The organism is Streptomyces sp. NPDC051310 (assembly GCF_044455245.1).
Lineage (GTDB): Bacteria > Actinomycetota > Actinomycetes > Streptomycetales > Streptomycetaceae > Streptomyces.
The window spans coordinates 1-56,652 of the sequence record NZ_JBITEO010000014.1 but is presented as its reverse complement, the minus strand read 5'-3'; the positions used below and the strand labels follow the sequence as shown (position 1 = coordinate 56,652).

Below are 56,652 nucleotides of genomic sequence, written 5' to 3'. Positions count from 1 at the left end.
CGCGGCCCACCGCCGTGTTCACCCACAGCACCCTGCGCGGCCTCGCCGCCGCCATCGACGCGGTGGCTCAGGACGGGCCTCCGCCGGCACCGGCCGAGGCGCCGGGAGCCGCCACCGCCGCCGCGCGCGGCGCACGGGACGACACCGCGCCCTACCCGCTGACGCCGACGCAGCGCGGCTTCCTGCTCGCCGAGACGATCGCCCCCGGGTCGACGTCCGCCTGGCTGGCCCGGTTCCGGCTGAGCGGGCCGCTGCGTCCGGAGGTGTTCCAGCAGGCGGTGGACGTGCTGGTGGTCCGTCACCCCATGCTCCGCACCGTCTTCCCGGCCGGCGCCCGGCCACCCGTGCAGCAGGAACTGCCCGCGTCCCTGCGGCTGCCCGTCGATCGGGAGACCCTGCCCCCGGGGCACACGCGGGAGGTGCTGGAGGAGCGGGTCGCGCAGGAGGCACGGCGCGTCTTCGAGCCGTGGGCGTGGCCGCTGGTACGCCTGAGGCTGTTCCGGGTGGGCCCGGACGAGCACGTGCTCGTCGTGCACGCGCACCACCTCATCGGTGACGGCTACAGCGCGGCGTTGCTCGCGAGGGAACTCCTCACCGCTTACGACCGGCTCGTACGCGGCCTGCCCGACGGGCTGCCCCCGGTGGGCGGCACCTTCCGCGACCACGCCCTGCGCCTCGCCGCGGGCCCGCGCGCAGCGGACCCCGAGGCGGAGGCGTATCGCGCGGCTCATGACGCTCCGTACGCGCCGCCCGTCCTCCGCCCGGCCGCCGCCTCCGGCGATGGCGACGGCGACAGCGACAGCGACAGCGACAGCGACAGCACGGACGTTGGCGCGGGCAGGGGCGACAGCGGCGGCGCCCGCGCCTTCCGGACGGCCGGCTTCACTCTCGACGCCGCGTCGACGCAGGGGTTGCGACAGCTCGCCCATACCGCCGGGACCACGCTGTACGCGCCGCTGCTCACCGCGTACTACCGGGCGCTCACCGGTCTCGCCGGCCGCCGCGACCTCGTGCTGGGGCTGGCCGTGACGGGACGCGACGACACGTCGGCGGCAGCCCACGACGTCTTCGGACCGTTCGCCGAGGCGGTGGCGCTCCGCCCGTCGCCTCCGGAGGCCGAGGGAGACCTCCCGGGCCGGACGCCGCCGTTCCGGGAGGACCTGCGCCGGATCGCCGCCGAGACGGTCGTGGCCAGGCGGTACGGGCCCACGGACGCCCGTACGCCTGCCGGGCTGCCGCGGACCGCCCAGTTCTTCTTCACGTTCCTGGACTTCTCCGCTCTCGGCCGGCCCGGCGGCGGCACGCTGCACCTGCGGGAGGACGACGCCGACACCGCGCTCGCCCCGCCCCCGGTCGGCACCGACGTCTTCGTCGCAGTCCGCCCTGCGGACGAGGGGCTGCGCGTCACCGTACGGGCCCCGGCGACGGTGCTCACCGCCGCGGCGCTGGACGGTTTCGCGGACGCGGTACGGGGCGAGCTGGAGCAAGCGCTGTTCCCCGACGCGAACGGGGCAGGGCCCGGCAAGGAAACGCCCACCACGGCTCCCGTCACCACGCGGGCCTCCCTCACCACCGCGGCGCCCCTCACCACGACGTCCGGTCCCGGCACCGGTCTCGACGCGGCGCTCGTGGGATACCTCCCCGCGCCGAGGGACGTGGCGGCCTTCGCCGGGCTGCCGGAAGGCGCCCTCCCCCGCGAAGAGCTGCGCACGCTGCTCTTCCCGGAGGGCCGCGCCCGGCTGCTGGAGGAGACCACCACGCCGCTCGGTACCTCGGGGTTCGTCTGCCTGCCCCTGTTCGCGGACGAACTCGTCCCCGGAGGGGTCCGTCCCCCGGGTCCGGGCCTCGCCGCGCTCTCCGCACGCGCCGTGGCACACGCGGCGTCGCTGGGAGCGCGCTCGGTCTCGCTGGCCGGTGTGATCCCGTCCCTCACCGGCTACGGCTACGACGTCCTGCGGGAGAAGCGCGGTGGCCCGGCCGTCTCCGTGACCACGGGCCACGCGATGACGACCGTCTCCGTCGTGAAGACCGTCCACGCCGCGCTCGCGGAGACCGGCCGCGGGCTTTCCGACAGCACGGTCGCCTTCGTCGGCTGCGGATCCATCGGCACCTCCTCGCTGCGCCTCCTGCTCGCCCGCAGCCCCCGGCCCCCGGCCCGGCTGGTCCTGTGCGACGTCCCGGGCAGCGGCCCGCGGCTCCGCCGGCTCGCCGCGGAACTCGCGTCCCACGTCCCGGGGCACCGGATCGCCGTCCTCTCCGATGCGGCTCCGACGCTGCCGGACGCGGTGTACGAGGCGGACGTGCTCGTCGCCGCGGTCAGTGGCGCGGCGGCGGTGATCGACGTCGACCGGCTGCGGCCGGGCACGATCGTCGTCGACGACTCCTTTCCGCACTGCTTCGACACCGCACGGGCCCTGCGGCGGATGAGCGAACAGCGGGACGTGCTGGTCGTCGGCGGCGGTCTCCTCTCTGTGGGCTCTGCGGGCGCGACGGCCACCCGCCTCGCGGAGGGCCTTTCCGGACTCGCCGGGGTCGCGGACGCGGCACGCGCCACCCGGATCGGTCTGCCCGGCACGATGGCGTCCTGCCGGCTGGAGTCCCTGCTCCACGCGCACCTCACGGCACGTCGCCCTGCGCCGCCGTCCGGGGCCGCCGCTCCCCCGCTCATCCACGGTCTGGTCGATCTGCCGCACGCCCTGGCGTACTGGGACGCGGCGGAGGCCACCGGACTCGGCGCCGCGCCGCTGCACCTCCTCGACCACGTCCTGGGTCCCGGTGTGTTCGGCGGTGTGCGCGGGGACGGGTGAGGGCCGGCGCGGCGCCGCCGTGTTCCTCCTCACAGGAGGGGACGACGGTGTGACGGGAGGCGGGTGCGCACCGTCTGGGAGGGCATGAACGACATGACCGATGAGGAGATCGTCCGGGCGGTGCGCGGCATCGTCGCGTTGGAGGCTTCGCGCGAGGCGCTGGCCGCCCGGGTGACAGGGCTGCGGACCGCCACGGCCGCCGAGGACCTGGCCGAGCGCGACCGCTGCGGCAACGCCATGGCCGACGCCGACACCCGGATCCTGCTGGAGTCGATCGAGGTACTCGACCGGCTCGGTATGACGGCCGCGGCCATGGCCTGCGCCCATGTAGCCCGGGAAGAGGGCATCCTGCCGCCTTCCTGACCCCGCGCGGGCGACGGTGAGGGCGGGCGGCGGGAGTGGCAGGCCGGCACCGGCCGCCCGCCTGCGCGCCCGGCCGGTGCGGAGGGGCTGCGACAGTGGGCGCATGCGTGTCGGACTGCTCGGAACCGTGGAACTCGACGCCGGGGCGGGCCCGTCGGCGGTGGGCGGCACGCGGTTGCGGGCGCTGCTGGCACGGCTTGCGCTGGATGCCGGGCGGGCCGTACGGCCGGGGGCGCTGGTCGAGGACCTGTGGGGCGACACGCCTCCGGCGGATCCGGCGAACGCCTTGCAGTCGCTGGTGTCCCGGCTGCGGGGGATGCTGGCGGATCCCGCGCTGCTCGCCCTCGGGCCGGCCGGCTACCGCCTCCACCAGCGGCTCGCGGACACCTTCGGCAGCGATCCGGGGCCCGGGGTGGCGGCCGCCCACCTCCGGGGTTGCCCCGAACTCGAAGAGGAACTCCGTGGGGACGAGGACGACGGCGGAGCGGCGGCCCGCACCGTCGGAGTAACTGGTGATGGAGTAGCCGGTCATGCCCCCGTCGTGCGCCCAGACGGTGCCGCACGGGGTGTCACCGGTCTCGATCCCCAGACCGGCTCCCGGTCCGTCCTGCGGCTGTTCGGGATCCATGGGTACGGTGCTGCGCAGCTCCGCCGTCTGCGCTGCGGGCAGCAGTGCGCCGGACAGGAGGGCCGAGGAGAACCGGGCGGAACTGCTCGGGCACCGCGTCCGGCATGCGCGCGGCGTCCGGCTCGTACCCGTGCGCGTACCGGCCGCGCCACCGGGGCCGGTGGCGTAGTAGGTGTGCTCCAGCCCCAGCGGGCGGGCGATCCGGTCGCGGACGAGCGCGGCGAGGGACGTGCCGGTGACGCTTTCCAGAACGGCGCCGACGGCCGCGTAATCGGTGTTGCTGTACGACCACGTGGTGCCCGGCGGGAGAGCGGTTCGTGGCGCACCCCGACGGCGAGGAGCTCGCGCGAGGTCCAGCGCCTGTCGTCCTGCCGAGGATCGAGGGGAGCACGCCGGTCCTGGGTGTAGTCGAACAGGCCGCTCGTGTGGTTGAGCAGCATCCGCAGGGTGATCGCCTTGCCCCCGGGCACGACGCCGGGCACCCACTTCTCCACCGGGTCGGCCAGCGACAGTTCGCCTTCGGCGACGAGTTGCAGGGCGAGCACTGCCATCATGGTCCTGGTGTTCGAGCCCATCCGGAACTCGTCGTCCGCCGCGAGTCGTTGCTCGCGGGCGGCCCACGGCGCCTGCCGCACGATCTCGACGGGCCGGTCGCGGCCGTCGCCGCCCGCACGATCACTCCTGGTGCCCCGACATCCACCAACTCCCGGGCGAGCCGCTCCAGATCGTCGTGCCGCTGCCGCTCGGTGGCTACGGCCGCGGGCGAGTGCCGAGCCACCGGAGCAGCGGCGTGGGCGCCGCGCCCGCCGTGCCGGCCAGGAGTGCCACCGACAGCAGGGCCACGGGCACGGCCCGCAAGCGGTGTGACCGGGCGCCGGGACGCGGTGAGGAGTGCTGGGGGAAAGCCGGCATGGACCCATGCCTCCGGGTGAGCGCCGAACATGACGCCCTCAGCCTCCGGCGGACCGCTGGCAGCCCGCGCACAGCACGCCGGCAGACCGCCCGCACCACGGGACCGGCAACGGACCGGCAGCGGCGGTCACGTCGGACGCGCCCGCGAGCGGCCGTGCCTCAACCGATCCGCTCGGCGGCGTCCAGGATGTCGGGGTGCAAGCGGCTTGCGGCGTCGGGCACTTCGACACCCAGCAGCCGCCCCTGTGCGTCGAGATCGAGCACCGCTGTGGCGTCGTCCCCCGCCACCACCTGCTGGACGGCTTCGCCCGGGTCGATCCTGTCGACGAGGTATATGTACGCCATGTTCGCCTCGGCGTCGTACGTGACTCGCATCGTCCTCCGTAGGGTTCACCACGAGGCGGGAACCGGTTCCCGCGCCCGCGGGGCAGGCTACCCGCCACGTTGGTTGTCCTGACCTGGTCATGGCGGGAGCACGGCACCGTCACCCGCACGCACGCGCGCCCGCGGGCCTAAGAGGTGCCGGGCGCCTCGGCCGCGGGCTTGGAGGAGACCAGGACGCCGATCTTGTCGATGCGGTGCTCGGGGTTGCCGCGGTCGTCGCGCCAGAAGTTGCCGACGGCGTTGTCCTCGGGCGTCGCGCACGTGGAGACCGTGATCATCGCCTTCGTGGGCTTCTTCCCCGGCTCGCCGGGGACCGCGGCCCGCTGCTCGGCCAGGGAGCGCTCCGACCGGAAGGAGGTCTTCCTGGTCTCGGTGATGCGGTACTCGTGCACCGTACCGCCGGCCGTGACGAAGACGGAGTCGCCGATGCCCAGGGACGGGAGGTCGCGCAGCGGCCCGCCCGCGGAGAGCCGGTGCGCCGTCACCAGGTAGTTGCCGATCTCGCCCGGGCCGACGCCGCCCTTGGCTCCGTACGGGCTGGCAGCATGCCCCTTGTTCTGGATCCGCGTGCCGGGCCAGTCGTCGGTGGTGCCCTCGTACGGGACGACGCGGAGGTCCTCCAGGCCTATCCCGGGTATGGCGAGGACGGCGGTGAGGGTGCGTGCGTCGTCCTTCGGGGGCGGAGGCGGGGGCTCGGGCGACGGCGCGGCTGAGGTGGCGGCAGCGGTGAAGGACGCGGCCGCCGGAATCGTGGCGCCGCCCGGTGCCGGGGCGGCCGGGATGCCCGCGGCGTGCGCGGAGGAGGCGGTGACGGGGGCGGCCGTGGACATGCCGTCGCCACTCGCCGCGTCGGCCCCGGTCGAGCAGCCGGCCAGCGCGACGATGACGGCGGCGGCGAGCGCGGCGGGGACGGTTCGGTGACTCAGCATGGCGTTCCGGGTTCGATGGCCGGGCGGTCGCACCCCCTATGAAGGGCGGCACCTATCAGGAAAAATGACGATAGACGATCGCATGTTCCTCCAACAGTGTTCCCGTGCGTGAGGTCGGCCATCCCCACCACGGGACGATTCACCGACAGCCACACCGTCGGCACAGCGAGTCGCCATCCGGCCGGCCGGAATGGCCGCCCAGCGTGACGACACCCGATCCAGGGCATGATCGAACCGGCATGCCGACGAGCACCGGCCCGCACCGGAGCCCCCGCGCCGCACCACCGGAATGACACTTCCCACAGTCGCCGCGACGCAACTCTTGGTCATTCCCGCAGCCATCCCGGGGAACAAGAAGCGGCAACCGAAGGAGGCTGCCGTGGGCAGGGATGCGTTGGATCTGGGCGAAGTGCTGGCCGAGGCGGAGAACGCCTCACCCGTGGAATCGGTCGACGTCGTCGCGGTGAGCCTGCAGAAGCGCTTCGGAGCGGCGTGCGTGTCCTTCCTCTTCGCCGACCTGGTCGGCCACGAACTCATCCGCCTGACCACGGCGGACGGGCCCGCCAGCGGCCGCAGCGGGGAGCGCATCGGATTGCGGGGCAGTGTGTACGACCGGGTCCTGGAGACGCAGGTGCTGCACCAGGAGCCGGACGGGGAGGGCGGCCGGCGCGTCATCGCACCGGTGACCAACCGGGGGGACTGCGTCGGCCTGCTCGAGATGACCCTCCCCCGCACCGATGAGGCGGTGCTGCGGCAAGTAGGCGAAGCCGCACACGCCTTGGCGTACATCATCGTCACCGACCGCCGCTTCACCGACCTCTACCACGTCGGCCGCCGCACCACGCCGACGAGCCTCGCGGCGGAGATCCAGCACCAGCTCCTGCCCTCGGCCCCGTGTTGTGAAGCCGCCCAGTTCACCGTGGCGGGCGGCCTGGTGCCGGCCGACGACATCGGCGGCGACACGTACGACTACGCCCTCGACCGCGACACCCTGCACCTGTCCATCACCGACGCCATGGGCCACGACACCGATTCCGCCCTGCTGGCCACCCTGCTGATGGGGGCGCTCCGCGGCGCCCGGCGGGCCGGATGCGACATCGCGGAACAAGCACGCCGCGCGCACCGGGCCCTGCTCGAACACGGCCGGGGCACGGCGACCGGCCAACTGCTGCGCATCGGCCTGCAGGACGGACGCGCCCGGCTCGTGAACGCCGGGCACCCATGGCCCCTGCTCCTGCGCGACGGGAAGGTGGAGGAGACGAGACTCTCCGTCAACCTGCCCTTCGGCGTCCCCTCGCCCACCGCCTACCGGGTACAGCAGATGCAACTCCGCCCGGGTGACCGGCTGATCATGCTCACCGACGGCATGCAGGACCGCGCCGCCGCGACCGTCGATCTGCACGCCCTCGTGCGGGACACCCGGACCCTGCATCCCCGCGAAGCCGTCCGCGCCTTCGTCAGCGAGGTGTACGAAGCGTGCCGTGGCAACCTCCAGGACGACGCGACGGTCATGTGCCTCGACTGGCACGGCACCCACGCCACGAGCAGGCGCGCCCCGTCCGGGGCCAACAGCAGTGACGACCTGTGGTCGTAGTACCGCCGCTTGCCGCCGGGTGCCCAGGCAGGAGGGCGATCGGATGCCCGAGCGGGCCGGTGCACCCGGCACGGCTCGCGGCCACGCCACTGATGCGCTTGCAATAATATGACGAGCGGTCTATTTTTCTGGCCATGGGACAGAAGGGCGAGGAAACCCGCGGAAAACTCCTGGACGCCACGCAGCGCCTCATCGAGACCGGCGGGTACTTCAACGCCGGGCTGAACCAGATCGTGGCCGCGAGCGGGGCACCCAAGGGGTCGCTCTACTTCCATTTCCCCGGCGGCAAGGACCAGTTGATCGAGGAGGCCGTCCGCCGGGGCGGCGAGGAGATCTCCGCCCTTCTCGCCGGCGCGGAGGAGGCTTCCCGCGACGGCGGCACCACGGAGATGCTCGCCGCACTCCTGGACGTCCTCGGCACCCGGCTGGAGCAGTCCGACTGGCGCCAGGGGTGCCCCGTGGCGACCGTCGCCCTGGAGATGGCAGCCGGCAACACCGCGCTGCAGAAAGCCTGTTCCGAGGTGTACGCATCCTGGGAGGAGGCCCTCGCCGACCTCCTCGCATCCGACGGCCACTCCTCACCGCAGTCCGCCGCCACGGCCGTTCTGGCCCTGATCGAGGGCGCGTTGGTACTGGCGAGGGCCCACCGGAGCCGCGAGCCGCTCCACCGGGCCGCCCGGGCGCTCGCCCTGCTCGTCTGACCCCACCCGCTCCCTGCCGGGAGCTTCGGGAGCTTCCACCTCGCAAGAAAATATGTAGATCGGTCTACTGAAAGCGGGAAGATGTGTCCACCTCATCCGCAGACACGCTCGTCCTCGGTGCCTCCGGCTTCATCGGTCGCGCACTGGTCGCCGAACTCCTCCGCCGGGGACGGCAGGTGGCCGCCGCAGTCCGCGGCCCGGCCGAGCCCCTGACCTCGTGGCTGGCGCGCGCGGGCGTCGGCACCGGCACCCTGAGCGTCGTCACCGCCGACATCACGCGCCCCGGGCTCGGCCTCGCACCGGACGCCCTTCCCGCCGTACGGGACGTCTACAACTGCGCGGCCCGCTACGCCTTCGGGCTCGACCGCGCCGAGGCGCGGGCCGTGAACGTCACCGGAGCGGTTCATGCCGTCGAATGGACCGCGACGCGGCAGGCTCCGCGCCGCCTGGTGCACCTCAGTGGGTACCGCGTGGGCCGTTCGACCGGTGACGCCGACCACGACCGGCTGGGCGCCTACGAGGCATCCAAGGAGGAGGGCCACACCGCGGTGTGCCGGCGCGCCGCCGAACTGGCGGTCCCCCTCACCGTCGCCAACCCGGCGTCCGTCATAGGCCCCGGCCAGTACATCGGGCTGGCCTCGATCGCGGACGACCTGTGGCACGGACGCCTCCCGGCCGTGCCCGGCGGCTCCGGCACCTTCCTGCCGGTCGTCACGCTCGAACACTTCACGCGGTTCCTCGCCGCACTGCCCGAGGACCCCGAAGCCTCCGGCCGCCACTACTGGATCCTCGACGACACCACGCCCCACCTGCCGGAGCTGCTGGGACACATCGCCCGCCACACCGGCGTCCGCGCGCCCCGCCTCCGCATCCCCGTGGCGCTGCTGCGGCGACTGCCCCGCGCACTGACGGGCGCCGACCCGGAGACGTTCTCCTTCCTGTCCACCGACCGCTACCCCACGGGTCCGGCGCACGCCTTCGCCCGCTCCCACGGGATCGCGGTGCCGCCGGTCGGGGAGGCGCTGAGCGCCTGGGCCGACCACCTCGTCGCCACACGGTTCGGGAGGACCGCCGCACCGGAACTGCCGCACGGCTTCCACGCAGTCGCGGGCAGCCGCACCTGGGTCGTCGGCGACCGGGAAGCGCCCGCACACGTGCTGCTGCACGGGCTGCCGCTGGACGCCGACTCCTGGGCTCCGGTGAGCGGGCTGCTCGGGAGCCGTACGCTCGCCGCCGACCTCCCCGGCCTCGGCCGCTCCGGCCCGACCGGCACCGCCTGGCAGGACTGGCTCGCGGAACTGCTGGAGCCGGTGACGAGCCGACCGCTGCTCACCGCGCACTCCCTCGCCTGCGGACCCGCCGTGCGCTACGCCCTGCGCCACCCGGACCGGATCAGCGGACTCGTCCTGATCGCACCGCCGTTCCTCCGGGACGCACCACGCCGCGCCGGGCAGGGCCGCGTCACCGCGGCTGCCCTGCGCCGGGTGTCGGCGGACCGGCTGGCCTTCCTCCTCGGCCTGCCCGCCGGCCCGGCCGTGGACAGCGCGGTGGCGAATCTGCACCGCCCGGGCACCGCCCGGCGCACCGCGGCGGCCCTGCGCACGACCCGCCGCCGCGACGACGCACTGCGGCGGCGGCTGGCCGAGCTCGCCGTACCCGTCACCCTGGTGGCCGGCGCATCCGACCCCCTGCGCCCCACCGGGATGCGACACGTCGTCGTCCCCGGCGCCGGGCATTATCCGCAGCTCACTCACCCCGAGGAGATGGCACGCATCCTCCTCGACGCCTCCGTCCAGGAGGTCGGCGCGGTCGTCTGACGCGGCGGCCGGCCCCGGCGGCCGTACGGAGAACCCCTGTTCTCCAGGCGTCGGTGCTGCGACGTTCAGGACAGGAGCCGGGTCACGGCCCCCGAGCCGGCGGCGCGGCCGTGGTGGCGGAAGGCGAAGGTCCAGCCGGTCTCCAGGGCGACGGGACGTTCGAGCCTGACCGTCACCGCGGCCAGGTGCGACGGCCGCAGCACCTCCACGCCATCGGGAAGAACCACGATCCCCCGTACCGCACCGGCGCCCACGTGGAAGTGGAGACCGTCCCCGGTGAGCACCTCCGCACCGCCCTGATGCTCCGGCAGCACGGCGATGTCCGCGGCGAAGACGGCGTGTGCTCCGATCGAACCCGGAGTGGCGAGGACCTGCCCCCGCTCGATCGCTCCCGTGGCGCTACCCGGCAGCAGCAACCCTGCGTGCGTGCCGGCGATCACCTCCCCGGCGTGCGGTCGGCACCGGTCGATTCCGGCGATCCGGGTGACCGGTCCGCCCGCGAGGCCGACGATCTCCACCTCGTCGCCTGTGCGTACCCGCCCGCGTTCGATCCGTCCGCAGGCCAGGACCACCCTGCCCCGGTTCCGTACGAAGACGTCCTCGACGACCATCAGAAACGGCTCGTCCGCGGCCTTCATCGAACCCCCACCACCCCGCATCCGTCGTGTGCACGCGGCCGAGGCCAGCAACGCCTCCCCTCCCGCTCCGGCTGCCGTCTTCGGGGACGCGGCCCGCGCCTGCCGCGCGGCGGTGTCCTCCGCGGCGCGCGGAGTCGCCGACGCCCCGTCGTTCTGGTGATGAAGGCGGACCTGTTCGTCGCGGCCACCTCCACGGGCGGGCAGCCGGCGGAGGGTTCGCCCGTGTGCCGCGGCGCCGGCGGGCCGGTCCGTCCCACTCCGCCGATACTCTCGTGCGACGAGTCAGGAGCGCCAGGAGGGATGGACTGGCGTGCGCACAGGAACACCAGCCGCAGTCCGCTCGGCACCCCCGCTGCCGCGGTGCCCGCGCCCGGGCGTCCCGAAGGCCCGCGCCGTCGGCAACCGCCCGCGGGTGGTCGCGGCGGCCGTACTGGCCGGGGCGCTGCTGGCCGGTACGGTCGGCGGGTGCGGCCCGGCCCGCCGTGACGGTGCCGTACGGCCCCCGGCCGCCCCCACCGGACCGAGCCGCGTCCCGCTGCTGCGGGCAGAGGTGCGGGGATCCCTGCCGCATGATCCGGACGCGTTCACGCAGGGCCTGGAGTTCCGCGGCAGCACCCTGTACGAGAGCACCGGCCTGGTCGGCCGCTCCTCCCTGCGTGCCGGGCCCGCGGGTGAGCCGCCCACCGTCCGGGCCGAGCTCCCGGCACCCCTCTTCGGGGAGGGCATCACCCTGGCCGGCGGCAGACTCTGGCAGCTCACCTGGCGCAACGGCATCGCCATCGAGCGCGACCCCGACACGCTGGCGGAACGTCGCCGGGTCACCTACCGGGGCGAGGGCTGGGGCCTGTGCTGCCGGTGCACGGCCGGGCGGGGACAGCTGGTGATGAGTGACGGCTCCGCCCGGCTCACCTTCCGTGACCCCGACACCTTCGACGTGACGGGCGGTGTCGACGTACGTCAGGACGGCAGGCCCGTGACGGAACTCAACGAGCTGGAATGCGCCCCCGACGGCTTCGTCTACGCCAACGTGCTCGGGACGGACACCCTCGTGCGCATCCAGCCGCGCACGGGCGCGGTGACCGCGCGCATCGACGCCACCGGGCTGCTGACGCCGTCCCAGCGCCGCACGGCCCGTGCGCTCAACGGCATCGCCGCCGTGCCGGGGACGGACAGCTTCCTGCTCACCGGCAAGTTCTGGCCCCGCATGTTCCGGGTCACCTTCGTGCCGGCGTGACCTGCCGCGCGGGGCGGGGAAGACCGGGCCCCGTGCGACTGAACGCGCCGGACCGGGGAATACCGGCAGCAATCAGGGGGGTGGGGGACGGTGAGCGACAGCACCGGCACGGGTGGGGCGGAAGGCAAGGCCACGGCGCGGGAGAAGCGCGACACGGCCGGGAAGGCGGCGCTCATCACCGCGATCGTCGCCGTGGTGGCACTCGTGGGCACGGGCATCATGACCTTCTTCGACGTGCAGCTGGCGCAGGACCAGTTGGAGCAGTCCCGGCAGGCGCAGCAGGAGGAGGCCCGGCAGCAGGCAGCGGCGGTCGGGTTCTGGGACGACAACAAGGGCGTCGCCGTCATCAGCAACGCCTCCACGCGACCGCTCTACGCGGTGAGCGCGGAGTTCGCCATGGGGCCGGCGAGCGGCCCCTCCGGCAGGGGCCGGGCCACGTGGTCGTTGTACTTCGAGGTCCTGCCGCCCTGCAGCCGGGCCACCGTCGGCAAGGATCTGGCCCGGACGTTCAAGCCCGGCCTGCTCGGGGGGATGCTCCGCAAAGAAGGGCTGCGCGACGACGCCACCCTCGTGCCCGTACGGGTGCGGTTCGCGGACGCCCAGGACACGTACTGGGTCCGCGATCACCAGGGCCTCCACACGGCGACGAAGGACGCGATGCGGATCCTCAACCTCTCGGACGACGTACACGGCCCCTCCGTGGTGCTGTGGGGGCATCAGGGCGGTGAGCTGCGGGAGGAGGAACGCTGCACACCCGCCTGACGGCAGGGCCCGCGGTGGCAGGGGCACCGCCGTTGGTGTGAACGGCGTTCTCGGTCCGGTGCAGTGATCCCGTACGCGCGCACAACGTGGCTACGGTGGCAGGGGCTGAGCGGAGCGGTGCATCGCCCGGGCAGCCAGGCCGGCCGCAGACACGTACCCACCACTCCCCCACATTCGAGGACGGGCCTCATGAGCAACACGGAAACAGGCGGAGCCACCGGGACCAAGGACAAGGACTACAACCTGATCTGGTACGTCGAGGCATGCCTGAGCAACGCGCTGCGGCTGGAGACGTACATTCAGGACGCCCAGCGTGAGAACGACACGGAGGTCGCCGAACTCTTCCGCAAGGCACAGGCCGACAGCCGCAAGGGCGCGGAGCTCGGCAAGCAGCTGCTGCGCAGCAGGCTCGGCGGCTGATACCCCGCCTCACGCGGCCGGCCCACGTGCCGGCTCCGGCCGCGGGACGGACGCGGCACGAACGAGCGGCGCCCCGGTCTCAGGGACCGGGGCGCCGTCGCGCTCTCTCCCCGGATCGTCGCGGCAGCGGCAGCGGCGCACCACGGTGCCGACCCGGTCAGGACGGCTGCCGCGCGAACAGCTCCAAGTGGCCGCAGTCGGGGCAGCGGAAGGCATCGATCTGCCACCGGGGCCGTCCCATCCGCTTGGCTCCACCGAACAGACCGCGTTCGAGAGGACCGGCGATCCAGCGGGAATAGCCGCGCGAGTGCTCGCCCGTGTCCTCGATGAACCCGGGCTCCAAACCGGCCCGGCCGCACTGACCGCACGTCATGGTGTCCATCGCACGAGTCTAGGTCGTGTCCGCGAACTCCCGCCTGCCCGGCAGCGCCGGAGCAAGTGCCGTGAGCCGTGGCGTCGGCCCTGGCCGCCCTCCCCTCGTGAACACGGCGGCGCGGGGACACGTATCGCAGGAGAGCACCGGCTGCGCAGCAGCGGACGTCGGTGCCGCCGTGTCCGAGCCGGCCACCCCGAGGGGAGAGGGATGAGGCACACACGCCGCACACTGCGACGGATCGCGGGTCTGACAGCCGTCGGGGGGATGCTCTGCGGCGGGCTGATGGTGAACAGCGCCATGGCCGGCGAATCCCCCGTCCCGGGCGGGAGCGGGGACCGGGCCGTCCGGCCTGCGGAATCCGGTGCGCGACTCGTCGCCCGGCTCGGACCCTCCCGTACCGCGGGCACGTGGATCGGGGCCGACGGGCGGCCGGTGGTCGCGGTGACCGACGCGGAGGCCGCGGCGGAGGTGGAGCGGGCGGGGGCGCGCGCCAAGGTGGTACGGCACAGCATGCGCCGCCTCCGCGCCGCCACCGAGACGCTGAGCGACGCTCCGCGCGTACCCGGAACGGCGTGGGTGATGGACTACGCCTCCAACCGGGTCGTGGTGCGTGCCGACAGCACCGTCTCCGCCGCGGACTGGTCGCGCATGTCGCACCTGGCCGAGGGGATCGGCGGTTTCGTGCAGATGCAGCGGACCAAGGGCGCCTTCTCCACCAGGCTCAGCGGCGCCGATCCCCTCTTCGCCGGCAACGGACGCTGTTCCGCGGGCTTCAACGTGACCGACGGCCGGCAGAACTTCGTCCTGACGGCGGGGCACTGCGGCCCGCGGGGAACGACCTGGTTCGCCGACGCGCAGGGCAGCGCGCGCATCGGCACCACCACGGCCAGTGCGTTCCCCGGCAGTGACTTCTCCCTCGTCGCGTACGAGAACGGCGACGCGTCCGGTGCGCGCAGTGTCGTGGGCGTGGGCCCCGGCAGGGAGGCCGGCATCGGGGCGGCTGCCGACCCGGTCGTCGGCCAGGAGGTCTTCCGCAGCGGCAGCACGACGGGGGTCCGCTCCGGCCGCGTGACCGCGTTGAACGCCACGGTGAACTACCGCGAGGGCACGGTGACCGGCCTCATAGAGACGACGGTGTGCGCGGAACGGGGCGACAGCGGGGGGCCGTTGTTCGCCGACGGCCTGGCCCTCGGCCTCACCTCGGGCGGCAACGGCGACTGCACCGCCGGCGGGACCACGTACTTCCAGCCGGTCACCACCGCGATGGCGGCCCTCGGTGTGCGGCTCACGGCAACCGGCGCCGTGTCACCGCCGTATGCCGCGGGGGCCACCGCACCGGGCCAGGGCGGCTCGGGCGGGTTCGCGGAGGTGCCCGGCGGCATCGCCGGCCTGCGGACCCTCACGCCCGGGCTGCTGGTCGTCGCGGTGAGTCTGCTCCTGCTGCTGGCCGCCTGCCCGATCCGGTCGGTGAGGCGGCGGCGGAGCTACCGCCGCCGCTACGCCCGGAGCTGGGGCTGAGTCATGCCAGGGCGGTCGCCGCCGCCCTCACCACCAACCCGCACCCGATGGCCAGGACGGCGGAGGCCGTGACCAGCGGGGCCATCCGGTGGACCAGCGACAGCACCCGCCCCTGCCGCCGCCGCGCCAGCCGACGGACCGTGGTGTCCCGGAGCCGCACCACCGTGAAGCCCGCGGCCGCGAGGGTGAGCGCCAGCCCCGCTCCGTACGCCAGTACCAGCAGGAAGCCGAACCACGCCTCGCCGAGGGCGGCGGCACCGATCAGGACCACGACGGCGGACGGGCTCGGGACGAGTCCGCCGGCCAGGCCCAGGAGGATCAGGCCGCGCAGACCGGGCGCGGGAGGCGTGTGGGTGTGGGTGTGCGCACGGCCATGATGATGGCCATGCACATGGCCATGCACATCTTCATGGTCATGGTCATCCGCGTGGGCATGGGAGTGGGTGGCATGGGTGTGGGTGTGGTCATCGGGGTGCTCGTGGCTGTCGGGGCGGTGGTGGGGGTGGTCGTGGGAGTGAGGGGTGTGCTCGTGCCCGTGCTCATGCTCGTGGCCGTGACTGTGTGCCCCGTCGTCGTGAGCGTGGTCGTGGCCGTCGAGGTGTCCGCCCCCTGCCGTGGCTGACCGGGATCCCGCCGGCCCGTCCTCGCCGCGCCCGGTGGCGGACGCACCCATGAGGGCGGGCACCCGTTCCTCGTCGTACCGGCGACCGGTGTCCCTGGTGTGCTGGTGCGGGAGCGGGTGTTCGTGGCCGTGGCTGTGCCCTCCGGGGCGGTGCCGCCGGCGCCACGCCCTGCGCAGCAGCAGCGCACCCGCCAGGGCGACCAGGCTGCCGCTGATGACGCCCAGCCACGCCACCACCGTGGGGGCGGCGGCCGAGCCCGCCGTGATCAAGGCTCCGAGGGCGAAGACGCCCAGTGTGTGGGTGAGGGTCACCGAGGCCCCCAGGGCCAGCATGTCGCGCAGTGAACTGCGCCCGCCGGCCGCGGCGGCAGCCGCCATCATGGTCTTGCCGTGTCCCGGTGCCATTGCGTGCCCGGCCCCCAGCACCAGCGCCGCGCCGAGTGCGAGGGCCGCGAAGCCCAGGGTCAGTTCGTGCCGGGCCACCAGCGAGGTCAGCGCCTGCGCCCAGCGGTCGGCCCCGCGCGGCAGCACACCCGCCACCGGGGAGCCGCTCCCCTCCTCGCCGCCGGCCAGCGCGGGCCCGCCGGGGCGGACGGAGAGGGCGGCCGAGGTGGAATCGGGCGGCGAGGACAGGAGGTCGTCGGGATACGCGGTCAGTCGCCGGGAGGAGGACCCGCCGGGCACGTCGGCCTCCGCGAGCGTCATACGGTCGCCGCGCGCGGTGATCTCCCGCCATCCCGCACCGGTGGACACGTCCGCCGGGCGGTACGAGAGCCGCATCGGTTCGTCGCGTGGCAGCGGGGCCGTCAGCTCGCAGGTGACGCGCAGCGTCACCAGCCCCGCCTGCCCGGGCGCGACCCGGGCCTTCGCCGTACCGGCGGAGACGACGGGGACGACGGGAGCGCCGTCCCCGACCGTCAGCCGGGCCCGTCCGGCAGCCGCATCGCACCGGCTCCGGGCCCATGAGGCCAGTTCGGCAGGTGCCAGACGCGCATCGCCGTCGGCGTCGATGCGGTTGCGCTCCTGCGACGCCGGAATCTCCGCCAGGTCCTCCACGTGGTCGACACGCAGCGTGCCGGGGGCGATGACGAGGCCGTCGTACTGGTTGACCGTGAAGTTCCCCAAGGGGTGTGCCTGCGCCGCCGGCGCGGGCAGCAGTGCCAGGGCCGCGCCCGTCACGAGCGTGGCGAGAGCGCACGCGGTGGTGCGACGAGTCAAGAGTCCCCCTTGGGAGAAGAAGGCGAAGACGTCGGAGAGGACGGCGAGGTGAGAGAGGAGAGGGCGGAAGCCGCCTTGCGCGCGTCCGGGAGGGAGAAGCCCGGGTTCAGGGCGAGTGCGGCGCGCAGATCGCGGCGCGCGGCGCGGTCGTCGCCGAGTGCGCGCTCGATCATGCCCCGGTGGAAGAGGAAGGAAGCGTTTCGGTAACCGGGTGACTCCGCCGTCGCCTTCTGCGCGTAGGTCAGCGCCTCCCGGTCCTTGCCGTTGGCGTGGAGTGCCCAGGCGAGCGCGTCCGCCGTGTGGACGGTCCGGCGGCGGGCCCACTCCGCGCGCGCTGACTTCAGTGCCTGTGCGGGGTCGCCGTGGTCGGCCTCGACGAGAGCGGACTCCAGGTCGGTGGCGACGCCGTTCGCGCGGGCGAGCCGGTTCCAGGTGCGGATGAGCGCGTACTGCTCCTCGGCCCGTCCACGCCGGCCGTCCGCCTCGTACAGTCCGGCGAGGGCGGCGAGCCGGCCCGGCAGCGGGTAGCGCCGTACGGCGGCTTCGAGATCGCTCACCGCGCGCCGTGTCTCCCCCAGCGCAGCATGGGCATGCCCTCTGCCCTCCAGCGCCGGTACGTAGCCGGGATCGGCACGCAGCGCGGTCGCGAAGTGCGTCAGGGCCTGCCGGGAGTCGCCCCGGCTCCAGGCGAGTTGGCCGAGGGCCGTGGCCACGTAGGCCGTGTCGGCCGGGCTGAACGCCGAGTCGAGCGCGCGCAGCAGCAGGCGGCGCGCCCCCCTCACGTCGCCGTGCAGCTCCAGGACGTACGCGTACCGCGTGAAGACCGGGATACCGGGGCGGCGCTGGTCGGCGAGCTCCACCGCGCGCAGCGCCTCGTCGTAGCGGCCGAGTTCGACGAGCGCGTCGACCCGGCTGCACAGAGCGCGTTCGCTGTACGGGTTCACCCGCAGCGCCCGGTCCGCCTGACGCAGTGCGCTGCCGAAGTCGTGGCGGGCCGCCGCCAGGGCGGCCTGCCCGGCGAGTGCCGCGTCGTTCCCGTCGGCGGGACGCAGCTTCAGCGAACGCGCGAACGCCCGGTCGGCTTGCGGGTACCGGGTGGGATCACCGCTCGTCCGTGCCTGCTCGACGTACGCCGCACCCAGCGTCGCCCACGCGGTGGCGTCCCCGGGCCGGGCCTTGAGGTGCCGGTGCAGGGTGTCGATGCCCCGCGCGAGATCGCGGGCCGCCAGCCGCTCGACGGGCACGTCCGGTGCGAGCGGGGACGCGGCCCGGTCCGGGCGCGGCGTGTCGCCGACGGCTCCGAACGCCACCGAGGCGGCGGTCAGGCCGAGAGCCGACGCCGCGACCACCGCGATCCGCCACCGCCCGGGCGCTCGGTCCTGCCGGCGCTCACGCCATCGGTCGTGCACCCGCTCACGCCGGCGCGCGAACCGCGGGATCGGTACGAGCATCGACTCCGCCTTCCTCGGTCTCTTGGGTGTGGGGCCCGGCGGCGCCGTGGGGGACGGGAGGATGCCGCCGGGCTGTCGAAGGGGCCGGCCCTTGAGGACCACCGATCGGGCCGGCCGAACCGGGCCCGCGGTCGGCGCCGGCCTCGGCGGCCGGCTGCCGCGGTGGTGACGGCTGTGGTCAGTTCAGCCAGGACCCGCGCTCGGGACGGCGGCGGCCACGCAGCCACGCCGTACCGAGGCCGACCAGCAGCACGGCCGCGGCGCCCGATGCCGCCGAGACGAGCATGACCGTGTCGTCGTCCCACGAGGCGGTGATCGAGGACATGCCGCCCGTCAGGCCGGTGGCGTCGCTCTTGGTGGACGCCCCGGCCGCCTTGGTGTCGGAGCCGGCGGTGGGCAGGGCGACGTACGGGAAGCTGCCGCCGAACGCCTTGTCGTTGGCGTCGACCGCGTCACCCAGGTCGTTCTTCGCACCGACGAGCTCGCCCTCGACGACCTGCAGCGCGATGTCGAGCACGTCGTCGGACAGCCGCCGCCCGTTGGGGAAGCCGGCGTTGTCGCCGTCGAGTACGCCGAGGCGCTTGGGCTCGGCGGCCGGCTTGACCGCGGTGTTGAGGCGCAGCATCTCCGAGGGCTTGCCGTGCGGCGGCTGGTTGAGGTCCTTGACACCGGTCAGGAACACGGAGACGAGGTCCTGGCGCGGTTCCGCCGGGACCTTGATCTTGTAAATGCCCTCGATGAGCTTCGGCAGCTCGGGCTCGGTGACGTTCTTGAGGAAGTCCCCGTCGTTCTCGGGCGTGGACGCGTTGAACCGGTCCTTGTCCTTGACCGGGTTGACGACCTCGTTGACCAGCGGCATGCCGAGCCGTGACACCCGCGTCCAGCCCCCGCGCGCGTTCTTGCGCTCGGTCGTCGCGTAGACGCCGATCACGGGCTGCTCCTCGGACTCGCGCAGGTACGCGCTGGGTACCTGCAGGGCGATCGTGTTGACGTTGTAGCCCTTGAGCGTGTCGTTGCCGACCTCCGACAGGTCGCCCCCGTACAGGAGGTCGAAGACCCGCAGGTCGAGGAAGAACGGATCGTCGGCCTGGCCGGCGAAGGCCTTGAGTCCGCCGGGGACCTCCCGTACCGCCTGGTCACGCAGCTTCTGGTAGTCGGGCATGGACGCCTTGCCGACGTTCGACGGCGCCACCGGCAGGTCCTTCGCCAGGTCGTGCCGGGAGGCGACCTTCCCGTGCTTCATCCGCAGCAGCTCGATGTCGTAGCTCTGGGTGAAGTTGAGGTCCGGATCGTCCAGGCTCTCCACGGCGCCCGTGTTGTACAGGAACGTGTTCTCGTTCTTCCGGTGGTCGTCGAAGGTGAACCGGTACACCAGGTCGTCCTGGGCGTCGCCGTCACTGTCGACGTGGATGTCGTAGCGGGCGTCCTCGGCGAACGTGTAGAAGTTGGGGCCGCCGGCCGGCTCCTGGAACGGCAGCCAGTTCGCCACCAGGGTCGTCGAGTCGGGATGGTCGGGGCTGACGAACGCGTACACGTCCGACGTGTCGAACTGCGGCTGCCCGGATATCAGCGGCGCCTCGCGGTGGCTCGAGGCGCTGGCCGTCCGCGGCTGCAGCATGCCGGCTCCGGCGGCGGCCAGGCTCGCGGCGGCCAGTGCGGCGCAGGCGAGCCGAGTGATGTTCCTGCGCGGCCGTGCCTCTTGCCCGGTCCGCCCACTCGTCGTGGTTGCGGTCATCTCGTCCGTCCTTCGTCAGTCATCGCGTCCCCTCCGGCTTGCTTGTAGGTCCAGTACGTGCGCCACGGCCGTCTTGTTCGGTCCTGGCCGGTACGAGATCCACGAGGTGCGCCGGCGCGGGCGGTGCCGTCGCCGTCCTGCCTGCTGTGATGCCGGGTGGCCGGAGCCGCGCGACACGGCCGGATGCCGTGCGGTCGGGCGTCGCGGTACCGGCCGGCCGGTCACTGCGCCGGACCGGAGTCGGTGGCGGCGGGCCTGGGCACCGCCCCGAGGGCCGTCGCGAGGAGGGCGCCCAGGGCCAGCGCGCCGGCCGACCACAGCACCGACCGGGTGCCCAAGCCGTCCGCCACCCGGCCTCCCGCGAAGGCGCCCAGCGCGATGGCCCCGTTGAACACCCCCACGAGCAGGGCGGTCGCGCCCTCCCTGGCCTCCGGCGCCGCCAGGGCCAGCCAGGTCTGGGTGCTCACCGACACGCCCCCGTAGGCCAGGCCCCATACGACGAGCAGGAGGCAGGCGCCGGCCACGGACAGCCCGAGCAGCGGCATCAGCAGCACCGCGGCGGCCAGGGCGGCGCTGATCACCAGCAGCGGGCCGCGCACCGACCGGCCCACCCGGGCGCCGGCCAGGAAGTTTCCCGCGACACCGGCGACTCCGTACACGAGCAGCAGCGTCCCGATCAGCGAAGCCCTGACGCCCGAGACCTCCTCGAGGAGCGGCCGGACGTAGGTGTACGCGGCGAAGTGGCCTGTCACCAGGAGGGCCACCACCGCGAGTCCGGTCGTCACCTGCGATGTGCCGAGCAGCCGCACCACCCCGCCCAGCGCGACCGGTTCATCGGCGGGGAGCGGCGGCAGCGACACGGCCAGGGCGGCGGCCACGAGCAGCGCCAGTGCGCCGGTGGAGAGGAACGCCGCGCGCCAGCCGGCGAGTTCACCGGCGTACGCCCCGGCCGGCACGCCCGCCACGGAGGCGATCGCGATACCGCTGAAGATCATGGAGGTGGCGGGGCCGGTGGACGCGGCCGGCACCAGCCGCACTCCGAGTCCGCCGGCGAGCGACCAGACGCCGCCCATGGCGATGCCGACCAGTACGCGGGCCACCATCATGACGGCGAAGTCCGGCGCCCAGGCCGTCAGTACGTTGGCGGCCGCCAGGAGCGCCATGAGGGAGCACAAAACCACGCGCCGGTCGGTCCGGCCGACCGCCGCGGTGACCAGCGGGGCCGACAGCGCACCGATGAGGCCGGTGACGGTGAGCGTCAGCCCGGCCGTACCCTCGCTCACGCCCAGGGAGGTGCTGATCGGTGTGAGCAGGCCCACCGGCAGCATCTCGGACGTGACCACGGAGAAGGTGCCGGCCGCGACGGCCGTCACCGCGGGCCAGCCGCCCCTTGCGGATGCCGACGGCGCGGGCTGGTGTGCCCGCCTGTTGTCCACGTTCGTCATGGCTCCACACAACTGCGGTGCGGGAAGCGGAACAAGCGCGGACTGCTCATGCTTCCATGAGGTGGATTCATCGATGACGGCGCGGACGCCACGGATGCCGGGGCGCCGGGTGGAGGGGCACGGCCATGGCAGGCACGAACCGGGAGACCACGGACGGACGGCGGACACCGGTGGGCACGCTGGAGATCCGCGAGTTGGAGTGCTTCCTGGTCCTCGCCGAGGAACTGCATTTCGGGCGGACCGGGGAACGGCTGTACGTGTCCCAGAGCCGGGTCAGCCAGCTGATCCGCGGCCTGGAGCGGCGCATCGGCGGAGGTCTGGTGGACCGCACGAGCCGGCGGGTGGGACTGACCGCGCTCGGCGAGGACTTCCTCGCCGAGCTCCGCCCGGCCTACTCCGCGCTGCGCACCACCGTCGAGAACGCCCGGGCGGCGGCGCTCGGCATCAGCGGGCCGCTGCGGATCGGGTTCCAGGGCAGCGTGGGGTACGGATTCATGGAGGTGGTCGGGGAGTTCGAGGAGCGGTATCCCGGCTGTCCCACCCGGATCACCGAGTTGCCGCTGTGCGACCCCTTCGGTCCGGTGCACCGCGATGAGGTGGACCTGGCGGTGGTGCTGCTGCCGGTCGAGGAGCCGGCTCTCGCGCTCGGGCCCGTCTTCTCCCGCCAGCCTCAGTGTCTGGCGGTCTCCCGCAGGCACCCCTTGGCCACCCGGGACGCCCTGGACGCCGAGGAGCTGGCCGGGACACCACTGGTGGGCGTGGCCGCCCCGGCGCCCGACTACTGGCGCGAGGCTCAGGCGCCCGCCCGTACCCCGTCAGGCGCCCCGGTGCCGCGGGGGCCGGTGGTCGGCACCCTCCAGGAGGGACTGTCACTGGTGGCGGCCAACCGGGGTGTGATGCTGCTCTGCCGCCCCACCACCGAGTTCCACCACCGCCGGGACGTGGCCTACGTACCCGTGACGGGGCTGCCCGACTCGGCGCTCGGTCTGGTGCGGCGTGGCGACCGCGACGACGCGCGGATCCGGGCCTTCGCGGAGGCGGTGGCCGCCGCGGACGCCGCGCACCGGCTGTAGTGCCCGGCCGTCGGCGGTCAGAGGAAGCGGGGCCGGGGCCGCCGGGTGCGCGGTGCGGCGACGCCCGGCGGAACCGCACAGCGCCCCGGCACCCGGGACATTCCTCATCCGGCCCGATTCCGGCCTGACCGGCCCGAGTCGGTCCTGACCCGGCTCGATCCAGCCTCAGTCCGGCCTGACCGGCCGGACCGGCCCGATCCGGAGGAGGGCCTCAGCGCACCCAGACGTGGATGACCGGCGAGACGACGCGCCCGCTGTTCGACACCATGCGCAGCTTGTTGTGGCCCTGGAGGCCGAGCACCACGCGCAGGTTGTAGCGGGCGTCGCGGTTGGTGTTCATCGAGGCCGGCAGCGAGACCCAGCGCTTGCCCTGCTTCTGCTGGAGGGTGACGCGGCTCCCCGGCTTCAGCTGCTTCGCCGTACCGCTGATACGGAACGACTGCCACGCCCGTACGTTCTTGGCGCTCGTCGTCGCGGGCGTGAGCGCGTCGGCCGCGGCGGGCTTGTGCGCGGTGGGCGTCGGGGAGGCGACCGCGACGCCGATCGAGCCGGCGACGATGACGGCCGTGGTGATGCCGGCTGCCCATGTACGACTGAACTGACCCATGTCTGTCTCCCGAGTGTGGGTGGGGAAGGCTTCAGCGGGCCTCACCCTAGACACATGGATTGATAACAGGATTATTCGACACGAAGGGGATACTCCGTCTGCCTGACGCCGCCGGTCGCACCGAGACATGAGGCGCAGGTCCGCACGGATGCCCGGGCGTTCCGGGGGCAGGCGTATGAGGTGCTCGCAGCCGTACACCGGGCGCAGGTCCGGTGGGTGCACAGGTGGGCGGGTGGACGAATGGCAGGCGGCAACAGAGACGCAGGGAGCAGTGATGAAGGTCCGCCCGTGGCAGATCCGACCGGACTTCCGGCTCACGGCCCACGTGGTGGCCGGCCGCTACCGGCTCGACGACCCACTGGGCCGCGGGGGCGCTGCCGATGTGTACGAAGGGCTGGATCTGCGCCTGCGGCGTCCGGTCGCGGTGAAGGTCTTCCGCCCGGAGAGCGATGCGCACACGGAGGAGCAATTCGACCGGGAATGCCATCTCCTGGCCCGGTTGCGGCACCCCGGTCTGGTGACCGTGTACGACTGCGGCCGGGATGACGGACTGCCGTACCTGGTCATGGAGTTGATACGGGGAACGACCCTGCGCCGGCGCATCGCCGCGGCGCCTCCCGCGCTCGACGAGGTCTGCCGCATCGGGTCGGCGCTCGCCTCGGCACTCGCGCACGTGCACGCGGCGGGTGTGGTGCACCGCGACGTCAAGCCGTCGAACATCCTGCTCGACGAGACGGGTGCCCCGCACCTGACCGACTTCGGGATCTCCCAGCTGGCGGACACCCCCGCCCCCGCGGGCCCCGCTGCCGCCGGCGCGCTCGTCGGCACCGCCGCGTACATGGCGCCGGAGCAGGTGGAGGGCAGGGCGGCCGGGCCGGCCGCGGACATCTACAGTCTGGGCCTGGTGCTCCTGGAATGCGTGAAGGGCGAGCTGGAGTACGACGGGACGCCGCTGGAGGCCGCCATCGCCCGCCTCCACCGCTCGCCGGCCATACCCCAGGAACTGCCGCACGACATCGCCGAGCTGCTGGAGGCCATGACGGCTGCGGACGAGAGCAGGCGGCCGGACGCCCTCACCTGCTGCGAAGTCCTGGCGGCGGGAGCGGCGGCAGCCGCCGCGGAGGGCGGACACGGTGACGCGGAGGCATCGGGCCGTGTCGTCGTCGCCCCACGGAAGGGTGACGGCCCCGGTGACGACACCTTGCGGTCGCGCAGGACCGGTGCCTACCCGGTGACCGCGGCCGCGGCGAGCGGTGCGCACGCGCACGCCGGCTCCCCGAAGTGCGCCGTGCGCGGGGCCGGTTCCGTCCATGCCGGCCGGGCTGTGACGGCGGGTGCGGCGCTGGCCGCGCTCGGTGTCGCGCTGACCGGTCTGATCGGCAGTCTCCCCGCGGAGGGCGAGGATGCGGCCGCCCGGCCGCCACGTCCGGCCACCACCGCGCCGCTCCCGCCCGAGGCGGCTCGGCCGGAACCGTCCTCCCCCTCGGCGGCGCCGGCCTCCCGTCCCGTCCGGCAGGCGTCCGCCCCCGCCGAAACCCGGGAAGCCGCCGTGCAGCGGGAGCCGGCGGCCGCCGAGCGCAAGGCCCCCGCTGCCGCCACCGCCCGAGGCGGGGCCGGCGCTCCGCCGGAGCACGCCGCGGGAGGGCCGGAGCGCGACAAGACCAAGCGGCCGGCCAAGGGCAAGCAGGCGAAGCACAAGAAGCCGAACTGAGGTCGCGGCACCTCCGCGGGCGGCGGATGCCTGCCCTCCGCCGAGGCGTCCCGGACGCCACCGGGCGAAGCGCCGGGTGCTGCGGTCAGGTGGCCACCACGCGATGGCAGCGGCCGGTACGACTCCCCTGGGCGGCCGCCGACGCTGCGCAGTGCCACGTCACCAAGCCTCCCCCGTTCCGCCGCCACCCACCCCGCCCTGGCAGGGACCCGCCACCCTCCCGTCCCCCGCGGAAAGGGGCGGCGCCGCTGCGATACCGGAAGACGGGCATCGGGGACGCGGGCGTCGGGCGGCCCGGTCCGTGCTGCGGTGAGGCACTGTCAGTGGCGGTGGCTACCGTTGTGACCATGATCGATGCCGAGGACGTCCGCCGCACCGCCCTGTCCTTCCCCGAGACGGTGGAGAAGGAAGCATGGAGCATGCCCACGTTCCGCGTGGCCGGGAAGATGTACGTCACCATCCCCGACGACCAGACCTCGTTCGCCGTGCGCTGTCCCCGGCACGAGCGCGCCGAGCTGATCGCCTCCGAGCCGGGGAAGTTCTGGGTGCCGCCCCACGAGGCGAGTTCGGCGTGGGTGCGGGTGCGGCTCGCCGCGCTGGAGGACCTGGACGAACTGCGTGACATCCTGGTCGACTCCTGGCGGCAGGCCGCGCCGGACCGGCTGGCCGAGGAACACCCCGAGCTGAGACCCGCGGGGACAGGCGACAGCTGAGCGGCAGGCCGCCGGCCGGCGCCGCCTTCCGGCCCCGGGCCCCGGTTGACCGGGTGCCCGACTGCGGTGGCCGCATGGGCACATCGCCCTGTTCCGCTGCGCCCGGACGCGCGCCGGGCGAGAATCGGGACGGGGAGAGGGTGGGAGACGCACGTCACATCCGCTGATGTCACAACCGGGCCGAGCTGCTCCGTCAGAGGTGTGTAAGCGCCCATGACGACAGAGGAGTTCACCATGGAAGCCCGTTTGAACCTGTTCGGCAGCCCGATCGCGACCACGTTCGTGAGGTACCTCTCCACCGCGGGCAAGGGCCTCTCGGACTCGGCGCTGCCGGCCGCGACGCAGGAGCTGGTGAAGATCCGCGCCAGCCAGATCAACGGCTGCGGCTTCTGCCTCGACATGCACTCCAAGGAGGCCACTCACGCCGGGGAGACGTCGGTACGCCTCAACCTGATCGCGGCGTGGCGTGAGGCGAAGGTCTTCACCGAGGCCGAGCGGGCCGCTCTGGAGCTGACGGAACAGGGCACCCGGATCGCCGACGCGGCCGGCGGTGTCACCGACGAGGCCTGGGCGAACGCCGCGAAGCACTACGACGAGGAGCAGCTCGCCGCCCTGGTGTCCCTCATCGCCCTCATCAATGCCTTCAACCGCCTGAACGTCATCAACCAGCAGCCCGCGGGTGACTACCGGATCGGCCAGTTCGGATAGGCGTCAGGACCCGGCCGGACCGCCCGGCGGTCCGGCCGCTCCGCGGGACGCGCCCGGGGCCCTGCCCGGGACGGCAGGTTCCACACCGGCCCGGCCCGCGATTACGGCAGGTTCTACGCCGCCCCCTGCGCAGGCCCTGGGTCGGCAGTCCGCCCGCGCCCCCAGGCGGCGAGCGGTTCGAGGGCCTCGTTGAGGCGGATGCCGTCCTCCGTCAGCGCGTACTCGACGCGGGGCGGCACCTCGTCGTAGGAGGCGCGGTGCACGATGCCGTCCGCCTCCATCTCCCGCAGGTGGGACGCGAGCACCTTCTCGGTTATGCCCGGGAGCATCCGGCGCAGCTCGCCGAAACGGCGGTGGGGGCGCTCGTGCAGCGCCCAGAGGATCAGCACCTTCCACTTGCCGCCGATGACCTCCATCGCCGTGTCGATCCCGCAGACGTGCCCCTCGGGACCGCCCGGCCGGTTGAGCGTCGCCATGCCCCCACCCCTCTGACCTGTTCACTCACCCCGGGGTAACCACCCACTTCGAAGTGCGTACTTGATCACCACCGGGCCCGGGACCAGCCTAGACCGCATGACCGACACACCTGCGAAGAAGACCTCCCTCACCGTCCTCGGCCTCGGCGCGATGGGCACCGCCCTGGCCCGTACCTGGCTCGCCGCCGGCCATTCCCTCACCGTCTGGAACCGCACACCGTCCCGTGCCGCCGCCCTCGGCGAGGAAGGGGCGGCGGTCGCCGGCAGCGCGTCCGACGCGGTCGCGGCGAACCGGCTGGTCGTCGCCTGCCTCCTGGACGGCGCCTCGATCGACGATGCACTGGACGGCGTCGACCTGGCCGGCAAGGACCTGGTGAACCTGACCACCAGCACCCCCGCGGAGGCCCGCGCCCGTGCCGCGTGGGCGCGGGAGCGCGGTGCCCGCTACCTGGACGGCGGCATCATGGCCGTCCCGCCGATGATCGGTGTCCCGGAGGCCGGCGGCTACGTGTTCTACAGCGGCTCGCGGGAGTTGTTCGAGCAGCACCGGGAGACACTCGGCGTCCCGGCCGGCACGGCGTACGTCGGAGAGGACCCGGCTTTCGCGGCCCTGCACGACGTGGCCCTGCTCAGCGCCATGTACGGGATGTTCGCCGGCATCTCGCACGCGTTCGCCCTCATCCGCGACGAGGACATCGACCCCGTGGCGTTCGCCCCGCTGCTCGCCGACTGGCTGGTCGCGATGGCTCCGGCCGTCCACCAGACCGCCGAGCACCTGAGCACCGGGGACTACACGCGGGACGTGGTCTCCCGTCTCGGTATGCAGGTGGCCGGGATCCCGACCTTCCTGAGCACCGCGGAGGAGCAGAAGGTCAGCCCGGAACTGATCGCCCCGTTCTTCGGGCTGATGCGCCGCCGGCTGGCCGAGGGCAGTGGTGACGAGAGCCTGACGGGGGTGGTGGACCTGCTGCGCCGCTGACGGCGCCGGCGCCCGTCAGGGGCGGACGAGGCCGGTCAACTGCCGGACGGCGTCGGCGGGGTCGGCCGGGTGGACCAGCTCCGTGCGGTGGACCAGTCGCGGTCCGTGCACCGGTACGGCCGCGCCCGCGAGGGTGGCGGCGAGCGGCAGCGGAAGGGCCGTGAGGCCGTGGCCGGCTGCGGCGAGCGCGGCGAGACCGTGCACATCGGTTCCGCGGTGACGGATCCGGGGGCGGAAGCCGTCGGTGCGGCAGACGGCACGCAGCCGGTCGAGGGGGACGGCGGTGTCCGGGGCGTCGATCCATTGGGCTTGCGCCAGGTCGGTCAGGCGTACCGACCGGCGCCGCGCCAGGGGATGGCCGTGCGGGAAGAGCACGGCCAGGGTCTCCTCGGCGACGGCGAGGATGGTGGCCGGTCCGAGGTCGGGCAGCGGGAGCGGGTCGCTGGGTGCGGCGACGCCGTCGACGAGGGCGGCGTCCGCGCGGCCGGTGAGGACGTGCTCGATCGCCTCTTCCCGGCCCTGTACGCGGACCTCCAGGTCCAACGGCCGGGCGGTGCTGTGCAGATGCGCCAGGGCGCGTGCCACGGAGGGGCCGAGCGCGGCGGGCGAGCAGGCGAGGGTGAGCCGGGTGGAACGGGCCTGCCGGAGGCGCGCGACGTCGGCACGGGCCGCGTCGAGGCGGAGCAGCAGGGCGGGGGCGTGTTCCATGAGCCGCCTTCCGGCCGGGGTGGGTGCGACCGGGCGGCGTGCGACGAGCCGGGTGCCCACATCCGTTTCGAGCGCGGCGATGTGCTGGGAGACGGCGGACTGGGTGTAGCCGAGGGCCGAGGCGGCGGCGGAGAAGGAGCGGTGGTCGAGAACCGCGACGAAGGTACGCAGCAGGTGCGGATCCATGTGCATCAGTATCGCTTATGCGATGTTCGGAGATCATCGTTGGACCTGATGCGTACCGGGGCCACAGCATGTCGTCATGAACCGCACCGCACGTATCGCTCTCGTCGGGGACCGCTCCGACGCCGTTCGCTCCCACACCCGCATCCCCGGCCTGCTGGAGGCCCTTCGCGTACGCGACGGGCTGGACCTGGACGCCTACTGGATCCCCAGCGAGGACGCCGGCCACGGCATGGAGGGTTTCGACGCGGTCTGGGTCCTGCCCGGCAGCCCGTACCGGAGCGAGGCCGGCGTGCTGGCGGCGATCCGCGCCGCACGGGAAGGCGGTATCCCCTTCCTGGGCACCTGCGGGGGGTTCCAGCACGCGCTGCTGGAGTTCGCCCGCAACGTCTGCGCCATGACCCATGCGGGCCATGCCGAGAACGACCCGGACACCGCGGACGGGAACGCCGTGGTCGTCCCGCTGTCGTGCTCCCTGGTCGGCCACGAAGGCACGGTCGAGGTCGTGCCCGGCTCGCACGCCGCCCGCCTGCTCGGCGCCGCGCGCACACAGGCGCGCTACCACTGCAACTACGGCCCCAACCCCGACCACCTGGACACGCTGCGCGCCCATGGCCTGGCCTTCACCGGCACCGACGAGTCCGGCGACATCCGTATCGCGGAGCTGCCCGGCCACCCGTTCTTCCTGGCGACCCTCTTCCAGCCCGAGCTGGACGGCGACGGCACCCGCGCCCATCCCCTGATCACGGGACTGGCCGCGGCGGCCGTCGCCCATGCCGGCACCGGCTGAGCTTTGCGCGTCGCGCGGCCCGGCCGGGTCACGGGCGGGGTGGCCGCCGGTCAGTCGCCGGCCGGCGCCGGGGGCGCGTGCGCCCTCCGGCGCCGCGCGACCCTCCTGGCGTACAGGAGGTGCAGGATCGCTTCGGCGGCCAGGAGGGCCACCACGCACCACGGCGGCAGGTGGCCGGCGGCGAGGAGGACCAGGAGCGGGACGCCGATCCCGGGGACGGCCCACACCGCGACGCTGCCGAGGGGCCGTCCGAAGCGCAGCGCGATCGAGGCGTGCGCCGCGTGGTAGAGGGCGAGCCCGCCGGCCAGAGCTGCTGCCGCGCCCTGGTGGAGGTGGGCGTGGCCGGCCTCCTCCACCGCCGTGGCGAGGCCGGCCGCCATGGCGAGGATCGCGGCGGTCACGAAGAAGTGCAGGAAGGCCGTGACGTCGCGCGCGAGGAAGTAGGCCCGTTCGGGAGCCGCCGAGCCGAGCACCAGTTCCGCCGCGGCCGCGCCGAAATCGAAGTACGACCACCACAGGGCCGCCAGCAGGACGAAGCCGAGCACCGCCACGACCCCGGCCGATGCCGTCCACACGTGATCGGTGGTGGTGACGAGCGCGACGACCGACTCCCCCAGGACGATGATGACGAACAGCCCGACGCGCTCGACGAGGTGCCCCGTGTGCAGGCGCCTGGGCATCGCCCGGCCGCGTGCCGTCAGGAGCAGCACGAGTTCGGCCGCGACCAGGGCCGCCCACATGACGTAGCGCCACCGGCCCGGCACCGCCGCCGAGGCGGCCCACAGCAGTCCGGACACCAGGCAGTACGTCAGCGGGCGCCATCGCGGTACGCGGTGGGGCGGCGGGAAACGCGTCGCGGGCCACCAGAGTCCGAGCAGCACCAGCCTGCTTCCCGCGTACCCGAGCGCGTACGCCGCCGCCCGTGTGCTGTCCGTGTCCGCCTGGGCCACGGCGGCGGCCATGACCGCGAGGCACAGCATTGCGAACAGCATCAGCGACCGGCGGCGGACGTCGTCCACCTCGAAGAGGTTGGCGGACACCGTGAGGTTGATCCACATCCACCACGGAGGGAAGTACAGGGCCAGGAACACCCCGAACTCCCGCCATCCGGGGTCGCCGTGCAAGGAGTGCGACAGCTGGGCGGCGAACGCGACGAAGACGAGATCGAAGAACAATTCGAGCCACGCCGCGTGGCGCGCCTGTGTCTCGGGGGCGGGAGTCGCCGGAACCGCGGTACTCATCGGGCCGTCCCGTGGTGTCTGGAGCGGACTGCGGTGCGCGCTCATCACATCACGGCAGGGACCGGACGGGCCTCTCCGCCGTGCGCGGCCACAGGGTGAAGCACAGACCGGATGTCCGGGCGGCGCGGGCCGGGGAGACGGTTATTCGGGACTGCCGGAGGCGCTCCCGGGCGTCACGTGGTGCGCGAGGTTTCCTCCGGCACTGCTGGCGTTGGCGGCGAGAACGTCGGTCATGAGGCGACGGCGACGCAGTTCGAGGGTGTCGATCCGCCCCATGCGGGAGGCCTGCGCCGGCAAGAAGGCCGACAGCGCCATGCAGGCCGATCCGCACGCAAGCAGCAGCCACAGCGCCATGTCCATTACAAAGTCCCTTCCTATGCCCGGCAGAGAGGGCCGGGCAGGCTCGGTTTTCCCGCCACTGCGGGCAGCAATGGACATAACGCGTTGGCATATGACGGGTTACGCGGCACGGCCGCGCGACCGCCGTACGGCCGCAGGACCGGGGGCCGGGCCGTCCCCGGACCCCGGAGCTGCGGCGCGGTCGGTCAGTGCGGCTCCGTCCGGCGCACGCACTCGATCAGGTAGTCGCCGGTCTCGGGGTCGATCACGACGCCGTGGGCCTCGCTGTGGAACCCGGGGAAGGCACGGTCGAAGGCCTCCAGCGCACCCAGGTACCGCAGGAGGGGCCCGTCCGGGGCACCGGTCGACTCGCCGGGCATGAGGACCGGGATGCCGGGCGGGGTCACCGTGACCATGGCGGCGGCGACGCGCTCGGCGGCCTCGGCGAGGCGCAGCCGTTCGGTGCCGCCCCGGATGAGCTGCTGGTAGCACCGCTGTGGCGGGGCGACCGGCTCGGGGAGCCGCTGGAAGGCCGTGTCGAGGGCGCTGATCAGCTCGGCCTGCGTCAGATGCTCGTGCATCTGCCGGCACAGCTCGCCCAGGGTGGTGCCGGCGTAGCGGCGGGGGAACTGCTCGACCAGTCCCGGCAGGACGAGCCCCAGCGGCGCGTCGGAGTCGTAGAGGGCCTTGAAGTCCATCAGGGCGTCCATCAGCGTGCCCCACTTGCCCTTGGTGATGCCCATGGAGAACAGGACGAGGGTGGTGTAGCTGTCGGTCTTCTCCACGACGATGCCGCGGTTGGCCAGGTAGGCCGTCAGAATCCGTGCCGGGATGCCCCAGGAGGAGGTCTCCCCCGTGGCCGACACGCCGGGACACGTCAGGGTCACCTTGATCGGGTCGAGCATGCAGTAGCCCTCGGTGAGGTCGCGGAAGCCGTGCCAGTCCGCGCCGGGTTCGAGCTGCCAGCAGCCGGGCTCGCGGCGCAGCAGCGCGGCCGGAGCGTCGGCGAAGGGCATGCGTTCGCCGGTGGCGGGATCCGTCACGGTGTCCGGCTGCCAGACGCCGAAGAACCAGCCCGGCCGGTCGCCCGCGGCCGCGATCCGCCGCCCGCAGCGGACGACGGCCTGACGGAAGCGGATCGCCTCGGTGATCGCCTCGTCGATCAGCCAGTGGCCCTGCGGCCCGTCCATCATGGCGGCCGCCACGTCGAGCGAGGCGATCGCCGGATAGAGCGGCGAGGTGGTGCCGTGCATCATGAACGCCTCGTTGAACCGGTCGTGCTCGACGGGCGCACGGGGGGAGGACTTGACGTGCACCATGGCGCTCTGCGAGAGCGCCGCCAGCAGCTTGTGGGTCGACTGGGTGGAGAAGACGGTCGGCCGGTCGGCCCCCTCGAACGTGTCGGCGCCGACGGCCATCCCGTACCGCCCGGCGTACAGGGGGTGGAACCGGGCGTAGGCGAACCACGCCTCGTCGAAGTGCAGCCGGGGCGTGCTCGGGGCGAAGGACCGCGCCGCGGCGACCGTGTCGTAGCACAGCCCGTCGTACGTCGAGTTCGTCACCACGGCGTACTGGGCGTCGAGCGATACCGCACCGGCGGCCAGCGGATTGGCCGCGATGCGGGACCTGACCGCTTCGGGCGCGGTCTCGCGCGGGGGCAGCGGGCCGGCCAGTCCGTAACCGTTGCGGGTGGGCACCAGGTAGACGGGGCGTGCGCCGGACAGCACCAGCCCGTGCAGCACGGACTTGTGGCAGTTGCGGTCCACGAGGGCGATCTCGTCCTGGGTGACGCTGTAGTGCCCCACCATGCGGTCGGCGGTGGAATCGCCGTGCAGGACGAAGTACGTGCGGTCGGCCCCGAAGATGCGGGCGGCGTTGCGTTCGGCCTCGCCGATGGGTCCGTTGTGTTCGAACAGCGACCCCAGCTCCCCCACGGAGATGGACAGGTCGCTGCGGAAGAGCCGCTCGCCGAAGTAGTCGAAGAAGGCGCGGCCCACGGGGGACTTGAGGAAGGCGACACCACCGGAGTGCGCAGGGGTGTGCCAGGAGTACTGGTGTGCGTCGTCGAAACGGCGCAGCGCCTTGAAGAACGGGGGCAGGATGTCCTGGTGGTAGGCGCGGGCGGCGGCGACCACCCGGCCGGCGATGAAGGCGGCGGTGTCCTCCAGCGGCCAGATGTACCCCACCACCGTCTCGGAGACCCACAGCGGCAGGTGTTCCAGGTCCTGGTCGGAGTCCTCCGCCATCAACAGGAAGACGGGCAGCTTCTTGTAGCGCCGCTCGATCTGTCGCAGTACCGCGGCGCCACCGCCCTCCTCGACGGAAGGACCGGCTCCGCAGGGCAGGTCCCAGCCGACGACGGCCGCGGAGAGCTGCGACTCCGTCTGGAGAGCGGCGCGGGCCTCCTGGGCGCTGGCGGCCCAGCGGGGCTCCAGTCCCTGGTTCTCCAGCTCCTTGCCGATGCGACGCAGTTGCTCGGTGCTGACACCGCCGCCCAAGGGGTTCTCCCGCAGGGCCAGCAGGATGGTGCCGTTCGCCATGAGTCCGCCTCCTGTAGAACCGGGGGATCCGGTCGACCTGCCGGACAGTCTCTTGGCGGCACACCGGCGAGACGTCATCTTCGGTGCCCGGTTCACCCACAGGGAGCACGAACCGCCCCGGCGGGGCCCGCCGGGAGCCGCACCCGTCGCCGCGGAGCCTGCGGGAGGCGCGACACCGGCACCGGTACGTGGCACCGGCGACGTCGCGGGCCGCGGGGTGGGACCCGGCACCGGCGAAGGTGTACGGACGCCCCAGCCGAATCGTTTCAGCTGTCGCCGCTCCCGCCGGTGCCGGGCGCGCTCCCGGTGCAGCGGGGCGTCAGCGGGACGCGTCCAGGACTGCCCGCAGGGTGTGCGCGAACGGCTCCGGCGCGCCCTGCTGGCCGAACTCGCCGCCGAGGAAGCCCCCGTGGTGGCTGGGGAAGACGGTCACCTCGGAGCCCAGTCCGGCGGCGATGCCCGCGGCGGAGCGGCCGGGGAACTGGTCCGCGGACTCCTCGCCCACCGCGACGACGATCCGTGTCGAGGCGGCGCGCAGCGCCGCGAAGTCGGGCCGGTAGGCCGTGCAGCCGCGCATGTTCTGGCCCAGCAGCGGGTCGTCGCGCGAGCCGTCGTCCTCCGTGGGCAGTCCGAAGGCGGCGGGGTCGGGGACGGGCTCGGCGGCCCAGTCGTCGGGGAAGGGACCCGTCCGGCCGACCACCGCCAGGAACTTCGCCATCGCGGGGCCCATGCCGTCACGCTGATAGGTCGCGTGGATGTCGGCGCAGACCGCCAGTGCCGCTTCGCGGTCGGGAAGGACCTGCGCCGTGGGCGGCTCGTGCGCGACGAGGGTCCGCACCAGGTGCGGGTGGCCGGCCACGAGGGCGAGCGCGTTCACGGCGCCCCCGCTGCTGGCGAACAGGTCGACCGGCCCCGCTCCGAGTGCCTCGATGACCCGGCGCAGGTCGTCGGCGTGCTCCTCGGGCGCGGTTTCCGTGGCGCCGTCCGTGCGGGGGCTGCGGCCGGCTGCCCGCGGGTCGTAGGTCACGACGGTCCGGTCGGTGAAGTACGACGCCAGCGTGGCGAAGCCCTCGGCAGTCATCGGCGAGCCGATCAGGAAGAGCGCGGGGTGGCCCGCGCCCCCGTCCGCCGGCGGGCGCCGGATGTCGTAGTGGAGGGTGGCGCCCTGCGCTTCCAGCGCGTGCGTCTCGGTGGTGATGTCGCTCATGGTTCTTGGCTCCGAGGTCGTCGGTCCGGGACGGGAACGGGTCAGTTGCCGCTGTCTTCGGCAAGGGTGTGGGCCACGAGCGCGTTGGCGTGGCCATGCCCCAGGGCGTGTTCGGATGTGAGCCAGGTGACCAGCTCCATGTGCTTCGTGAGGGGCGATGAGCGGATGAGGGCCTGCCACTCCGCGACGGGGCGGCCGTACTTCTTCTCGATCGAGGGGAAATGGCTGGCGGGGCCCTTCACGGTGCCGGACATGGGTGTGCTCCTCCTTGCGGACGCGGGTGGAGAGGTGCGAGCAGGCCGGCGGTGGTACCGCGGCCGGAGGCGGCCGAAGTGGTCAACTACGGCAGCAGAACTGGACGGTGTGGTACTTCGTGGAACTGGACGGTACGGTACTCACATTGAACTGGACTGTCCAGTACGGAACTTGGAGGCTGAATGACCACGGTCGAGCAGGGAAGGTCGGCGCGCAAGCATCAGGCGATCATGGACGCCGCGACGAAGGTGTTCCTGGACAAGGGGTACTCCGGCACCAGCATGGACGACATCGCGAAGCTGGCCGCGGTGTCCAAGCAGACCGTGTACAAGCACTTCGCCGACAAGGAGCGGTTGTTCGCCGACATCGTCCTGGCCACCACGGACCGCATCGACGCCATGGTCGACCTGGTGGCGGACGTCCCGGCCGACGCCGCCTCCCTGGAGGAGAACCTCACCCGCCTCGCCCGTCAGTTCCTGACCGCGCTCACCCGGCCCGAGGTCCTCCAGCTGCGGCGTCTGATCATCGCCAACGCCGACAGCTTCCCCGAGCTCGGCGCCGCCTGGTACGAGCAGGGCTTCGAACGCGTCCTCGCCACACTGGCGGCCACCTTCGGGCACCTCGCCGACCACGGACTGCTGCGCGTCGACGACCCGCTCCTGGCCGCGCACCACTTCTCCGGCCTGCTGCTGTGGATCCCGGTCAACAAGGCGATGTTCCACGGCGGCCCTCAGCACACCCAGGCCGAGCTCGACCAGTACGCCGCCGCCGGAACGCGCGCCTTCCTCGCCGCCTATCGCTGACCGCGGATCACGGTACCGGTGCGGACGGCAGAGATTCGGCGTCTGCGTCCTGAGCGGTGAGCACCGGCCGCTCACCGGACCGCGGCGGAACGGCCGGTGTCCGGGCCCGGCAGTGGCGGGCCCGGACGGGAGGGGGCGGGAGCGTGCGGCTAGCCGGCGTAGGTCTCGAACTCGGCGACCCGCGGCGTGCCGGTGGAGCCGGTGATCTCGAAGGTGATCTTCCGCAACGAGGTCCGCGCGAAGGAGATGACGCCCGCTCCGCTGCCGGAGGTCAGGACGGTACCGGTGTCGGCGTCGACGAGCCTCCAGGAGCGGATGCCGCCCTCGGAGCCCGCCGCCTCACGGATGGTGACGCGGGACACCGCGGTGGGAGAGCCCCACTTGATCGAGACGGAACCGGTGGGGCCGGCCGGCGACCAGTAGGTGCTCGGGTTGCCGTCCCGCACGTTGCCGTAGCTGGTGCCGTCGGCCTTGCCGGAACCGTCGGACCCGGCCCCGATGCTGAGGTTGGTGCCGCCGGGCTGGGTGGGCGTCGGGGCGGGCGTCGTCGGTGTGGGGGTGGGTGTCGGGCCCGGATCCGGCGTCTGGGGCGAACAGTTGCCGTCCGACACGCGCAGCCCCTTGTTGGCACCTGCCGTACGGCTCACGACGTCCGGTACGCAGCCGGCGGCGTCCGAACCGTAGGCGTACGGGATGCTGACGGTGGTGTTGGACCGGGGATCGGGCCCCGCGGGGTTGTGGTCGCCCTCGCGGGCGGACCACGTCACATTGTCGAAGACGTTGCCACTGACCTGCCAGTAGCCGGCCGCGTCGGTGTAGAAGGTTCCGAGGACGTCCTTGGAGTCCTCGAAGTAGTTGTTGTCCACCTTGGCGCGGGCCCCGGCCCGGGAGTTGATGCCCGACTCGTTGAGGCTCCTGTAGTGGTTGTTGTAGATGTGGGCGATGCCCCCGCGCAGCAGCGGCGCACGGGAGTCGATGTTCTCGTACAGGTTGTGGTGGAAGGTGACGTAGCCGTTCGAGGTGTCGCTCTCGCTGGAGCCGATGAGGCCACCACGGCCGGAGTTGCGCAGGGTGCTGTAGGAGAGGGTGACGTACTGGGTGTTGTCCTTCATGTCGAAGAGGCCGTCGTAGCCCTCGGACTCACCACCCGAGGCCTCCAGGGTGACGTGATCGACCCAGACGTTGCGGACGTTGCTCTCCATGCCGATGGCGTCACCACCGTTGGAGGTGGGAGAGCCCGACTTCTTGACGTTCCGCACGGTCACGTTCTGGATGATGATGTTGCGGGACTCGCGGATGTGGATGCCCAGCTGGTCGAAGACGGCTCCGCCGCCGACCCCGACGATGGTGACGTTGCTGATCTGCTTGAGCTCGATCACCCCGGCGGCGGTGCTGCAACTGGTGCCCGACACCTTGGCGGTGTTGCCGTGGTTGATGGTGCCTTCGACCTCGATGGTGATCGGGGTGCTGCTGCTCGCCCGGCTGCACAGGGCCTGGTGGATCGCGGTGCCCGTGGTGGCCCGCACCGTCTGCCCGCCCGCGCCGCCGGTGGTCCCGCCGTTCTGGGTGGCGTAGCCGGTGGCGCCACCGGCTGCCGCCGACGCCTCCGGCGCCGGCAGAACCGCACCGGCCGCGCCCGCGAGGGCCACGGCGGTCAGCGCCGTGCAGAGTCGTAGCCCGAGTGTTCTTCTCATGTTGGCTGCCCTTCGTCTTCAGCTTCCGACGGCGCCGCAAGCGCGGTGCCGCTCGCCACCGTCGGCTCGGCCGGGCGACGGCGGATGACGCGGGAAAGCGCTTTCTGTCCGCGAGAATAGGAGGCCTTCTCCCGGGGTGACAAGGCTCCGCGCAGCGGCGGATTCAGAAACTGGAATGACGATCACACCGAGGGGCGATCGTGCACATGTATGTGACGATCGTTCAGGCAGGCGCACATGCGCGGACGTCCCCCTGGGATATCCGGGTCACCGAGGCCGCCGCGCACTCGGCCACTGGGCCCGCGTCACCGCGCCACCCGGTCGCTCGGCCACCCGACCACCGCGCCGCCTGAGCCGCCGCGCCACCGCGCCACCGGACAGCCGCACACCACCACGCCACCGGCACAGCGCGCGGTGCCGGTCGTCACCACCCGCCGCATCGAGCACCTGAGCCCCTGGGCCACCGCGGGGAACGCATCTCGGGAGCGAGTCGGGAACGGGGGCGCTCACCCCGGCCGCCATGAGGCGCTTCAATGCCCAGGTGATGAACTGGACGCAGATGCACGACTGCTACGGGGATGTCGATCGCGTCCCCGCCCTTCTGGAACAGGTGGAGCTTGAGGACAGCCCGGAAGCATGGCGGGAGCTGGGACACCGGCTGGTCCTGGAACACGATCTCGTCTTCCCCGCCGGCTTCGCCGCCCTGCCGCGCCTGATGTGTCTTGCCTCCAGGAGCGCACCAGCGCGTGGACTGGCGGGAACGATCCTGCGACGCGCGGCAGGTCACCACGGCTGCGATGATCTGCTGGCGAACTGTGCCGACGCGATCGCGGAGTTCCACAAGCTGCTGGACCGGCATCTGCAATCGCGGCCGGTCGACTACCTCGCGGCCTTCCGCGATTCGCTCGCAGCCATGGAGGAGTACCATTGGGCGGCCGTCCTGGGAGACTTCACGGATGACTTCTACCACCTGGCCTGCCCCAGCTGTGCCGTGGAAGTGACGATCGCCATCGGGGACCACGGGCGCTATTCAGCGATCCGTGACTGGAACCTGGGCGACGTGGACCGTCGTGGCCTGCGGCCGGCGTCCTTCGAGGAACTTTCCGGCACCGGCCGGTGGATGCACGAGACTGCCGTCCGTGACGGGCAGGAGGCACTCGCCGAGGGAATCGCCCACCTCTTCGGCAAGGCCGTATGCCCACGCTGCGCCGGCGTGTTCGGCATCGCGGACGAGTACACATCCGCCAACCGCCCCGTCCTGGGGTAGGCCAGGCTGGATCGGGATGCCGGTCCGCTGCCGGAAGACAATGCCGTTGATCACCGCACGGTGGCTCTTCCATCGCCCGCCTCGGCCTGCACTCCTCGGCAGGTGCGGTTCCAGCCGGGCCCGCTCCACATCTGCCGGAGAGCCCCACCCCACAACGGACGGAACGATTCACCGGGCCGGCCGACCGCACGCCGCGCAGGCGAGGACGGAGCCGAGCCCGAACACATCGGTCGCACCGCTCAAACGCCGGGAGCCGGAGGCCTGTTCGGGCGCCATGCAGGCGGGCGTGCCCACGACCATGCCGGTCCCGGTCAGCTGGCTCTGTTCGGCGGCGCGAGCGATGCCGAAGTCGATGAGGGTGAGCCCGTCGAGGGTCAGCATGATGTTGGACGGCTTGAGGTCCCGGTGCACCATGTCGAGCTCGTGCACGGGCGCCAGGCCCGCCGCCACCTCTCGCAGGAGCAGCCACAGCGCCTGCGCGGGCAAGGGCCCACCGTGCGCCTCGGCGGCCTCCCTCAGGGTCAGCCCGGGGACGTACGCGGTGGCGAACCACGGGGGCAGCGCGGTGCGGTCGCCGGCGACCAGTGGCGCGGTGGCCCGCGGGGGCAGCCGGGAGATGTTGTCCAGCTCGTGCCCGAAACGGCGCAGGAGTCCTCGTCCTCGCCGACGACGGAGGAGAGCAGTCGCTTGACGGCGACGTACCGGCCCTCGTGGACCCCCAGGTACACCCGCCCCATGCCGCCGGCTCCCAGCCGGCCCGCCAGCGGGATCGGTCCGATGCGGTGCGGGTCCCCCGCCTCCAGCGGCTCGGCGCCGCACCCCTGCAGCTCCACCACGTCAGCCCCGTCAGGAAATTGGAATCCTTTTCTAGAACGTCATCATCATAGAACCGGATCTTGGCGGCGGGGAGCGCCGAGCTTCAACTGCGCCTGCCGCGCGGCAGGTTGGGCCGCACCGGCCCGCGTGCACCTCGGTGTGTCGCTCACGGCTCGGGGACGATGAACGGCAGGGGCTCCGCAGGTACACGGAGCCCCCCCACCCGACATCCACCTCCCCCCGGCGGCCGGTCACCTACTGCGCCGCCACGATGCGCTCGACCGCCGCCGCCACCAGCTCCTCGCGCTCCGCCTCCGTGAAGACGTCCGGCAGGGTGAGCTGCTCCACGATCAGCCAGTTGAGGGCCAGCATGAGCAGCTTGACGGCCATCGCGTCGCCGGGGAGGCCGGACGCCTCGTGGTAGGCGACGTTGGCGTCGACGTCGGCCCGGACCCGCTCGGTGAGGACCTTGCGCAGTTCGGGGCGGCGGGTGGCCTCGAGGCGGAGTTCGAGCAGCGCGAGGTAGCCGGTGCGGAACGCGGCGACGCGGCCGACGACTTCCCGCATCAGCTCCGCGTACGCCTCGCGGTCGCGGCCGGCCGCCTGCTGGCGGGCGATCACGGCCTCGTCGGGCTGGAGCCGTTCGTAGACACGGGCGCCGGCCTGAGTGAGCAGGTCGTCGCGACTGGCGAAGTAGTTGGACGCGGTCCCGGGGGGCACGGCGGCCTCGCCGTCGACGGCCCGGAAGGTCAGACCCCGGGCCCCCTCCCTGGCCAGCACCTCGATCGCCGCGTCGACGAGGGCGGCACGCCGCTGGTCGTTCCGTCTCACCATTGACACCACTCCACATGTAGTACTACGTTGCCGACACTACAAGGAGAGTACTACATATGGAGTTATCACATATGCGCAAGCTCGTGTACTACGTCGCCGTCTCGCTGGACGGCCGCATCGCGGGTCCGGGCGGCGAGTTCGACTTCTTCCCGTCCGGTGACGCACAGCAGAGCGCTGCCTACAGCGCCTGGGTCAACACCCTCTACCCCGAGACCGTCCCGACCGCCTACCGCGCCGCCGCCGGCCTCGCCGACGCACCCAACCGGCACTTCGACACCGTCGTCATGGGTCTCGGCACCTACCGAGGCCCCCTCGACAGGGGGATCACCAGCCCGTACGCGCACCTGCGCCAGTACGTGGTCTCCAGCACGCTCGGGCCCGGCGTGGACCCGGCCGTCACCGTGACCCCGGGCGACCCGGTCGCCCTCGTCCGCGACCTCAAGCGGGAGGAGGGCACCGGACTCGACGTGTGGCTCTGCGGCGGTGGCAAGCTCGCGGGCGCCCTGCTGCCCGAGATCGACGAACTGGTGGTCAAGAGCTACCCGGTCGTGGCCGGCGCGGGGATCCCTGCCTTCGACGGCGTCTTCGACCCCACCGTTTTCGAGGTCGCCGAGCGCACCGCCTTCCCCAGCGGCGTCACCCTGACCCGGCTCACCCGCCGCTGAGCCCTTCGCGACCAGGGGGTGTCCTGCCGAGGGGGCGCTTGTAATAGCGCCAGGGGAAGGATCCGGAGCCGACCTGGATCCAGCCCTCCTTCTCCATCCGGCGGTGCCGCGAGCCGACGGCGAAGGGCACCCTTCGATGCTCCCAGGGGCGGTCCGACTTCTCCACGACGTGGAAGAGCGGTCCGTAGTCCACCACCTGCCAGCCGTCGCGCCCCGCTTCGGCCAGCGCCTGCATCTCGTTGAAGGCCGTCAGCGGCGTCAGCACCCGTCGCTCCGCCGCTCCGCCGGAGACGTCCGGCCCGGGGCCCTTGCCGGCGAACCGCTGCTGCGCGGCCTGCCGGCTCACGCCGAGGACGCCGCCCACGGTGTCCCAGCTATGGCCAGCGGCCCTGGCGCCCTGGACCGCTTCGCGCAGCAGTCGGCTCATCTCCTCGGCGCCGACACGGGTGGCGGCCACCAGCCGGAGGTAGCTGCGCGGGTCGCGCTCCAGCGAGTCGGCCAGCCCCTCGGGCGCGTCCAGCACAGCGGCCGCGACGGCTTCCCGGATGCGGAGGATCTCCTCCTCGCCGAGCAGTTCGGGCTCGTCCGTCATCGCCGCCCGCCCGCCTCGGCGGCGCCCAGCGGCTCCAGGGCGTCGAGCGTCTCCAGGTCGCGCCGCAGACGCTCCGCTTCCGCCTCGGCGGTCCGGTTCTTCGCGGCCGACGCACCGATGAGCGCTCCCATGGCCAGGACGATCAGCAGATCGGCGCCGAGCAGGGCGAGGAACGAAGGAGTCGCGAGGTCGTCGGCGAACGAGATGCCCATGGCGATCAGCGCGGTGGCGGCGGCGAGGAGACCGGGGGTCGCGGGCGGAACCGCGACCGCGGTGCGGGTCGATGTGTTCATGACGTCAAGGTTTCCTTGACACCGTGACCCTTGTCAAGGATTCCTTGACAAGGGTTCGCGCCGGGGTGCGCGACCCGGCGCACGACGGCCTGAAGTGTGCTGCCGCCCCCGTGCGCCCAGTAACCTGTCCCCCGGGTGATCACACCGGGGGCGAACGTGAACGAGGACGCAAGACCCGAGTTGCGGGGGGTACCGGCAGGCAGCGGAGGGCCGGGGCACGGACCCGCGGCGCCGGCCTGGCCGGTGTGGCGGCCGGACTTGCCCCGCCACGCGCCCAGCCGGGAACCGTATCTGCTCGCCGCACTGCGCATGACGGCGCCGAGCGGGCGCGTCTGGCAGCAGCACCGCCTCGTCGAGAACGCGAACCTGCGCGTCCGGCTCGTCCCGCTGCTCGGCACCCTGCCCCTGAGCCATTCCCTGCTCCAGGAACCCCACGGCGGACAGCCGTGCCGCTTCCTCCACGACGAGGTGCGGATCTGGCGCGACCCCGACCCGCAACGCTGGCCCAACACCCTCTACCGCCAGTTCGTGGAGGACGACGGCTTCCGGCAGGGCCTCGGCGAAGTCACCCTCACGCTCCGGCTCCTGACGCCGGAGGGCGACGATTTCGTCTGCTCGCGCACCATAAGCGAGTGCAACATACGGGCCGACGGACGGCTGCTCCTCACGCAGGTGCCGGAGTGCGTGCCCGAGCGGTGACGACGGCCGGCGGCGGTGCCCGCCCGCACCGTCGCGCCGCCGGCCCGCGGAAATGGTTTGCGGGCCCCGCACCCGGGGACCGACAGTGACCTGATGCAATCCGAGCCCCACTTCACCGTCCGTCCCGCCACCGTCGGCGACGCGCCCCTGATATGCGCCCTGCTCAACGAGATCGACACCATCGAGACGGGCCGGCCCGACACGGACCTGCACACCGTCGAGTCCGAGCTCGCCCACCCGGAGATCGACCTGCGGGAGGACTCCTGGCTCGCCTTCGCGGGCGACCGCCTCGTCGCCTACGCGCTGGTGTGGGACGATTCCCGAGCCGAACGCATCGATGCCGACCACTACGTGCTCCCGGGCCACGACGCCGCCGGGGAGGGGCTCCTGGCCATGGCCGAGGAGCGGGCGGCGGCACGGGCCGGTGCCAACGGCGCGTCACGCGCCGTACTGCACCTGCACCTCAATGCCCGGCCCACCACCGACGTGGACATGCTGGGCCGTCGGGGCTGGCTGCGGGTGCGGCGCTACCACGTCCTGTCGCGCCCGCTGTCCGGCGCCGACCTGGCCGCGCCCGAGCCGCCCCCGGGACTGGTGCTGCGCGACTGCACCGACGAGGCGGACCGGCGGCGCGCCCACGCCCTGGTGCAGGAGACGTTCAGCGAGCACTTCGACCACCAGCCGCGTACGTACGAGCAGTGGCTCGACGACATCGCGGGCGCCCACGTCAACTGGTCGCTGGTCTGGGTCGCCTCCCTCGGCACGGACGACGTCGCCGTGCTGTTCTCCCGCAACGACCGGCAGAGCATGGGCTGGATCAACAACATCGGCGTGCGCGCGCCGTTCCGGGGCCGCGGGATCGCCGGCCACCTGCTGCGGCACGCCTTCGCCGCGTACGCCGCCCGCGGCCGCGACACCATCGGGCTCGGTGTGGACACGCAGAACGAATCGGGAGCGCTGCGCATCTACGAAGCGCACGGCATGCGCACCGATTACGCGGTGGACACCTGGGAGGTGGTCCTCCCCGCACGGCTCCCCACGGCCTGACACGCCGCGGGGAGCGGGCGGGGCCGGCGGCGCGGGCGCGCCGGAGCGCCGCACGGCGTGGGGTCCCGCAAGCACGCGGGCGCCGGGCCCGTACCGCCGTCGCTCAGAACGACTGCACCATACGGGCCAGTTCGGCCACGGCCGCCGCCAGCGGTGCCGCGGGCTGGGCGAACAGCGTCAGCCGTTCCAGCGCGCGTCGTACCACCCCCGGCTCGGGTGAGCCCTCGTCGAGCTCCTCCCGCAGCCTGCGCAGCTCGGCACGGGGCGCCTCCTGGTCCGGCAGCGCGGCCCGGTGCTCCTCCAGCAGGCGCTCGACGAGGAGGATCAGGGCGTCCACCTGCGCGCGCTGGTCGGCGGTCGGAGCCTGCAGGGAGATCCGGCCGGCCACCGCCCTGGCGTTCGGGCCGACCGCCTGGTTGGCGACGTGGCTGTGGCCGCCGTACTGCTGCACACCGAAGTTGAGCACCTGGGAGGGCTCGTCGGGAGACTGATGGGGTTGACCGGACACGTTCTCCTCCTGCTGCCGGACGGTGCCGCGCGCCACCTGGCCCGCGCCGCTGACTGTCACTGACCCGCGCCGGTGCCGGCGGCCCGCGCCGGGGCCCCGGCGGTGGCCGATGCGGCGGAGGCCCGGGCCCCGGGGCCCACGGCCTGGTTGCCCACCATGCTGACCCCGCCCGTCTGCAGGACGCCGTGGTTCAGGATGGTCTGCGTCTGGGTACGGAAGTCGGCCGTGTCCACGCCGTGCTCGTCGAGGAAGTCCCGCACGGCCGCCAGCACGTGCCGGTCGAGGGCGTGCAGCGCCCGCTGGGCGTCCCCGGACTGGAAGTGGTGGAAGTACTCGGGGCCCTGGGCGACCTCGCGGATGCTCACCCGGGCTCCGCGGTCGAAGGCGGGGTCCTCGTGGGCCGCCCGCAGTTCCCGGCGCAGACGGCGGGGCCCGCGGTACTCGGCGGCGGCGTCGGACAGGCACGACCAGGGGGCGGCCCACAGTGCGCCACCGGCGCGCCGCAGTGCCGTGAGGACGAGGGCGGGGCTGCGTCCGGTGCGGGGGTCGGCCGGCGGCAGCAGGTCGACCGCGTGCAGGTCGCGCCGCACGGGCCCGAGGACGAACTTCTCGCAGCGCAGGTGCAGCGTCCTGCCCACGACCGCCACGTGCAGGAAGTGGCTGGGGACCACCTCGCCGCCCCACAGGGGCACGTGGGACGCGAGGCAGTGCCGGGCGACGCCGTCCGGCCGGAGGGCGATGCCGCGCACATCGCCGGCGGACAGCCGCGTGGTGGGAGCGAGCCGCGGGTCGGGAAGGAGGGAGGGCTCCTGGGCGAGTTCCCGGCCGCTGACGAAGATCCGGTCCTCCACCACCAGTCCCGTGAGGCGTGAGCATTCTCCTGAGGGCTGAGCGTTGCGGACCTGCCCGCTCCCCTGCCCCGGTACCGGCGGCCGGCCGGACGGCGGCAGACCGTCCGCAGCCTCACGCAGACGGCGGCGCAGGCGCTCCACGACGTCCCATGCGTCGAAGTCGGCGACGCCCCGCGGGAGTTCGGCTCCGGCGCCACCCGGCGGGCCGGACGGCAGCAACGGCAGGGCGAGGGCCCATTGCGATTCCCGCCTGCCGTACCCGATGAACGGCGAGAAGCCGCTGTAGCAGGTGACGTTGCCCCGCTGGGCGTCGGCCACGGCCGCGATCCTGGAGGCCGCCCATGGCTCCACCGCCCCCGGCCGGGGCAGTGCGTCCGGGTCGAACGCGTCCCTGCGGAGCGCTCCGCGCATGCGTGCGTCGACGTCCGTCTCCTCGTCCAGCACGATGCGCAGGGCCATCGCCGCGCCGACGAGGGTGGCGAGGAGCGGTGGGATGCCGAAGAGGTAGCCTCCGGTCAGCCAGCGCAGCACGCCCGGGAGGGGAAGGGCCGACAGCGTCAGCCCCGCCCCCGCACCGGCCGCGAGCAGCGCCGCCGCCGCTCCGGCCAGCCGCCACGCGGCTTCGGACGTCCGCGGCAGTTCCCGTCCGCGTACCGGGCGGCGCTTCGCCCGCGCCGCGGCCGCGCCGCCCAGGGCGCGCAGGGCGAGCGGGGCGAAGAGGAGCCACAGCGGTCCGAACAGCGCGACGAGTCCCCAGGCCGCGGTCAGTCTGCGGTCCCGTCGGCGGCGGAGCCGGCGCGCCGTGAGGCTGTGCCGGGCCACGGGGACCAGATCGACCCCGGGTGACACGGCGATCGCACCGAGCCCGTCCCCCAGCACGTCCTCGACCACGCGGCGGACGAACGCGGGATCGGTGTAGGCGGCGGCGCACAGGTAGCGGGTGACGTCACCCGGCACGGTCCCGGTGGCGACGGCCTCGGGTGCGTCCGGTGTCGAGGTGCCCATGGGGATGCTCCGTTCACGGGTACGGGACGACGTCCGGCGCCGGGCCCGTGGCGCCGGTGTGCCCGCCCTGGCGTACACGACGGCGATGAGCAGGCCCAGGGGCACGCCGAGGAGGAGGCCGTCGACGGTGAAGTTGACGAGGACGGTGGAGGGGTCGCCGCCGAAGGCGAAGATGGTGTCCGGACCGGATGTCGCGATCACGGCCCACGAGAGCACCGTGCTGGAGAGGGAGATCAGCAACCCGGTACCGAGGGCGGCGGCCCACCGGACACCCGGCGCCGGCGCCCGGATCACGAGCCGGGGCACCAGGGTGATGACCCCGAGAAGCAGGCCGGCGAGCGCCACGTAGCCCCGCCAGGTCACCAAGTGCGGAAGGTCGTCGGGTGTCGGCGTGGACCACTGCGGGACGAACAGCGCCCGGTGCAGCAGCATCAGCACGCCCTCGCGGGGCCACCAGACCAGCAGCAGCTCACGCGCCCACGGGCTGCCCGCCGCCACCAGGATCCCGCACAGGAGGACGGTTCTCCCCCTGTCGCCCGCTCTCCTCATGGCTCCCCCCGCCCATCCGAGACTCCGTACTCTAGGAAGCCGGAGCGCGGATGTCAGCCGAATGCGTGACGGGCGGAGGTGTTTTCCGGCCGAACGGGGACGCTGCCGGAAAATGAGCGAACTGTCGCTGCTTCAGCGGTGGTTCACGCCCGGGGGGGCGGCGGTGCGATGCGGGGGCGGTGCACGGGCTTCCTGCGGCGTCGGCGTGGCCCGTCGTCAGACGTAGACCACGCTCACCGTCCGGAAGCCCAGGGAACGCAACAAGCCCTCCATCATCGCGGTCGTGTTCTTCTCCGCCCGTGCGGTCAGGCCGCTCTCCCGGGCCGCCTCGCCGATGCGGCGGGCGGCCAGCCGGTGCACCGCGCGTTCGTCCGCGGGGTTGTCGGAGAACAGGTCTCCGAGGCGGTCCAGCAGCCCGCGCTGCTTCGACACCGCGTACGAACGCTCGGGGTCGAGAGCCGGCGCGCCGAGCCGTGCGCGCGGCAGGCGCAGCGTGACGGCGCTGCGGTCCTCGTTCACCGTGACGTTCTTCGGACCGGTCCGGCCGAGGTCGACGTACGCGCTCACCGAGCCGGCTCCGACGTACAGCGTCCGGGTGCCCCGCAGGGCGTCGGGCAGGAACTTCGCGTCCTTCTCCAGGTCGACGACGATCTGGTAGGTGCCCACCGCGCCCTCGTAACGGCTCATGTTCTGGATCGAGGTGAGGAGCGCGGGTCCCGAGCGGTCATGGGTCTCCTCGCCGAAGAGGTCGCCGAGGCCGCGCAGCGGGCCCAGGCGCACCGCGACGTCGAGCAGGAGCAGCAGGCAGAGGAGTACGGCGGGGACCGTGATCCACCACCGCGGGCGGGCGCGGCGGGTGGCCGGTGGGCGGCGGTCGGTCGTGTCGAGGGTCTCCACAACGCCCTCGTGCCCGCGCTGGTCATGAACACTCCCCGGGAAGCGCCGTCCGCCGGGCCGGCGGTGCGGACTCCGCCAGCAGACCCAGTTCCTGGGCGCGCAGGACCGTGCTCAGGCGGTCGACGGTGTCCAGCTTGCGGTAGAGGTTCTGCAGGTGTTTGTGGACCGTCCGCTCCGAGATGCGCAGCCTGCGGGCGATCCCGGTGGCGGGCAGTCCGCCCGCGAGAACGCGGAGGACGGCCGTCTCACGGGGTGTCAGCCCGTACCGGGCGGGGTCCGCCTGCTCGGTGCGGTGGCAGTGGCCCAGCAGCCGGGCATGGGCGGCGGCTCCGGACAGCAGGGGCTGCACCTGTGCCGCGTACAGGCGTTCCTGGGGCAGGAAGTCGGCTCCCGCGCGGTGGACGATGAATCCCTGGACCGTGCTGCCGGGGGCGGGGAGCGGGATGCCGAGCATCTGGTGCGTGCCGAGCGTCTCGCGCAGCGCACCGGCCGTTCCGCTGCCCCGCCAGGTCCGCTCCCCCACGATCTCGGCGGCGGTCCGCGGGGTCCGGTCCGGCGTCGCGCCGTAGTGCCCGGCGAACGGATAGCCCTCCCTGATGTGCCGGGCCGCTTCCGGGCCGAGCGCGGCCGGCTCGGCGGAGTCCCTGCGCCAGGCGGTGACGGCGCCGTCGGACGGCGTCCACTCGGCGTCCTTCTTGAGCAGGAGCGTGCCGTCGAGGCTCCGCAGCAGCTCCGAGGAGATCAACGGCCAGACGTCGTCGGGACGTCCGGCTTCCAGGACGCCCACGGCGAGGTCCAGCATCCGCTTGTAGGCGCTCGTCGGCAGGTCTGACACGGTCCCCCTCCATGGTCCATACGTACTTCTACCCATGGAAACGGCGGAGGCCTCGCTGCCATCGTGGGCGTACCGGATCCCCACCGGACAGCACGGGCGGGCCTTCCTCACACCCGCCCCGGTCGTGGACGCCCCGCCGTATCCCGCCGGCGGGGCGTCCGCTGTTCCCCGGTTCGCCGGCGGACGCTACCGGGTCACGAGGCGTGCACCTCCAGGGCGGCGCGTACGGCCGACTCCAGGGCGCCTTCGATCCAGGCCGGCTTCACGGACGTGTGGTCGCCGGCGAAGTGCAGGGGCCCTTCCGGGGCGGGGATGGCGGGCAGGAGCTCGGTGTGCTGTCCCGGCAGGAGCACGGATGCCTCGCCGTACGCGTACGGGTCGCGCAGCCAGCTCTGGGTGCGGCCGGCACCGGTGTAGAAGACCTCGATGCGCTGTCCGTAGACCTGCTGCATACCGCTCAGGGCGTGCGGGTAACGGGCTTCGTCGGGCAGCGAGTCCCAGCGCAGCGCGTCGTCGGCCCAGCTGTACGAGGCGAGGACCACGCCGCCGCGGCTGCCGGGCACGGGGTGGGACGGGTTGAACATGAAGCGGTTGGCGTTGTCCGTCACGGAGCCGCCGCCGCGGACCTGCGCCGCCTCGGGCTGGTCGCGGGTGGCGTGCCGGTTGGCGGCGTAGTGGACGCGCTGGGCGGGGCTGATCCACCCGCGGGGCACGGAGGGGTGCGCGCCCAGCAGGCTCCCGTCCGCGGCGGCGGCGCCGGTGCGGTAGGCGTCGTACAGATCGGGGCCGATGAGGCCGAGTTCCCGCTTCCAGTCCTCCTCGCTGAACTCCCACCAGCGGCGGCTGAATTCGAGGAGGACCTTGGTGGCGCAGTCGTAGTGGAGCTCGGTGACGGCCCGGCGCTTGGCGTAGGACATCAGCGGCGCCACCTGCACGTGCCGGAGGCCCGAGAAGGGGACCGTGACCACGGCGGCGTCGGCGGTGAACTGCTCGCGCACGACCGGGCCGTCGCGGCCTTCGGAGACGGTGTCGACCCAGACGTGCGGGCCGCCGGCCCGGACGTGCCGCACGTCTCCGCCGGGCCGCTCCGGGTCGAAGTACTCGATGCGGGTGACCCGGCGGTCGAAGCGCACCAGGTCGCGGACGTGGCCCAGCAGCGCGTCGGGCAGGACGGCCGTTCCGCCCTCCAGCTCCCAGAAGGCCGTGTCGGGGCTGATGAGCGAGGAGCCGGTGAAGCTGTGGATGAAGGACAGCGGCAGTCTGGAGGTGAGGTTCTCCAGGGTGCCGACGAGGTCGACGGTGCGCTCGTCGAGTCCGGCGTGCTCGGTGAGGAACCGGAACATCGACCAGTCCCCGAAGCGCTGCACGACCCGGGCCCAGCCCTGCACGCGCTCCGGCAGGGGCTTGTCCACCCGCTTGCCGTCGGGGCCCACGTGGCTGAACTCGTCGCGCACGGGGTCCAGGGCCTTGCGGAGGATGGTGGCCGCGGGGGTGTCCCAGTGGGCGCGCGGGACGCCGAAGGACCGGTTGATCCGGCGGGGGGCGCGGGCGTAGTCGGCGCGGCGCATGCGGATGCCGTTGACGTGGATCCACGTACGGCCGACGGGGCGGCCGTCGGGGTCGACGTCCACGTAGTGGAAGCGGCGCTTGGGCAGGTCGAGCCGGTCGATCAGGCCCATCACCAGGGGGTGGCTGCCGGGGATGCGCATGGCTCCCGCCTCGGCGTACTGGGCGGGGTCCGCGAAGGGTTGCGGTGCCTTCTCGTGTCCACCGGTGCGGAAGGTCTTGATCCGCCCGCCGGCGCGGTTGCCGTTGGCCTCCAGGACGGTCACGCGGTGTCCGGCGCGCCGGAGCAGCCACGCGGCCACCATGCCGGCCGGTCCCGCGCCGATGACGAGGACCTTCTTCGCGGGGGTGGTGCGCCGCGGCAGGCCTTTCTCGAGGACGCGTGCGTAGCCCGGCACCAGGGGCCGGTCGTGCTCGTCCACGACGAGCAGGGCCCGGGCCACGGCCAGGCACCGCTCGAAGTCCGCCACCCGCGCCCTGGAACCCGGCGCGGCCGGGGCGGCGGGCGCGGGGGCGTTCACGGCGGTGGGGGTCGCCGATGCGGTGCCGGCGGCGGTACCGGCGAGGGCCGTGGCGGCGGCGACGCCCCCGGCGGTCGTCGCGAACCGGCGCCGGGACAGCGGCGTACCGGAGGTCAGGTCGTCGTGATCTTGAGTCATGCGCTCTTCCTAGTGGAGTGGCGCGCGGCCTCACGGGGATACCGGGCAAGGCCCCCCGAACAGGGGACGGCGTCAACTCAGGGAGACGTGAGGAGCCCCGAAGTCGGGGCCATCGGCGAGATCCGGGGACGGGGGGCCACCGCGCGGTCCGCTTCGTCGTCAGTCCCTGGCGATCACGATGATCTCGTCGTGGCCGGACCACCGTCGCGGCGTCGCCTTGCAGGGGTTGATGCGCACGCCCGGGTCGCCCGCCGCGGTGGCGCCCGGGCCCGGGGGGCTGCGGAAGCCGATGGCGCACTCGCCGCGGCGCCTCGCCGACTCGACGACCGTGGCGAAGGTGGCCTCGCACCCCGGCCGCACGTAGTGGGCGGCGGGCCGGAGGTGGATTCCGTTGCCCTCGGGGGAGAACAGTTCCTCGAACAGCGCGGCGAGGTGGTGGTTCTGCGAGATCTGGGACATCAGCAGGCCGATCAGCTTGCCGCTCACGATGAAGTCGGCGCCGGGGCTGACCGGGGCGAGGACCCTGTTCCGGTCGTCGGTCATCTCGGTGACCACGGGGATCTCCCGTCCGGACGCGCGCTCCATGGCGCGCAGGAGCAGCAGGGTGACGAGCGTCCGGTCGTCCGGTTCGCCGTGGTAGCCGTGCTCGGGGCCGAGGACGATGACGCTGTCGTAGGACGCGACATCGAGGGCGTGGAGCGTGTCGGGCCGGGTCGGATCGCCGCGCCGGAAGACGACCGACAGGGTGTCACCGGCCGCGGCTCCGGAGACCCGTACGGCGGTGGCGGTCGTCTTCCCGCCCTCCGCCACGACCTCCAGGACCGAGCCGGGCAGCGTGCAGCGGGCCAGCTGCGTGACGATCCGCGGGGCGCGGCGGTTCCAGCCGAGCAGGAGCACCCGCTCGGGGCGGGCGGTCAGCTCCGGGCGCGGCATGATCACCGTGGGGTCGACGGGCGGGGGCGCGGGCGGCAGGACGGTGGTGTCGTCGTCCTGGGCGATGACCACCAGCGCGTCCTCGGGCCGGATCACCGTGTCGGGCGGCGGGCTCAGCGTGACGGTTCCGCCGTCGCGGACGAGCCCGACGACGCAGGACGTGGTGTACGCGAGGAGGGCTTCGCCGAAGGTGCGCCCGGTGAGCGCGGGTTCGGTGACCGTGTAGAACTCTGCGCCTTCGAAGTCGAGCAGCTCCTGGTGCACGGCGGACAGGCCCGGCTGACGGGCGGCCTGGACGACGAGCCGGGCGGTGATGTCGTCGACTTCGAGGACGGAGGCGTGCGGCCCGGCGGCGAGAGTGGCGGCCAGGCGGTACCGGTCGTCGCGCACCGCCGCGACGATGCGCACCGGGCTGTCGTCGCCGACCGCTGCCCGCAGGGCGAGCAGGGTCTTGACGATCTCACCGTCCTCCGACGGCTTGTCGCCCGGCAGCACCACGACGGCGTGGGCGGTGGCGGGACTGACCCGCAGGAGGTCGTTGGGGTCGGTGAGGCGTCCGCTGCGGCAGATCAGCCGGGTGCGGCCCGTGGCGCCCACCTTGGCGTCGAGCGCCTCCTCCATCTCCGTCTTGTTCTCGTCGGCGAGGACCACCACGGCGGCGCGGCGCTGGTTGGCGTTGGCCTCGACCAGCTCGGACACGACGGTGAACACCTGCTCCGACCAGCCGAGCACGACCGCGTGCCCGCGCTCCAGGACCGCGGAACGGCCCCTGCGCAGGGCGAGGAGCCTCTCGCTGAGTCCGGTCGTGATGAGGCTGACGAGAGTGGAGACGTACAGCAGGGCGACGAGGGCGAGCAGCACCGACAGCGCGATCCGCAGGGGCGGTCCCGCCTCGCCGCCGAGCCGCAGCGTCTCCCCCGTGTTCTTCCAGACCTCGACGAGCTTGCCCGACAGCGAGTCGGGGGCCCGGCGGTCCGTCCAGACCAGCACCGCGCTGGCGGGGACGACCAGGGCCAGGCAGGCGGCCACGAGCCATCCGACGAGGACGGGGGTGCCACCGGCGAGCGTGTTGTCGAACCAGTACCACGCGCGCTGTCCCAGGGCCGGTCGCCTCCCTGTCCCCGCGCCCGCCCCGTGCGGGCCCTGCGGCCGCGCCTTCCGGTCGCGCGCCCCGCCCCAGCCGTCACGCGGCCCGTCCCGGCCGTCACGCGTTCCGTCCCGGCCGTCCGCGCCCGGGGCCCTGCTGCTCCCGCCCGGGCGGCCCGGCGCCTCGTGGTCCGGGTGGCTCTCGTTCGTTTCACCCCCACGGTCCGCACCCTGCTGCCGGCCTGCGTCATCACTCGTCCTCCGCACGGCACCAGGGTGTGTCCCCGTACCGCCGGCACATCGGTTTCCCGTCGCAATTCATCCCATCGAGAACGGGAGGCCGGCCGTGTCCCGGTCGGGTCGCGGCCGTGTGCGCCGCCTACAGGAACCGGCGGATCGGGGTGACCGCCGCCTCCCTCAGGCGCTGCAGCGCGGCGCGGCGCCTCCAGCGGCGGAGGTCGATGACGGCGCTGTCCGCCAGGTCCTGGTCGAAGTGCTCGTCGAGGGTGGCGGTGAAGGTCTCGTCGAGCGCCGCCAGCATGACTTCCTCGTCGTGGTCCATGGAGCGGCGGTTGAAGTTCGTGGAGCCGATCAGGGACGCCACCCCGTCCACCGTGATGATCTTGGCGTGCATCATCGTGGGCTGGTACTGCCGGATCTCCACGCCCGCGCTCAGCAGTTCGGTGTAGTGGCTCTGTCCCGCCAGCTGGCAGGCACGCTGGTCGGTGTACGGCCCGGGCAGCAGGATCTGCACCTGCACGCCCCTGCGCGCGGTCGCGCAGAGCAGGTCGATGAAGTACGTGTCGGGGGCGAAGTAGGCCGTGGCCAGGCGGAAGCGCTCCTCCGCGGAGGTGAGCATGACCCGGATGAGGGTCTGCATGTCCTGCCAGCCGATGCTCGCCGATCCGCGGACGACCTGGACGATCGACGTACCGTGCTGGGCGTGTTCGGTGAACCGGTCCCGGTCGTCGTACAGCTCGTCGTGGCACTCGGCCCAGTTCTGCGCGAACGCGGCGGCGATGCCGTCCACGGCCGGGCCGCGGACCTGTACGTGCGTGTCGCGCCACTCGCCGGGGTTGCGGGCGTCGCCGCACCACTCCTCCGCTATGCCGACACCTCCGGTGAAGGCGGTGTGCTCGTCCACGATGAGGGCTTTGCGGTGGCAGCGGTGGTTCTGTTTGAACGGCGAGAGCCAGAACGGCTTGCGGAACCAGGCGATCTGGACGCCCGCCGTGTCCATGGTGTCGAGCAGGTCGGTCTCGATCTGCCGCGCGCCGAAGCCGTCGAGCAGCAGCCGTACGCGGACACCGGCCCGGGCGCGTTCCGCGAGGGCGGCGGCCAAGTCGCGGGCGATCCTGCCGCGCCAGTAGACGAACGTCATCATGTCGACGGTGTGCTCCGCGCCGCGGATGGCGGCCAGCATGGCCGGGAAGATCTCATCGCCGTTGCGCAGCGGCACGAGCTCGTTGCCTTCGGTGGCGGCCACGCCGATCAGCCGCTCCAGACGGCGTCTCAGCCGTTGTTTGCGGGCCTCGCTGACGGAGGCGGGGTGTCCGAGGCTGGTCATGACGAACCTCCTGCTGATGGGGCCAACGACATAGGTGACAGGTGCCCCGAACAGCGCCACCGCAACAGCCGCTCACCCGGCGGTTGCGGCCCTGCATCGGTGGGGCGCGTGGGACCGGTGTGCCGCGTGCGGCGGCGCGGGTTGCGGTGGCAGGTGCCGCTGCGTGCGCCCTCGGTCACTGCCGGGTGAAGTGCAAGGGTTTCCCCTCTTCCTGCGCTGTTGGGGTGTCTGACATCGTGCGTTCGCCCCCTACACATTCGGCCCGGCGGCCCGACCGGCAAGCCGGGACTCGGAGGACGCATTGATACCTCACATATTCAGCCGGCTCCGGACACCTGTGGTCGCCGCCGTCGCGCTCGGTGCCACGCTCGGTGCCACGCTCGCGTTCGGAACGCCGGCCGTGGCCGCCGGCACGGCGCCTCAGGCGCCGCAGGCAGCCCAGGCACCTCAGGCGCCCGCGGCGAGCTGGGCCGCCGGGACCCGTGCCTACCTCGTCATCGCCGCGCCCGGTGACCTGTCGGCCGTACGGTCGGCAGTGACCGCCAACGGCGGTTCGGTGTACGCGTCCTACGACGCGATCGGTGTGGTCGTGGCGCATTCGGCGTCGGCCGGCTTCGCCTCCGCCCTGCGCGCTGTGGCGGGAGTCCAGCAGGTGGGCGCGACGCGCACCTCGGACGTGCCGGCCGACGCGTACAACCCCGCGCTCCCGGCGAACCCGGCCCAGTCGCCGACCACGCTGACGGAGAGCCTGACGCGCTGGGACATGACGCAAATCAAGGCGGACCAGGCCTGGGCGGTGTCCACCGGGTCGGCGGCGGTCAAGGTGGGCGTGCTGGACACGGGCGTGGACGACCAGCACCAGGACATCGCGCCGAACTTCAACGCCGCCGACTCCGTTTCGTGCGCGTACGGCAAGCCGGACACGCGCGCGGGCGCCTGGCGGGACATCGACACGCACGGCACGCACGTCGCCGGTACGATCGCGGCCGCGAAGAACGGCAAGGGTGTCGTCGGTGTGGCCCCGGGGGTCAGGATCTCCGCGGTGCGCATCGCCGAACCGGGCAGCGGGCTGTTCTTCGCGGAGAACACCATCTGCGGCCTCATGTGGGCCGGTGACCACGGCTTCAAGGTCACCAACAACAGCTACTACACCGACCCGTGGCAGTTCAACTGCCCGGACAACGCCGACCAGGCCGCCATCATCGAGGGCGTCAAGCGCGCTCAGGAGTACGCCGAGCGCCACGGCTCCCTGCAGGTCGCGGCGGCCGGCAACTCCAACCTGGACCTGGCCAACAAGACGGTCGACACGCAGAGCCCGAACGACTCCACCCCGGTCACCCGCACCATCACCAACGCCTGCCTCGACATCCCGACCGAGCTCCCCGGCGTGGTGACGGTGGCCGCGATGGGCAAGGGCAACGTCAAGGCCTCGTACTCCAACTACGGCAACGGCGTCATCGACATCGCCGCGCCCGGCGGTGACGGCACGTCCGGTGTCTACTCCACGCTGCCCGGCGGCAAGTACGGCAACAAGAACGGTACGTCGATGGCCTCGCCGCACGTCGCGGGCGTCGCCGCGCTGATGGCGAGCGCCGACCCGGCCGCCACCCCGGCCGACCTGCGCGCCAGGCTCGGGGTGCAGGCCAACGACGTCGCCTGCCCGTCGGACAGCCGCTGCACCGGTACGACCACGAAGAACGGCTTCTTCGGCGAGGGCCAGACCGACGCGCTGAAGGCCGTCGCCGGCTCCACCCCGCCCCCCGGGTCGTACTTCGAGACCACCGCGGACGTCGCGATCGCGGACAACGCGACCGCCGAGAGCCCGCTGACCGTCTCCGGCCTGACCGGCAACGCGCCGGCCACGCTCCAGGTGGGTGTCGACATCAAGCACACCTACCGCGGTGACCTGGTCGTCTCCCTGGTCGCTCCGGACGGCACGGTGTACCTGCTGGAGGACTTCGCCAACAACGACGGCACCGACAACGTGGCCAAGACCTACACGGTCAACGCCTCCGCCGAAGCCGCCAACGGGACATGGAAGCTCCGGGTCCGGGACATCGCGACCCAGGACACCGGCAGGATCGACGCCTGGAACCTGACCTTCTGATCCCGCGACCCCCGCGCGACCTCTCGCACCGCCGCTGCCGTCGCGTGCCCCGACCGGGCGCGCGACGGCAGTGCCGTGGGGGGGGGGGGGGGGGGGGGGGGGGGGGGGGGGGGGGGGGGGGGGGGGGTTTGGGGGGGGGGGGGGGGGGGCCGCCCCCCCGGGGGGGGCGGGGGGGGGGCCCCCCCCCCCGGCCCCCGCCGGGGGGGCCGGCGCCGGTGCGGTAGGCGTCGTACAGATCGGGGCCGATGAGGCCGAGTTCCCGCTTCCAGTCCTCCTCGCTGAACTCCCACCAGCG

General features: G+C 73.1%; 48 protein-coding genes and 4 pseudogenes (1 of these 52 only partly in view). 22 read left to right on the top strand and 30 right to left on the bottom strand.

Features of this window, described 5'->3' with window-relative positions:
* From ACIA79_RS21250 to ACIA79_RS21240, 3 genes and pseudogenes are all read left to right on the top strand, one after another.
* Positions 1-2,807, top strand: partial view of an amino acid adenylation domain-containing protein gene (locus ACIA79_RS21250; protein WP_399429894.1) — the final stretch only. The gene continues 10,270 nt to the left of window position 1, outside the view; only the last 2,807 of its 13,077 coding nucleotides appear in the window; its start codon lies beyond the left edge, outside the window; the stop codon is at positions 2,805-2,807.
* Between the two features lie 84 nt (positions 2,808-2,891).
* Positions 2,892-3,170 (top strand): hypothetical protein, encoded by a 279-nt coding sequence (locus tag ACIA79_RS21245; protein WP_399429893.1) that lies wholly within the window; start codon positions 2,892-2,894, stop codon positions 3,168-3,170.
* 103 nt (positions 3,171-3,273) lie between these two features.
* Positions 3,274-3,522, top strand: a pseudogene (locus ACIA79_RS21240) (winged helix-turn-helix domain-containing protein); the annotation flags it as partial.
* 219 nt (positions 3,523-3,741) lie between these two features.
* Here ACIA79_RS21240 and ACIA79_RS21235 read toward each other — a convergent pair.
* The 3 genes and pseudogenes from ACIA79_RS21235 to ACIA79_RS21225 form a co-directional block, all read right to left on the bottom strand.
* A pseudogene (locus ACIA79_RS21235) lies at positions 3,742-4,349 on the bottom strand (serine hydrolase domain-containing protein); the annotation flags it as partial.
* Between the two features lie 520 nt (positions 4,350-4,869).
* A complete protein-coding gene (locus ACIA79_RS21230; RefSeq protein WP_399429892.1) occupies positions 4,870-5,085 on the bottom strand; it encodes a DUF2283 domain-containing protein in 216 nt (71 codons plus the stop codon).
* A 137-nt stretch (positions 5,086-5,222) separates the two neighbouring features.
* On the bottom strand, positions 5,223-6,023 hold the full coding sequence (locus ACIA79_RS21225; protein ID WP_399429891.1) for a class E sortase: 801 nt from the start codon (positions 6,021-6,023) through the stop codon (positions 5,223-5,225).
* Between the two features lie 379 nt (positions 6,024-6,402).
* Here ACIA79_RS21225 and ACIA79_RS21220 point away from each other — a divergent pair, with 379 nt between their 5' ends.
* The 3 genes from ACIA79_RS21220 (at position 6,403) to ACIA79_RS21210 (ending at position 10,135) form a co-directional block, all read left to right on the top strand.
* On the top strand, positions 6,403-7,617 hold the full coding sequence (locus ACIA79_RS21220; RefSeq protein WP_399429890.1) for a PP2C family protein-serine/threonine phosphatase: 1,215 nt from the start codon (positions 6,403-6,405) through the stop codon (positions 7,615-7,617).
* A 134-nt stretch (positions 7,618-7,751) separates the two neighbouring features.
* On the top strand, positions 7,752-8,318 hold the full coding sequence (locus ACIA79_RS21215; RefSeq protein ID WP_399429889.1) for a TetR/AcrR family transcriptional regulator: 567 nt from the start codon (positions 7,752-7,754) through the stop codon (positions 8,316-8,318).
* An 83-nt stretch (positions 8,319-8,401) separates the two neighbouring features.
* Entirely contained in the window at positions 8,402-10,135 is a 1,734-nt protein-coding gene (locus ACIA79_RS21210; RefSeq protein WP_399429888.1) for an alpha/beta fold hydrolase, read from the top strand.
* A gap of 65 nt (positions 10,136-10,200) precedes the next feature.
* On the opposite strand, the gene ACIA79_RS21205 is transcribed toward ACIA79_RS21210, so the two are convergent.
* Entirely contained in the window at positions 10,201-10,773 is a 573-nt protein-coding gene (locus ACIA79_RS21205) for an EF-Tu/IF-2/RF-3 family GTPase (RefSeq protein ID WP_399429887.1), read from the bottom strand.
* A gap of 310 nt (positions 10,774-11,083) precedes the next feature.
* On the opposite strand from ACIA79_RS21205, the gene ACIA79_RS21200 reads away from it, so the two are divergent.
* The 3 genes from ACIA79_RS21200 (at position 11,084) to ACIA79_RS21190 (ending at position 13,189) form a co-directional block, all read left to right on the top strand.
* The gene (locus ACIA79_RS21200; RefSeq protein WP_399429886.1) at positions 11,084-12,007 is read left to right on the top strand and encodes a glutaminyl-peptide cyclotransferase; all 924 of its coding nucleotides are present in this window, start codon (positions 11,084-11,086) and stop codon (positions 12,005-12,007) included.
* 90 nt (positions 12,008-12,097) lie between these two features.
* Complete coding sequence (locus tag ACIA79_RS21195; RefSeq protein ID WP_399429885.1) at positions 12,098-12,769, top strand: hypothetical protein; 672 nt, start codon at positions 12,098-12,100, stop codon at positions 12,767-12,769.
* 189 nt (positions 12,770-12,958) lie between these two features.
* A complete protein-coding gene (locus ACIA79_RS21190) occupies positions 12,959-13,189 on the top strand; it encodes a hypothetical protein (protein WP_399429884.1) in 231 nt (76 codons plus the stop codon).
* Between the two features lie 157 nt (positions 13,190-13,346).
* Here the strand turns inward: ACIA79_RS21190 and ACIA79_RS21185 are convergent, their stop codons facing one another.
* Positions 13,347-13,571 carry a hypothetical protein gene (locus ACIA79_RS21185; RefSeq protein ID WP_399429883.1) on the bottom strand — a complete coding sequence of 75 codons (225 nt, stop codon included), beginning with the start codon at positions 13,569-13,571 and terminating at the stop codon, positions 13,347-13,349.
* A 201-nt stretch (positions 13,572-13,772) separates the two neighbouring features.
* Here ACIA79_RS21185 and ACIA79_RS21180 point away from each other — a divergent pair, with 201 nt between their 5' ends.
* A complete protein-coding gene (locus tag ACIA79_RS21180; RefSeq protein ID WP_399429882.1) occupies positions 13,773-15,083 on the top strand; it encodes a S1 family peptidase in 1,311 nt (436 codons plus the stop codon).
* Between the two features lies 1 nt (position 15,084).
* Here ACIA79_RS21180 and ACIA79_RS21175 read toward each other — a convergent pair whose 3' ends face one another.
* The 4 genes from ACIA79_RS21175 to ACIA79_RS21160 all read right to left on the bottom strand — a co-directional run bounded on the left by ACIA79_RS21175 (position 15,085) and on the right by ACIA79_RS21160 (position 21,482).
* Complete coding sequence (locus ACIA79_RS21175; RefSeq protein ID WP_399429881.1) at positions 15,085-16,923, bottom strand: nickel transporter; 1,839 nt, start codon at positions 16,921-16,923, stop codon at positions 15,085-15,087.
* Entirely contained in the window at positions 16,920-18,374 is a 1,455-nt protein-coding gene (locus ACIA79_RS21170; RefSeq protein WP_399429880.1) for a tetratricopeptide repeat protein, read from the bottom strand. Before ACIA79_RS21170 ends, ACIA79_RS21175 begins: the two co-directional genes overlap by 4 nt.
* A gap of 178 nt (positions 18,375-18,552) precedes the next feature.
* A complete protein-coding gene (locus ACIA79_RS21165; RefSeq protein ID WP_399429879.1) occupies positions 18,553-20,109 on the bottom strand; it encodes a DUF4331 domain-containing protein in 1,557 nt (518 codons plus the stop codon).
* A gap of 221 nt (positions 20,110-20,330) precedes the next feature.
* The gene (locus ACIA79_RS21160; protein WP_399429997.1) at positions 20,331-21,482 is read right to left on the bottom strand and encodes an MFS transporter; all 1,152 of its coding nucleotides are present in this window, start codon (positions 21,480-21,482) and stop codon (positions 20,331-20,333) included.
* A gap of 242 nt (positions 21,483-21,724) precedes the next feature.
* Between ACIA79_RS21160 and ACIA79_RS21155 the strand changes: the two genes are divergently transcribed.
* Positions 21,725-22,627, top strand: coding sequence for a LysR family transcriptional regulator (locus tag ACIA79_RS21155; RefSeq protein WP_399429996.1), 903 nt, complete (start codon positions 21,725-21,727; stop codon positions 22,625-22,627).
* Between the two features lie 211 nt (positions 22,628-22,838).
* Here the strand turns inward: ACIA79_RS21155 and ACIA79_RS21150 are convergent, their stop codons facing one another.
* The gene (locus tag ACIA79_RS21150; RefSeq protein WP_399429878.1) at positions 22,839-23,234 is read right to left on the bottom strand and encodes a hypothetical protein; all 396 of its coding nucleotides are present in this window, start codon (positions 23,232-23,234) and stop codon (positions 22,839-22,841) included.
* A gap of 274 nt (positions 23,235-23,508) precedes the next feature.
* Between ACIA79_RS21150 and ACIA79_RS21145 the strand changes: the two genes are divergently transcribed.
* The 3 genes from ACIA79_RS21145 (at position 23,509) to ACIA79_RS21135 (ending at position 26,366) form a co-directional block, all read left to right on the top strand.
* A complete protein-coding gene (locus ACIA79_RS21145) occupies positions 23,509-24,945 on the top strand; it encodes a serine/threonine-protein kinase (RefSeq protein WP_399429877.1) in 1,437 nt (478 codons plus the stop codon).
* A 347-nt stretch (positions 24,946-25,292) separates the two neighbouring features.
* Positions 25,293-25,658, top strand: coding sequence for an MmcQ/YjbR family DNA-binding protein (locus ACIA79_RS21140; RefSeq protein WP_399429876.1), 366 nt, complete (start codon positions 25,293-25,295; stop codon positions 25,656-25,658).
* Between the two features lie 234 nt (positions 25,659-25,892).
* Complete coding sequence (locus ACIA79_RS21135) at positions 25,893-26,366, top strand: carboxymuconolactone decarboxylase family protein (protein ID WP_399429875.1); 474 nt, start codon at positions 25,893-25,895, stop codon at positions 26,364-26,366.
* A gap of 113 nt (positions 26,367-26,479) precedes the next feature.
* Here ACIA79_RS21135 and ACIA79_RS21130 read toward each other — a convergent pair whose 3' ends face one another.
* Positions 26,480-26,842, bottom strand: coding sequence for a winged helix-turn-helix transcriptional regulator (locus ACIA79_RS21130; RefSeq protein ID WP_399429874.1), 363 nt, complete (start codon positions 26,840-26,842; stop codon positions 26,480-26,482).
* A gap of 97 nt (positions 26,843-26,939) precedes the next feature.
* On the opposite strand from ACIA79_RS21130, the gene ACIA79_RS21125 reads away from it, so the two are divergent.
* A complete protein-coding gene (locus tag ACIA79_RS21125; protein ID WP_399429873.1) occupies positions 26,940-27,821 on the top strand; it encodes an NAD(P)-dependent oxidoreductase in 882 nt (293 codons plus the stop codon).
* Between the two features lie 15 nt (positions 27,822-27,836).
* On the opposite strand, the gene ACIA79_RS21120 is transcribed toward ACIA79_RS21125, so the two are convergent.
* Complete coding sequence (locus tag ACIA79_RS21120) at positions 27,837-28,715, bottom strand: LysR family transcriptional regulator (RefSeq protein ID WP_399429872.1); 879 nt, start codon at positions 28,713-28,715, stop codon at positions 27,837-27,839.
* Positions 28,716-28,791: 76 nt separating this feature from the next.
* Here ACIA79_RS21120 and ACIA79_RS21115 point away from each other — a divergent pair, with 76 nt between their 5' ends.
* Complete coding sequence (locus ACIA79_RS21115) at positions 28,792-29,502, top strand: hypothetical protein (protein ID WP_399429871.1); 711 nt, start codon at positions 28,792-28,794, stop codon at positions 29,500-29,502.
* 50 nt (positions 29,503-29,552) lie between these two features.
* On the opposite strand, the gene ACIA79_RS21110 is transcribed toward ACIA79_RS21115, so the two are convergent.
* From ACIA79_RS21110 to ACIA79_RS21090, 5 genes are all read right to left on the bottom strand, one after another.
* Complete coding sequence (locus ACIA79_RS21110) at positions 29,553-30,743, bottom strand: low temperature requirement protein A (protein WP_399429870.1); 1,191 nt, start codon at positions 30,741-30,743, stop codon at positions 29,553-29,555.
* Positions 30,744-30,884: 141 nt separating this feature from the next.
* A complete protein-coding gene (locus tag ACIA79_RS21105) occupies positions 30,885-31,103 on the bottom strand; it encodes a hypothetical protein (protein WP_399429869.1) in 219 nt (72 codons plus the stop codon).
* Between the two features lie 185 nt (positions 31,104-31,288).
* Entirely contained in the window at positions 31,289-33,622 is a 2,334-nt protein-coding gene (locus ACIA79_RS21100) for an Orn/Lys/Arg decarboxylase N-terminal domain-containing protein (RefSeq protein ID WP_399429868.1), read from the bottom strand.
* 319 nt (positions 33,623-33,941) lie between these two features.
* A complete protein-coding gene (locus ACIA79_RS21095; protein WP_399429867.1) occupies positions 33,942-34,829 on the bottom strand; it encodes an alpha/beta fold hydrolase in 888 nt (295 codons plus the stop codon).
* Between the two features lie 41 nt (positions 34,830-34,870).
* Positions 34,871-35,083, bottom strand: a complete 213-nt coding sequence (locus tag ACIA79_RS21090; protein WP_399429866.1) for a DUF4287 domain-containing protein — start codon at positions 35,081-35,083, stop codon at positions 34,871-34,873.
* A 183-nt stretch (positions 35,084-35,266) separates the two neighbouring features.
* Here ACIA79_RS21090 and ACIA79_RS21085 point away from each other — a divergent pair, with 183 nt between their 5' ends.
* Positions 35,267-35,887, top strand: a complete 621-nt coding sequence (locus tag ACIA79_RS21085; protein ID WP_399429865.1) for a TetR/AcrR family transcriptional regulator — start codon at positions 35,267-35,269, stop codon at positions 35,885-35,887.
* A gap of 149 nt (positions 35,888-36,036) precedes the next feature.
* Here the strand turns inward: ACIA79_RS21085 and ACIA79_RS21080 are convergent, their stop codons facing one another.
* Complete coding sequence (locus ACIA79_RS21080) at positions 36,037-37,581, bottom strand: polysaccharide lyase family 1 protein (protein ID WP_399429864.1); 1,545 nt, start codon at positions 37,579-37,581, stop codon at positions 36,037-36,039.
* A 520-nt stretch (positions 37,582-38,101) separates the two neighbouring features.
* Here ACIA79_RS21080 and ACIA79_RS21075 point away from each other — a divergent pair.
* Positions 38,102-38,848 carry a hypothetical protein gene (locus ACIA79_RS21075; RefSeq protein ID WP_399429999.1) on the top strand — a complete coding sequence of 249 codons (747 nt, stop codon included), beginning with the start codon at positions 38,102-38,104 and terminating at the stop codon, positions 38,846-38,848.
* 12 nt (positions 38,849-38,860) lie between these two features.
* Here the strand turns inward: ACIA79_RS21075 and ACIA79_RS21070 are convergent.
* The 3 genes and pseudogenes from ACIA79_RS21070 to ACIA79_RS21060 form a co-directional block, all read right to left on the bottom strand.
* Positions 38,861-39,001: pseudogene (locus ACIA79_RS21070) on the bottom strand (IS5/IS1182 family transposase); the annotation flags it as partial.
* Positions 39,002-39,025: 24 nt separating this feature from the next.
* Positions 39,026-39,684: pseudogene (locus tag ACIA79_RS21065) on the bottom strand (serine/threonine-protein kinase); the annotation flags it as partial.
* A 235-nt stretch (positions 39,685-39,919) separates the two neighbouring features.
* On the bottom strand, positions 39,920-40,498 hold the full coding sequence (locus ACIA79_RS21060; RefSeq protein WP_399429863.1) for a TetR/AcrR family transcriptional regulator: 579 nt from the start codon (positions 40,496-40,498) through the stop codon (positions 39,920-39,922).
* Between the two features lie 71 nt (positions 40,499-40,569).
* On the opposite strand from ACIA79_RS21060, the gene ACIA79_RS21055 reads away from it, so the two are divergent.
* The gene (locus ACIA79_RS21055; protein WP_399429862.1) at positions 40,570-41,163 is read left to right on the top strand and encodes a dihydrofolate reductase family protein; all 594 of its coding nucleotides are present in this window, start codon (positions 40,570-40,572) and stop codon (positions 41,161-41,163) included.
* Here the strand turns inward: ACIA79_RS21055 and ACIA79_RS21050 are convergent.
* Complete coding sequence (locus ACIA79_RS21050; RefSeq protein WP_399429861.1) at positions 41,150-41,755, bottom strand: hypothetical protein; 606 nt, start codon at positions 41,753-41,755, stop codon at positions 41,150-41,152. The two genes, ACIA79_RS21055 and ACIA79_RS21050, sit on opposite strands and share 14 nt — an antisense overlap.
* Positions 41,752-42,048, bottom strand: a complete 297-nt coding sequence (locus tag ACIA79_RS21045; RefSeq protein WP_399429860.1) for a hypothetical protein — start codon at positions 42,046-42,048, stop codon at positions 41,752-41,754. The genes ACIA79_RS21050 and ACIA79_RS21045 overlap by 4 nt, the downstream gene beginning before the upstream one ends.
* 258 nt (positions 42,049-42,306) lie before the next feature.
* Between ACIA79_RS21045 and ACIA79_RS21040 the strand changes: the two genes are divergently transcribed.
* Positions 42,307-42,747: a hypothetical protein gene (locus ACIA79_RS21040; protein ID WP_399429859.1), complete on the top strand. Its 441-nt coding sequence runs from the start codon at positions 42,307-42,309 to the stop codon at positions 42,745-42,747.
* Positions 42,748-42,840: 93 nt separating this feature from the next.
* Positions 42,841-43,794: a GNAT family N-acetyltransferase gene (locus ACIA79_RS21035; RefSeq protein ID WP_399429858.1), complete on the top strand. Its 954-nt coding sequence runs from the start codon at positions 42,841-42,843 to the stop codon at positions 43,792-43,794.
* Positions 43,795-43,897: 103 nt separating this feature from the next.
* Here the strand turns inward: ACIA79_RS21035 and ACIA79_RS21030 are convergent, their stop codons facing one another.
* The 7 genes from ACIA79_RS21030 to ACIA79_RS21000 all read right to left on the bottom strand — a co-directional run bounded on the left by ACIA79_RS21030 (position 43,898) and on the right by ACIA79_RS21000 (position 54,250).
* Entirely contained in the window at positions 43,898-44,302 is a 405-nt protein-coding gene (locus tag ACIA79_RS21030; protein WP_399429857.1) for a hypothetical protein, read from the bottom strand.
* A gap of 56 nt (positions 44,303-44,358) precedes the next feature.
* Positions 44,359-46,707 (bottom strand): hypothetical protein, encoded by a 2,349-nt coding sequence (locus ACIA79_RS21025; protein ID WP_399429856.1) that lies wholly within the window; start codon positions 46,705-46,707, stop codon positions 44,359-44,361.
* Positions 46,708-46,923: 216 nt separating this feature from the next.
* Positions 46,924-47,511: a DUF4230 domain-containing protein gene (locus ACIA79_RS21020; protein ID WP_399429995.1), complete on the bottom strand. Its 588-nt coding sequence runs from the start codon at positions 47,509-47,511 to the stop codon at positions 46,924-46,926.
* A 115-nt stretch (positions 47,512-47,626) separates the two neighbouring features.
* Complete coding sequence (locus tag ACIA79_RS21015; protein ID WP_399429855.1) at positions 47,627-48,439, bottom strand: response regulator transcription factor; 813 nt, start codon at positions 48,437-48,439, stop codon at positions 47,627-47,629.
* Positions 48,440-48,633: 194 nt separating this feature from the next.
* Entirely contained in the window at positions 48,634-50,664 is a 2,031-nt protein-coding gene (locus tag ACIA79_RS21010) for a flavin monoamine oxidase family protein (RefSeq protein WP_399429854.1), read from the bottom strand.
* A 159-nt stretch (positions 50,665-50,823) separates the two neighbouring features.
* Positions 50,824-52,698, bottom strand: a complete 1,875-nt coding sequence (locus tag ACIA79_RS21005) for an NAD-binding lipoprotein (protein ID WP_399429994.1) — start codon at positions 52,696-52,698, stop codon at positions 50,824-50,826.
* A gap of 364 nt (positions 52,699-53,062) precedes the next feature.
* Positions 53,063-54,250 (bottom strand): phosphatidylserine/phosphatidylglycerophosphate/cardiolipin synthase family protein, encoded by a 1,188-nt coding sequence (locus ACIA79_RS21000; protein WP_399429853.1) that lies wholly within the window; start codon positions 54,248-54,250, stop codon positions 53,063-53,065.
* A gap of 301 nt (positions 54,251-54,551) precedes the next feature.
* Between ACIA79_RS21000 and ACIA79_RS20995 the strand changes: the two genes are divergently transcribed.
* Positions 54,552-56,357, top strand: coding sequence for a S8 family peptidase (locus tag ACIA79_RS20995; protein ID WP_399429852.1), 1,806 nt, complete (start codon positions 54,552-54,554; stop codon positions 56,355-56,357).
* The last annotated feature ends 295 nt before the right edge of the window (positions 56,358-56,652 follow it).

Coding starts and splice junctions, on each gene's coding strand:
- ACIA79_RS21035 (WP_399429858.1), top strand. CDS start 42,841: ATGCAATCCGAGCCCCACTTCACCGTCCGTCCCGCCACCGTCGGCGAC.
- ACIA79_RS21090 (WP_399429866.1), bottom strand. CDS start 35,083: ATGTCCGGCACCGTGAAGGGCCCCGCCAGCCATTTCCCCTCGATCGAG.
- ACIA79_RS21145 (WP_399429877.1), top strand. CDS start 23,509: ATGAAGGTCCGCCCGTGGCAGATCCGACCGGACTTCCGGCTCACGGCC.
- ACIA79_RS21130 (WP_399429874.1), bottom strand. CDS start 26,842: ATGGCGACGCTCAACCGGCCGGGCGGTCCCGAGGGGCACGTCTGCGGG.
- ACIA79_RS21190 (WP_399429884.1), top strand. CDS start 12,959: ATGAGCAACACGGAAACAGGCGGAGCCACCGGGACCAAGGACAAGGAC.
- ACIA79_RS21100 (WP_399429868.1), bottom strand. CDS start 33,622: ATGGCGAACGGCACCATCCTGCTGGCCCTGCGGGAGAACCCCTTGGGC.
- ACIA79_RS21060 (WP_399429863.1), bottom strand. CDS start 40,498: ATGGTGAGACGGAACGACCAGCGGCGTGCCGCCCTCGTCGACGCGGCG.
- ACIA79_RS21170 (WP_399429880.1), bottom strand. CDS start 18,374: ATGCTCGTACCGATCCCGCGGTTCGCGCGCCGGCGTGAGCGGGTGCAC.
- ACIA79_RS21135 (WP_399429875.1), top strand. CDS start 25,893: ATGGAAGCCCGTTTGAACCTGTTCGGCAGCCCGATCGCGACCACGTTC.
- ACIA79_RS21205 (WP_399429887.1), bottom strand. CDS start 10,773: ATGAAGGCCGCGGACGAGCCGTTTCTGATGGTCGTCGAGGACGTCTTC.
- ACIA79_RS21055 (WP_399429862.1), top strand. CDS start 40,570: ATGCGCAAGCTCGTGTACTACGTCGCCGTCTCGCTGGACGGCCGCATC.
- ACIA79_RS21085 (WP_399429865.1), top strand. CDS start 35,267: ATGACCACGGTCGAGCAGGGAAGGTCGGCGCGCAAGCATCAGGCGATC.
- ACIA79_RS21185 (WP_399429883.1), bottom strand. CDS start 13,571: ATGGACACCATGACGTGCGGTCAGTGCGGCCGGGCCGGTTTGGAGCCC.
- ACIA79_RS21050 (WP_399429861.1), bottom strand. CDS start 41,755: ATGACGGACGAGCCCGAACTGCTCGGCGAGGAGGAGATCCTCCGCATC.
- ACIA79_RS21215 (WP_399429889.1), top strand. CDS start 7,752: ATGGGACAGAAGGGCGAGGAAACCCGCGGAAAACTCCTGGACGCCACG.
- ACIA79_RS21095 (WP_399429867.1), bottom strand. CDS start 34,829: ATGAGCGACATCACCACCGAGACGCACGCGCTGGAAGCGCAGGGCGCC.
- ACIA79_RS21230 (WP_399429892.1), bottom strand. CDS start 5,085: ATGCGAGTCACGTACGACGCCGAGGCGAACATGGCGTACATATACCTC.
- ACIA79_RS21045 (WP_399429860.1), bottom strand. CDS start 42,048: ATGAACACATCGACCCGCACCGCGGTCGCGGTTCCGCCCGCGACCCCC.
- ACIA79_RS21180 (WP_399429882.1), top strand. CDS start 13,773: ATGAGGCACACACGCCGCACACTGCGACGGATCGCGGGTCTGACAGCC.
- ACIA79_RS21165 (WP_399429879.1), bottom strand. CDS start 20,109: ATGACCGCAACCACGACGAGTGGGCGGACCGGGCAAGAGGCACGGCCG.
- ACIA79_RS21000 (WP_399429853.1), bottom strand. CDS start 54,250: ATGACCAGCCTCGGACACCCCGCCTCCGTCAGCGAGGCCCGCAAACAA.
- ACIA79_RS21150 (WP_399429878.1), bottom strand. CDS start 23,234: ATGGGTCAGTTCAGTCGTACATGGGCAGCCGGCATCACCACGGCCGTC.
- ACIA79_RS21080 (WP_399429864.1), bottom strand. CDS start 37,581: ATGAGAAGAACACTCGGGCTACGACTCTGCACGGCGCTGACCGCCGTG.
- ACIA79_RS21225 (WP_399429891.1), bottom strand. CDS start 6,023: ATGCTGAGTCACCGAACCGTCCCCGCCGCGCTCGCCGCCGCCGTCATC.
- ACIA79_RS21105 (WP_399429869.1), bottom strand. CDS start 31,103: ATGGACATGGCGCTGTGGCTGCTGCTTGCGTGCGGATCGGCCTGCATG.
- ACIA79_RS21125 (WP_399429873.1), top strand. CDS start 26,940: ATGACCGACACACCTGCGAAGAAGACCTCCCTCACCGTCCTCGGCCTC.
- ACIA79_RS21025 (WP_399429856.1), bottom strand. CDS start 46,707: ATGAGGAGAGCGGGCGACAGGGGGAGAACCGTCCTCCTGTGCGGGATC.
- ACIA79_RS21140 (WP_399429876.1), top strand. CDS start 25,293: ATGATCGATGCCGAGGACGTCCGCCGCACCGCCCTGTCCTTCCCCGAG.
- ACIA79_RS21110 (WP_399429870.1), bottom strand. CDS start 30,743: ATGAGTACCGCGGTTCCGGCGACTCCCGCCCCCGAGACACAGGCGCGC.
- ACIA79_RS21115 (WP_399429871.1), top strand. CDS start 28,792: ATGAACCGCACCGCACGTATCGCTCTCGTCGGGGACCGCTCCGACGCC.
- ACIA79_RS21010 (WP_399429854.1), bottom strand. CDS start 50,664: ATGACTCAAGATCACGACGACCTGACCTCCGGTACGCCGCTGTCCCGG.
- ACIA79_RS21075 (WP_399429999.1), top strand. CDS start 38,102: ATGAGGCGCTTCAATGCCCAGGTGATGAACTGGACGCAGATGCACGAC.
- ACIA79_RS21245 (WP_399429893.1), top strand. CDS start 2,892: ATGAACGACATGACCGATGAGGAGATCGTCCGGGCGGTGCGCGGCATC.
- ACIA79_RS21120 (WP_399429872.1), bottom strand. CDS start 28,715: ATGGATCCGCACCTGCTGCGTACCTTCGTCGCGGTTCTCGACCACCGC.